The organism is Fonticella tunisiensis (assembly GCF_004364155.1).
In the GTDB taxonomy this organism is placed as follows: Bacteria; Bacillota; Clostridia; order Clostridiales; family Caloramatoraceae; genus Fonticella; species Fonticella tunisiensis.
In genome coordinates, this window is sequence record NZ_SOAZ01000025.1 from 1 (window position 1) to 46,738 (window position 46,738).

General features: G+C 37.2%; 42 protein-coding genes, 3 tRNA genes, 1 other RNA gene and 3 riboswitches. Of the genes, 41 read left to right on the forward strand and 5 right to left on the reverse strand.

Annotated elements, in window-relative coordinates; translation table 11 throughout:
• Positions 1 to 127: 127 nt before the first annotated feature.
• The 3 genes from EDD71_RS12015 to EDD71_RS12025 all read left to right on the forward strand — a co-directional run bounded on the left by EDD71_RS12015 (position 128) and on the right by EDD71_RS12025 (position 2,976).
• Positions 128 to 562, forward strand: coding sequence for a DUF58 domain-containing protein (locus EDD71_RS12015; protein WP_133628988.1), 435 nt, complete (start codon positions 128 to 130; stop codon positions 560 to 562).
• Positions 559 to 2,826 (forward strand): transglutaminase-like domain-containing protein, encoded by a 2,268-nt coding sequence (locus EDD71_RS12020; protein WP_133628989.1) that lies wholly within the window; start codon positions 559 to 561, stop codon positions 2,824 to 2,826. The genes EDD71_RS12015 and EDD71_RS12020 overlap by 4 nt, the downstream gene beginning before the upstream one ends.
• Positions 2,827 to 2,890: 64 nt before the next feature.
• Positions 2,891 to 2,976: transfer RNA gene (locus tag EDD71_RS12025), tRNA-Leu, on the forward strand.
• A gap of 189 nt (positions 2,977 to 3,165) precedes the next feature.
• Here the strand turns inward: EDD71_RS12025 and thiT are convergent.
• From thiT to EDD71_RS16015, 3 genes are all read right to left on the reverse strand, one after another.
• Positions 3,166 to 3,804, reverse strand: coding sequence for an energy-coupled thiamine transporter ThiT (gene thiT, locus EDD71_RS12030; RefSeq protein WP_133628990.1), 639 nt, complete (start codon positions 3,802 to 3,804; stop codon positions 3,166 to 3,168).
• 35 nt (positions 3,805 to 3,839) lie between these two features.
• Positions 3,840 to 3,941: riboswitch (TPP riboswitch) on the reverse strand.
• A gap of 68 nt (positions 3,942 to 4,009) precedes the next feature.
• Positions 4,010 to 4,450, reverse strand: coding sequence for a (2Fe-2S)-binding protein (locus EDD71_RS12035; RefSeq protein ID WP_133628991.1), 441 nt, complete (start codon positions 4,448 to 4,450; stop codon positions 4,010 to 4,012).
• A 178-nt stretch (positions 4,451 to 4,628) separates the two neighbouring features.
• Positions 4,629 to 4,805, forward strand: a riboswitch (cobalamin riboswitch).
• A 116-nt stretch (positions 4,806 to 4,921) separates the two neighbouring features.
• On the reverse strand, positions 4,922 to 5,305 hold the full coding sequence (locus tag EDD71_RS16015) for a hypothetical protein (protein ID WP_341472341.1): 384 nt from the start codon (positions 5,303 to 5,305) through the stop codon (positions 4,922 to 4,924).
• 37 nt (positions 5,306 to 5,342) lie between these two features.
• Between EDD71_RS16015 and EDD71_RS16020 the strand changes: the two genes are divergently transcribed.
• The 38 genes from EDD71_RS16020 (at position 5,343) to EDD71_RS12220 (ending at position 45,336) form a co-directional block, all read left to right on the forward strand.
• Positions 5,343 to 5,777 (forward strand): energy-coupling factor transporter transmembrane component T, encoded by a 435-nt coding sequence (locus EDD71_RS16020; protein ID WP_341472342.1) that lies wholly within the window; start codon positions 5,343 to 5,345, stop codon positions 5,775 to 5,777.
• Positions 5,758 to 7,374: an ABC transporter ATP-binding protein gene (locus tag EDD71_RS12045; protein ID WP_133628993.1), complete on the forward strand. Its 1,617-nt coding sequence runs from the start codon at positions 5,758 to 5,760 to the stop codon at positions 7,372 to 7,374. The genes EDD71_RS16020 and EDD71_RS12045 overlap by 20 nt, the downstream gene beginning before the upstream one ends.
• A 4-nt stretch (positions 7,375 to 7,378) precedes the next feature.
• Entirely contained in the window at positions 7,379 to 8,065 is a 687-nt protein-coding gene (locus EDD71_RS12050; protein WP_133628994.1) for an ECF transporter S component, read from the forward strand.
• Positions 8,066 to 8,079: 14 nt separating this feature from the next.
• Positions 8,080 to 10,530: a hypothetical protein gene (locus EDD71_RS12055; protein ID WP_133628995.1), complete on the forward strand. Its 2,451-nt coding sequence runs from the start codon at positions 8,080 to 8,082 to the stop codon at positions 10,528 to 10,530.
• Entirely contained in the window at positions 10,527 to 11,129 is a 603-nt protein-coding gene (locus EDD71_RS12060) for a DUF4430 domain-containing protein (protein ID WP_133628996.1), read from the forward strand. The genes EDD71_RS12055 and EDD71_RS12060 overlap by 4 nt, the downstream gene beginning before the upstream one ends.
• Positions 11,130 to 11,249: 120 nt before the next feature.
• On the forward strand, positions 11,250 to 12,086 hold the full coding sequence (locus EDD71_RS12065) for a Cof-type HAD-IIB family hydrolase (protein ID WP_133628997.1): 837 nt from the start codon (positions 11,250 to 11,252) through the stop codon (positions 12,084 to 12,086).
• Between the two features lie 56 nt (positions 12,087 to 12,142).
• Positions 12,143 to 12,217, forward strand: a tRNA-Glu gene (locus EDD71_RS12070).
• An 81-nt stretch (positions 12,218 to 12,298) separates the two neighbouring features.
• Positions 12,299 to 12,389, forward strand: a tRNA-Ser gene (locus EDD71_RS12075).
• 264 nt (positions 12,390 to 12,653) lie between these two features.
• Complete coding sequence (locus EDD71_RS12080; protein WP_133628998.1) at positions 12,654 to 13,121, forward strand: tRNA (cytidine(34)-2'-O)-methyltransferase; 468 nt, start codon at positions 12,654 to 12,656, stop codon at positions 13,119 to 13,121.
• 93 nt (positions 13,122 to 13,214) lie between these two features.
• A riboswitch (glycine riboswitch) is annotated at positions 13,215 to 13,312 on the forward strand.
• A gap of 106 nt (positions 13,313 to 13,418) precedes the next feature.
• Complete coding sequence (locus tag EDD71_RS12085; protein WP_243116459.1) at positions 13,419 to 13,796, forward strand: GrdX family protein; 378 nt, start codon at positions 13,419 to 13,421, stop codon at positions 13,794 to 13,796.
• 19 nt (positions 13,797 to 13,815) lie between these two features.
• Positions 13,816 to 14,742, forward strand: a complete 927-nt coding sequence (gene trxB, locus EDD71_RS12090) for a thioredoxin-disulfide reductase (RefSeq protein WP_133628999.1) — start codon at positions 13,816 to 13,818, stop codon at positions 14,740 to 14,742.
• An 11-nt stretch (positions 14,743 to 14,753) separates the two neighbouring features.
• Entirely contained in the window at positions 14,754 to 15,080 is a 327-nt protein-coding gene (gene trxA / locus EDD71_RS12095; RefSeq protein ID WP_133629000.1) for a thioredoxin TrxA, read from the forward strand.
• A 178-nt stretch (positions 15,081 to 15,258) separates the two neighbouring features.
• A complete protein-coding gene (locus EDD71_RS12100; RefSeq protein ID WP_133629001.1) occupies positions 15,259 to 16,545 on the forward strand; it encodes a glycine/sarcosine/betaine reductase component B subunit in 1,287 nt (428 codons plus the stop codon).
• Positions 16,546 to 16,566: 21 nt separating this feature from the next.
• Positions 16,567 to 17,040, forward strand: coding sequence for a glycine/sarcosine/betaine reductase complex selenoprotein A (gene grdA, locus EDD71_RS12105; protein WP_133629002.1), 474 nt, complete (start codon positions 16,567 to 16,569; stop codon positions 17,038 to 17,040).
• A 23-nt stretch (positions 17,041 to 17,063) separates the two neighbouring features.
• Positions 17,064 to 18,365, forward strand: coding sequence for a glycine reductase complex selenoprotein B (gene grdB / locus EDD71_RS12110; RefSeq protein ID WP_423244830.1), 1,302 nt, complete (start codon positions 17,064 to 17,066; stop codon positions 18,363 to 18,365).
• 56 nt (positions 18,366 to 18,421) lie between these two features.
• Positions 18,422 to 19,951 (forward strand): glycine/sarcosine/betaine reductase complex component C subunit beta, encoded by a 1,530-nt coding sequence (grdC, locus tag EDD71_RS12115; RefSeq protein ID WP_133629004.1) that lies wholly within the window; start codon positions 18,422 to 18,424, stop codon positions 19,949 to 19,951.
• Between the two features lie 11 nt (positions 19,952 to 19,962).
• On the forward strand, positions 19,963 to 21,123 hold the full coding sequence (gene grdD / locus EDD71_RS12120; RefSeq protein ID WP_133629005.1) for a glycine/sarcosine/betaine reductase complex component C subunit alpha: 1,161 nt from the start codon (positions 19,963 to 19,965) through the stop codon (positions 21,121 to 21,123).
• Between the two features lie 274 nt (positions 21,124 to 21,397).
• Positions 21,398 to 22,483: a BMP family lipoprotein gene (locus EDD71_RS12125; protein ID WP_133629006.1), complete on the forward strand. Its 1,086-nt coding sequence runs from the start codon at positions 21,398 to 21,400 to the stop codon at positions 22,481 to 22,483.
• A 61-nt stretch (positions 22,484 to 22,544) separates the two neighbouring features.
• The gene (locus tag EDD71_RS12130) at positions 22,545 to 24,080 is read left to right on the forward strand and encodes an ABC transporter ATP-binding protein (protein WP_133629007.1); all 1,536 of its coding nucleotides are present in this window, start codon (positions 22,545 to 22,547) and stop codon (positions 24,078 to 24,080) included.
• Entirely contained in the window at positions 24,077 to 25,177 is a 1,101-nt protein-coding gene (locus tag EDD71_RS12135; RefSeq protein ID WP_133629008.1) for an ABC transporter permease, read from the forward strand. Before EDD71_RS12130 ends, EDD71_RS12135 begins: the two co-directional genes overlap by 4 nt.
• Positions 25,170 to 26,105 (forward strand): ABC transporter permease, encoded by a 936-nt coding sequence (locus EDD71_RS12140; RefSeq protein ID WP_133629009.1) that lies wholly within the window; start codon positions 25,170 to 25,172, stop codon positions 26,103 to 26,105. Before EDD71_RS12135 ends, EDD71_RS12140 begins: the two co-directional genes overlap by 8 nt.
• A gap of 152 nt (positions 26,106 to 26,257) precedes the next feature.
• Positions 26,258 to 27,616: an RNA polymerase factor sigma-54 gene (gene rpoN, locus EDD71_RS12145; RefSeq protein ID WP_133629010.1), complete on the forward strand. Its 1,359-nt coding sequence runs from the start codon at positions 26,258 to 26,260 to the stop codon at positions 27,614 to 27,616.
• Between the two features lie 335 nt (positions 27,617 to 27,951).
• Positions 27,952 to 28,986, forward strand: coding sequence for a sugar-binding transcriptional regulator (locus EDD71_RS12150; RefSeq protein ID WP_133629011.1), 1,035 nt, complete (start codon positions 27,952 to 27,954; stop codon positions 28,984 to 28,986).
• A 66-nt stretch (positions 28,987 to 29,052) separates the two neighbouring features.
• A complete protein-coding gene (gap, locus tag EDD71_RS12155) occupies positions 29,053 to 30,063 on the forward strand; it encodes a type I glyceraldehyde-3-phosphate dehydrogenase (protein ID WP_133629012.1) in 1,011 nt (336 codons plus the stop codon).
• A gap of 76 nt (positions 30,064 to 30,139) precedes the next feature.
• Positions 30,140 to 31,327, forward strand: coding sequence for a phosphoglycerate kinase (locus EDD71_RS12160; protein WP_133629013.1), 1,188 nt, complete (start codon positions 30,140 to 30,142; stop codon positions 31,325 to 31,327).
• A 123-nt stretch (positions 31,328 to 31,450) separates the two neighbouring features.
• Positions 31,451 to 32,197: a triose-phosphate isomerase gene (gene tpiA / locus EDD71_RS12165; RefSeq protein WP_133629014.1), complete on the forward strand. Its 747-nt coding sequence runs from the start codon at positions 31,451 to 31,453 to the stop codon at positions 32,195 to 32,197.
• Positions 32,198 to 32,208: 11 nt separating this feature from the next.
• Positions 32,209 to 33,741 (forward strand): 2,3-bisphosphoglycerate-independent phosphoglycerate mutase, encoded by a 1,533-nt coding sequence (gene gpmI, locus EDD71_RS12170; protein WP_133629015.1) that lies wholly within the window; start codon positions 32,209 to 32,211, stop codon positions 33,739 to 33,741.
• 21 nt (positions 33,742 to 33,762) lie between these two features.
• Positions 33,763 to 35,061, forward strand: a complete 1,299-nt coding sequence (eno, locus tag EDD71_RS12175) for a phosphopyruvate hydratase (protein ID WP_133629016.1) — start codon at positions 33,763 to 33,765, stop codon at positions 35,059 to 35,061.
• Positions 35,062 to 35,188: 127 nt separating this feature from the next.
• Positions 35,189 to 35,428, forward strand: a complete 240-nt coding sequence (secG, locus tag EDD71_RS12180; protein WP_133629017.1) for a preprotein translocase subunit SecG — start codon at positions 35,189 to 35,191, stop codon at positions 35,426 to 35,428.
• Positions 35,429 to 35,704: 276 nt separating this feature from the next.
• Positions 35,705 to 37,729, forward strand: coding sequence for a sodium-translocating pyrophosphatase (locus EDD71_RS12185; RefSeq protein WP_133629018.1), 2,025 nt, complete (start codon positions 35,705 to 35,707; stop codon positions 37,727 to 37,729).
• A gap of 242 nt (positions 37,730 to 37,971) precedes the next feature.
• Positions 37,972 to 40,101 (forward strand): ribonuclease R, encoded by a 2,130-nt coding sequence (gene rnr / locus EDD71_RS12190; RefSeq protein WP_133629019.1) that lies wholly within the window; start codon positions 37,972 to 37,974, stop codon positions 40,099 to 40,101.
• A gap of 597 nt (positions 40,102 to 40,698) precedes the next feature.
• Positions 40,699 to 41,160: an SsrA-binding protein SmpB gene (gene smpB, locus EDD71_RS12195; RefSeq protein WP_133629020.1), complete on the forward strand. Its 462-nt coding sequence runs from the start codon at positions 40,699 to 40,701 to the stop codon at positions 41,158 to 41,160.
• Positions 41,161 to 41,163: 3 nt separating this feature from the next.
• Positions 41,164 to 41,515, forward strand: a transfer-messenger RNA (tmRNA) gene (gene ssrA / locus EDD71_RS12200).
• A 106-nt stretch (positions 41,516 to 41,621) separates the two neighbouring features.
• Positions 41,622 to 41,882 carry a recombinase family protein gene (locus EDD71_RS15960; RefSeq protein ID WP_279233031.1) on the forward strand — a complete coding sequence of 87 codons (261 nt, stop codon included), beginning with the start codon at positions 41,622 to 41,624 and terminating at the stop codon, positions 41,880 to 41,882.
• Complete coding sequence (locus EDD71_RS12205) at positions 41,879 to 43,264, forward strand: recombinase family protein (RefSeq protein ID WP_279233032.1); 1,386 nt, start codon at positions 41,879 to 41,881, stop codon at positions 43,262 to 43,264. Before EDD71_RS15960 ends, EDD71_RS12205 begins: the two co-directional genes overlap by 4 nt.
• Positions 43,265 to 43,593: 329 nt before the next feature.
• Positions 43,594 to 44,235: a hypothetical protein gene (locus EDD71_RS12210; RefSeq protein WP_133629021.1), complete on the forward strand. Its 642-nt coding sequence runs from the start codon at positions 43,594 to 43,596 to the stop codon at positions 44,233 to 44,235.
• Between the two features lie 268 nt (positions 44,236 to 44,503).
• Positions 44,504 to 44,908 carry a hypothetical protein gene (locus EDD71_RS12215; RefSeq protein ID WP_166636477.1) on the forward strand — a complete coding sequence of 135 codons (405 nt, stop codon included), beginning with the start codon at positions 44,504 to 44,506 and terminating at the stop codon, positions 44,906 to 44,908.
• An 89-nt stretch (positions 44,909 to 44,997) separates the two neighbouring features.
• Positions 44,998 to 45,336, forward strand: coding sequence for a hypothetical protein (locus EDD71_RS12220; protein ID WP_133629023.1), 339 nt, complete (start codon positions 44,998 to 45,000; stop codon positions 45,334 to 45,336).
• A gap of 406 nt (positions 45,337 to 45,742) precedes the next feature.
• On the opposite strand, the gene EDD71_RS12225 is transcribed toward EDD71_RS12220, so the two are convergent.
• Positions 45,743 to 46,096, reverse strand: a complete 354-nt coding sequence (locus tag EDD71_RS12225) for a DUF6618 family protein (protein WP_133629024.1) — start codon at positions 46,094 to 46,096, stop codon at positions 45,743 to 45,745.
• 11 nt (positions 46,097 to 46,107) lie between these two features.
• A partial coding sequence (locus EDD71_RS12230; protein ID WP_133629025.1) for an ExeA family protein occupies positions 46,108 to 46,738 on the reverse strand: 631 nt, incomplete at its 5' end.

The following is a 46,738-nucleotide window of genomic DNA, read 5'->3' on the forward strand; positions in this document are numbered from 1 at the left end:
ACATATATAATTCGATAAATGTTGGGGGATATCCTGCATATAGATGAATGCAGAGCCTTAAAAATTAAGCCTTTCAAGGTTTTGCAAGAGACTAAAAGACTGTTACAAAAGGGGGAATTCGAAGATTTTGGAAGAGAGAGCAGTTGAAGCTGCAGCATCTCTTAGTTGGTTCTTTCTGTCAAATTCTGTATCTGTAAATATGTACGTAAATGCATTAAAGCTTCATTATATAAGAGGAAGGGACATAAAAGAATTTAAGAATTTTCAGGAGATATTTTGTGAGGTTACATCGGATGGATACAATTCGCTAAAGGATGTTTTGGAAAAGAGAATAAAGCTCATTGCCAGAGGATCTTCCTTGATAATTATTACAGGTGATCTTGGAAGTGAGGATGCAAGGGCCTTTGAAGCGATTAAAGAAATGGGATACGATATAGTTCTAATATTTATCAGCGATGAAGAGCTTGAAGATGATATAAAATCTGTTCTTTCTAATTCGGAAATAAGGATGTATTTTGTTACATCGGAATCTGATATAAAGGGGGTACTAGAATCAAAATGAAATGGAAGTCAGCACCCCGTGATTTTATAATATATTTTATTTTTCTAATTGGCATAACTCTTAATATAATAGATTCTACCTTTAAGTTTGTTGACATAAAATACGACATCAGAATAGCTTTTCTAATTGCAGCTTCCATATTGATATATTTGTGGCTCAGTATAAACAACAAATATGCCGCCCTTCTTATATTAATTCCTGTTTTTATATTTAAACCCTCAAGAATAATAGAATTTACAAACTATTTGGTTAATAACTATAAAGATTTTATTCATGTTATGTTTGCAAGCCAGTACATACCTCATGAATTCATTAAATATTATATAAACTTTGTATACGCTGTTATGTCACTTTCACTTATAGCTGTTTATTTTCTGGTTGTTATAAAGAAGAACACCACGATTTTATTATTTGCAGGTTCTGGAATATATGTATCATATTATTATCTAGGAAACAACGATATGTTTAAAGGCTGCAGTATCTTTCTTATATTAACTATCATACTCTATGCATTTAATGAATATGTAAAGAAGAGGGATAGATGGAGCAGTGGGGATAGCGATGTCAAAAAGAATTATTTCTATAGATGGATAAGCCTAACGGTAATATTGGTTCTATTTACCAATTTTATTACTCAATTGTTTAAATATGACATAAAGCCCATAACCTTTGACTGGTTTGAAGAAAATATAGTAAATAGATTTGAGAGTTTAACCGGCAGGAGTGATCGGAGGCTCTCTGAAAGTGGTTTGAAGGAGAAATTCAATCTTACCTTTACAGGCTACCAGGAAAACCCCGGACAGCTTGGTGGGCCCATAAATATGGATAATTCCATAGCTTTCAGGGTGTATAGCGATAAGGATGTTTCAAATTTGCATCTTAGGGGAAGCATAAGCGACTCTTATACCGGACATGTATGGAAAAAAACAGATGAAAAGACGGAGAAGGTCGAAGGTGAAATCAATTCGGGGCTTACCGTCATCTTGAAAGAAGAGTATAAAAAAATTAAGATTACCCCTGCAAAGATTGAAACGACAACAGCATTTAACTCTCTCTATCCCGTAAGTGTAAGTAACAGCTGGAAATATGTACTTGTTGATTCGGATATGGGAATATACCATCCCAGGGTAGCAAGAAGGACAAAAAGCTATGAGGTGAATTTCAAAGAATACGATGCGGCTGAGATTCAGAAATCCCTTATGACTCTAAATTATGATTTAAACAATAAAATATATGATGATAATATAAAAAAATATTTAAAACTTCCCGATATTCCTTCAAGGGTATTTGACTTAACAATGGAAATAACTTCGAAATACAAAACTCCTTTTGAGAAGGCATCTGCAATTGAAAAATACCTGAAAGACAACTACCCGTACAGCACAGAAACTTCTATCGTTCCAGGGAACAGGGACTTTGTTGATTATTTTCTGTTTGATGAAAAGAAGGGTTACTGTACCTATTATGCTACTGCCATGGCCGTTATGGCCAGAATTATTAACCTTCCTTCAAGATATGTGGAGGGATATGCCTATCAGGGTATAATAAGAGGCAGCCAGGAGATGAATATATTAAACAGCGACGCCCATGCCTGGGTTGAGATATATTTCGATGGAATAGGGTGGGCAGCCTTTGATCCCACACCTGGAATGAGTTCTATTGCGCTTGATTTAAAATCAGACACTGATGGGGGAGCGAATGCACCACAGGATAACGATCAGGAGAGCGATGCATCAGGAGATACCCCTGCAAGGCTACAGGCACCCAGGCCACAGGATGGCACCATAGAAACCGATAACGTGGAAGTCCATACCAATGATAGTATAAATATCATGTATATAGTTTATCCTATTTCTGCAATATTAATATTGGGATTAATAGCGCTTATATGGAGTATGTCGTTGCTTAAAAGGAAAAGGTATATATACTATTCGCTTCAAAAATTAATTATTTATGGAAAGTATATAAACATAGAATACAGCACAGGCATGACAATTAGGGAATTTCTAGAGAGGCTTGGCAGAGTAGTGGATATGGAGCTTGATGAATATATACTGCTTTATGAAGGGATGTTATATGGAGAAGCATCCTTTAAAAAAAGGCACCGCAAAAAGCTTGACAGAATGTTGAGAAATATTAAGGGTGAAATAATTAGGCAGGGAAGCAGATTGAAGTTCTATATTTTTGATATCACAAGGACAGCTCTGCTCCCGTTGAAAGGCTGGGGATGTGGTAAGAGAAGCCACACTAGAGGAGAACTATAATGTGAAAAATTTGATTTTATGTATAGACAAATTAAATATTTGGTGATAAAATGTTTATGTAAACGCGGGTGTGGTGGAATTGGCAGACGCGCTGGATTCAGGTTCCAGTGTCCAAAAGACGTGCAGGTTCAAGTCCTGTCACCCGCACCACCATTGTTAGTTTTAAACGATATTTAATACATAAAAATTTAAAAACCAACAATAGTTTTTCAGCGATTGAAGTTGAAAATTTCTATTGTTGGTTTTTATTTTGTTTTTAGACGTATTTAGGAATATATGTTAATTATCCCAACTTGGCCTATCAATCACAGTACGAAAGTGAACGGAATAATTTTTATATTATAAAGCCTCAGATTTAACCCTTAAAATAGCCTGCTTAAATTGAGGTATCATGACTATTATAAGGGCAATGATTAATTCAACTGAAAGGAATGAACCGTTATATATAATCGAATACAGAACAGGGCTCATACCTTCAGGAGCATAGTCTGCAAAGAAAAATACTCCAGATAAAAAGTTAAATATAAATCTTCCTAAAACTCCAACTGTAACACCAATGGGAAAATTGTTTTTAAAGTATCCAGCAAGCCCTAATGCACCAAAGGCAAATGGATAATCTATTAAAACCTGAAACCAGTGTACTATATATGGATCTTGAATAAATTGAAGTATTCCATAGACCATTCCAGCTAATATACCTTCCATGGGGCCAAATATAAAGGCATAGAACATTATAGGCAGCATACTTCCAAGGGTGACAGAACCTCCCTGGGGCATCTTATAAAGCCTTATATATGAAAGAATAAAGGCTAGCGCGACGCATAAACTTCCATATGTAAGCTTTTTAGTATTAAATTTTTCATCCCTTTCCAGGATTCTTGAAATGAGTAGAGATGCGGCAATCAAGCCCAGCATAAATGCCCAGCTTTGAAGCTTGATTTCGGGAATTTTTTTAAACATGTTGATAAAGTAATACATAAAAAACCTCCTCCTTTTTACCGATGCAAAATAGGAGAAGAGCAATTGTGCTTCCCTTCGCCGGAATTACCCGGTTCAGGTTCAGAGGGTCGAAGGTTTAACCTTCCTCTCAGCATAACGCTCCCCTAGCATCAGGTTTAATATTAAATTCATAATAAATCATAAGCAATTTAGCGAGAAATTACAATAACCAAAATGAAAATATTTATTTTTCTTTATCCCTTAGCTCTAAAGCAAATGCTACAGCATCCTCCAATACGGGCCTGCAGCATTTGCCTGAGGGGTTTTGGGTTTTACACTGACAGCCCTTCATTGCTCCCGTCTTTGAGATAATATCCTCAACGGTTGATGAAGTTTTTTTAATAGCTATTTCATCAATAATGTCCTTCAAAGTAACGTTTTTGCAGTAGCATATTATTGGGTTGTCCTGTTCTTTAAACCACACCGGAACCTTTAAATCCCTCTGAAAATATATTTCGTCTGTGTCGTTGTTATAGTAAACAACATTGCATTTTGGATTGGTACAAAAACCATATGTATAGGATTTAAGATGCTTTCTAAAATAATCCTTAACAAGACTTTCTACTGTAATTAAAGCTACCCTGTCACCCTCTTGCTTGCAAAGAGGACATAGATCCATAGTCATTTTAATCACCTCACTAAATAATTATATTACAAAGGATGGAAAATTAAATAAGTTTATAAGTAAATGAAATATATTTTTAATTGCAGCGATGTTCTGTAAATTGAATCTTTAATTTAAAAAGGCAAATATTTTTCCAGAACATTGAAATTTCATTTTGGAAAGATTATAATTTAATTGATAAGTGAATAACGGTATAGGTGCTCCGGGAGACCGGAGTTAAAAGGGAAAGTGGTGTGAAGCCACTGCAGCCCCCGCTACTGTAAGTGAGTATGAAACCTGATATGCCACCTTTAGGGAAGGCCAGGGAGTAAGATGATCCACGAGCCAGGAAACCTGCCTGTACTTGAAATTTAAGCACCTTCGGAGGGAAGGGAGCTTTAAAATTGATTTTAAAGCCCTTTTCCGGGCTTTTTATTTTTCCCTCCAAACCTGGAGGAAAGGAGGAAAGATGAAACGCAATTATAATATATTTCATGTTCTCACATTGGCTTTTACAAGCATTATACTCATGATAATAATTTTTTCTTGTGAAAGCCCATTAATTTTAACAGGCATATTTATATATTTCTTAGTAGTTTTCATTACATGCGGACATTCAAAGGATATAAAAGACGGGTTTAAATATTTTGCGCCTTTTTTTGCAGTTACGTTAATCATAAATATGATTTTTGTAACTGATGGTACAATAATGCTTTTCAAAGCCTTTGGCAAAGATTTTACCCTTGAGTCTCTAATAGTTTCCTTTATGCTTTCCTTCAAGCTTTTGCTTATTATGTACCTGTTTATGATGATGGGCATAATGATCGATTCGGATAGGGCCGTTTCATTTTTTTCCAGCAAAATGCCCAAATCCACATTGATGATGATGGTGACCTTCAAGTTATTCCCCAGCATGAAAAACAGATTGGTAACCCTTAAGCAAATATACAGCATAAGGGGAGTGGATTTTGAAGGAAAGGGTATGAGGGAAAGAATAAAGGCCTTTATACCGATTCTGTCAATTCTTCTTGAAAGTTCCTTAGACGGAGCCTTTGACATCGGTGAAGCTGCCTATGTGAAGGGGTTTTTGAGTGGGAAACGAACTGTATATGACAGGCAGACCTTTGGAAGGAAGGATTATATTGTAACCCTTTATGCATTTCTACTCATCGTTGTTTATTTATTTTTTAGGATTAGCGGAAGCTTAAACTTTGATATATATATAGGTATTGATGTATCAAAATTTATCAATTTAGGTGCAATAACTGTTTTTATAATGCTTCTTATGCTTGCAGCATTAATTTTAATTTTGACTGAGGAGAATGAAGATGGCTTACATAGATATTAAAGGTTTAAGTTATTCTTATCCCGATGAAAGGGATAGGGCATTGAAGGATGTAAGTTTAGAGATAGAAAAGGGAGAAATTTTTCTTTTAATGGGGGATTCAGGTTCAGGAAAATCAACTCTGCTTAAGTGCATCTCTGGGGCAATACCCTATTTTTATGGAGGAACTCTATGGGGAAAAATTGAGATTCAGGGGAAAGCAGTGGAGAACATGACGCACCAGGAGAGGTCGGGAACAATAGGAATGATTTTTCAGGATCCCGAGAGGCAGCTTTTGATGAATAAAGTTCACAGAGAAATAGCCTTTGGATTAGAAAATATTGGTGTGGAGGAAAAAAACATTAAAAGGAGAGTATGGGAGGCGCTTCAGTTCTCCAACATACAGGATATTGCTCTTCAGGATATAAATACTCTATCAGGGGGGCAGAAACAGAGGGTTGCAATTACTTCGGCAGTTGCCGGTTTGCCCCAATGTATACTGCTGGATGAGCCTACTTCACAGCTTGATCCTTCCTCCGCCGAAGAGGTGGTTGAACTTATAAAAAAAATAAATGATGAGCTTGGCATAACTATCGTTGTGGTTGAGCAGAGGGTTGACAGGTGGTTTCAAATATGCGACAGGATAGGAATAATGAAGGATGGTATGCTTTTATTTGTTGGAACACGTGAGGAGCTTTACTTAAGTGATGATGAATATTTAAGAGGATTTTTACCGACCCGTTTGAAGCTTGCAAAGGCTCTTGGCATAGAGAAAATGCCCCTTACCATTAGGGAAACGCGAAGGGCATTAGGCAGATTTGAATTCCGCCTGAAGGAGGATAAGCATAAAGGAAGCTCTAAATGCATCCTGTCAATTAAAAACCTTTACTGCGGCTATGGAAATGAAGAAATACTCAGGGGAATAAATCTCTTAGTTAATGAAGGGGATTTCATCGGGATTTTTGGTCCAAACGGAGCAGGAAAGAGTACGCTGCTTAAGAGCATTATGGGCCTTTTAAAATATTCGGGAAGCATAAGGATAATGGATAAAGAAGTTAAAAATTTAGGGGTGAGGGACATTGCACTGATATCGGGATACGTATCCCAGAATCCAAATGATTATATATCTAAAGACACGGTTTATGATGAATTGAAATTTACGCTTGATAATTATGGCATTAAGGATGATGGTGTTATAGATATTACTCTTAAAGACCTCAATATTTATGAACTCAGACATAAAAATCCAAGGGACATAAGCGGAGGAGAAAGGCAGAGGGTTGCAATTGCTTCCATTCTGGTATTAAGGCCAAAGCTGCTTCTTCTTGATGAACCCACGAGGGGGCTTGATTTTGAAGCAAAAAGAAAGCTGGGCAGAGTTTTAAAATCTCTGAATAAAAATGGAACAACGATAATTTTAATAACACACGATGTTGATTTTGCAAGCGAGTTCTGCGATAGATTCGGAATTATTTTTAACGGAGAGATAGTATCGATAGGCACAAGGGAAGAAGTTTTAAGTGAAAGCATTTACTATACTACGGAAATTAATAAGCTGCTCAGAGACAAGAATAAAAGAATTTTCAGTCTGGAACAGGCCTTGAGTTCTGTCAGGAGGTAGCCGGATGAGAAAATTAAGCATATATTTAACGACATTTTTTATCAGCATACTTCTGTTTTTAACAATAACAGGCAAAATACAGGAGTACATTCCATTATTTGTCACCATTGTTGTTTTAGCAATACTGATTTTAAGTTATATGTATTTTGAGAAAAGCGCTATGGGTACTAAAGAAATTGCTGTTATAGCAACATTAAGTGCATTTGCAGGTGTAGGCAGAGCTATATTTGCCTTTGCACCTGGTGTTCAGCCAACCACCTTTATTGTAGCCATTTCAGGGTTTGTGTTTGGTCCTTATGAAGGATTTTTAGTGGGAAGTACAGCTGCTTTTATATCCAATATATTTCTTGGTCAGGGGCCATGGTCTCCATGGCAGATGTTTGGCTGGGGTATTGTTGGCGTGATTTCAGGAATTATAGGTAAAGCAAGGGCTAATATTTCAGTAGAAAAATTTTCGGTTATATGCTTTTTGTATGGATTTCTATTTGACTGGATAATGAATTTATGGCACGTACTTGGATATATAAGGCCTTTAACTTTAAAGAGCATAATATCAGCATATGCGCTGGGGCTGACATTTGATGTTTTACATGCCATATCCAATTTTTTATTTTCTATGATCTTTTTCGAAAGGCTTGTTAGAGTTTTAAGGAGGTTTAAAAGAAGGCTTGAGATAACCTATATAAGATAGTTGGAGGTAAAGTTATGAAAAAGAGAATAATAAGTATTTTTTTAATAGGGATTTTAGCATTAACTCAGGGATTGTTTATATTAAATAATAAGGTAAAGGCAGAGACTAACAGCTTTTTGGTTCCAGTTAGAATTGAGGGCTTAAATGGAACTATTGCAGAGGGCAGCGCAAAGGGAGAGAATGCACTGGAAATAGTAAAAAATGTTTTAAATGAAAACAAGATACCATTTACGATTTCAAGAGCAAGTTGGGGTAGCTTATATATAAGTTCTATAAATGGATTAAGCGAAAAGAAATTCGGCGGGTATGATGGATGGTTATACTACATTAAAACCAGGGACTCAGTGATATCGCCAATGTCAGGTTTGGACGGGTATTTTCCAAAGGAAGGTGAAAGCATAATTCTGTATTACGGGGATTTTTCAACTCCCTATGTTAACAGCATAGTGTTTATACCGGAAATTGTAAAAGAAAATGAAAGGTTCAAAATGAAGTTTGTATATAAAAACTTTGACTGGATCTCAAATTCCGAAGTAATAACTCCTATAAAGGGTGCAATTGTAAGTATAGATAACATAAACTATATAACTAACGATAGCGGAGAAATAGAAATAACCGGACTTTCAAAGGGCGAACATACATATAGAATAAGCGGATATAATATAGACAAACTGCCAACCGTTGTTATGGACAAGGGTACCTTCATAATTGATAATGAACACTCACCAAGCTTTAACTATACTGACTCCCGTTTTAATGAAGTGACAAGGGATAATACCGGTATTGTGAAGGATATAAATAAAGAAATAAGGGATACTTTAGGTTATATAAAAAACAACACTGCTGAGCCCTGGGCAGCAGTTACCCTCAACAAATTTTCTATAAAACCCGATGGTGATTATGTAAAGAAAAATGCAGAAGAAATCTTCAAATACGGTGTAAAGGATTACAGCAATACGGATTTGGAGAAACTTATAATTCATCTTACGGCCTCAGGATACAGTCCGTATAACTTTATGGGATATAACCTTGTATCAGAACTTTTTAATAGAGATATAAACAAATTTTATATAAACGATATTATTTTCGGGCTCATAAGCTATAAATATGCGAACATTCCTGAAGAGTATAAAATAACAAAAAGGCAGTTGGTTGATTTGCTTCTGGATAAGCAGCTTAAATATGAACTAAATGGAGTTGAATATAGGGGATGGGCTCTATATGGGAATAGAATAAATCCTGATATTACAGGTATAGCAATAAATGCTCTTTCTGAGTTTTATGATTTAATACCAGAGGTAAAGGATTCTGTAGATGGCGCAGTACAGAGCCTTTCAAAACTTCAGGATAAAGAGGGATATTTGCATGATGAATATGGGCGTTTCAGTGAAAGTATATCCTTTGCTATACTTGGATTAACTTCTATCGGTATAAACCCTGAGGGAATCCTCTTTACAAAGGAAAGGGGCGACCTTGTTTCTGCACTCCTTTCATTTAAGGGAACTAATGGTCAGTTTAAACATTCTCTGGATGGTGGAAATAACTACATAGCAACAGAACAGGCATTACGAGCACTAATAGCATTACAGGAATTTAAAAATACCGGAAAATATGATTTTTATAAGAGCAGCATTAATTCAGAGGAACTATCTAAGTACAATTATGTGCCAAGTGTGGATTCAAACCAGGATGGTTACAAAAGCAAAGGCTCCTTCATTTCAAAAAATAGCAAAGTAGTTAATGAAAATACTTATGAAAATGAAAGTGCAAGTACTGATGAAGGTAAAGAAAAAAATGCTGTGGACTCAATGGAAGAATACAAAGGCGAAATAATAAAGAACGAAGCTGAAACCATTTTAAAGCTTTTAGAAAGGGTCCCGGATGGTACTGTGATAAAAATAGATGCATCACAAAATACAAGGGTTAGCAAGGAGGTCTTCGATTCTATAAAGGGAACCAACAAGATTTTAAGTTTTGAAGTTGATGGATTGGTATGGATATTCAGAGGAACGGATATAACCCAGGAAACCAAGGACATTGACTTGGGACTTAATAAACTGTCTGAACATAGAGAAAAGATACTTGGAAAGGTAAAGGGAGCATATATAGTATCGTTTAAGGATAATGGCATACTTCCGGGAAAGGCAGAGGTAAGAATTAAGCTGGATTCGGGCTGGCTGAACGGGAAAAACAGGAATAACATTTATTTATATTATTATAATGCTGAAGAAGATAAGATTGAAAAAATTTCAGGACCTCTGGGTGTAGATTATGAGGGGTATATTACCATAAACATTACCCACTGTAGTGATTATTTCCTAATCGATAGAGATTTAACCGCAGTAAAGGATAAAGGAAACATCACTACAATAGGCTGGATAGGTATAGGTTTTATGATTGCTGGTGCGGCAGCAACAGCCGTAATGTTAATTAGAAATAACGTTAGAAAGGGTAAGGTGGCATGAAACGAAGAGGGATGCTCATTGCGGCAGTTATACTTTTTTCCCTGGGTGTAATGTTGTTTGCAAAGGGCTATCAGAGAAACTACATAGCCTCTAATGCAGAAAACGCAGATGTAAACATTGAAGTGACTGGCACAAATCAAAATCAGGCTAAACAAAATGATAATCAGATTAAGCAGGAGCAGAATCGGATAAAGGAACAAAATAAAGAAGTAGATAGGAACAAAAATAACGATGATGCCAGTAACCCATCTAAAAGCGAACCACAAAAGCAGGAGAAAGCAAAGGACAATATAATTTTTTTGGATACAATAAGTGGGAAAAAAATACTGTCCGCAAGCACAAATATAGAGAACAGGACTGTGGCTGAGGTAACCATTGAAATGCTAAAAAGCAAGGGAATAAGGTACAGGGCTGTTGGAGCAGGAGAAACTATATATTTCTCCATGATTGCCAATTTAAAGGAAAGAGATGCAGGCCCTGAGAGCGGATGGTGTTATTTTGTAAATGGGAAAAAGTACAGCGTGGGTGCTGGAGTATATAGACTTAAAAGGGATGATGTACTTGAGTGGAAGTTTTTGAAGGATGGAGTTAAACCCTGAATAGTTAATTGAGGGCATGGAAGTTTAAATTAACTTTAATGCCCTATTATATTTTTCTTTGTCAATGTAAATAATTTATGTTAGTATATTTTTTAGTAGAATTTAAAAGCAGGTGATGGCATGAAATACAAATTGGTAGCAATGGATATGGATGGTACTTTGTTAAATGACAACAAAGAGGTGAGTGAAAGGACAAAGGAAACTTTAAAAAAGGCAGCGGATCTTGGAGTGAAGCTTGTTGTGTGCACTGGAAGAATATTTGCATCCGCAAGGATTTATGCAGGGATAATTGGAACAAAGGCTCCTATAATAGCGTCAAATGGCGCCTATATAAGGGAGAAGGATAGCGAAAGAATCATTTATGAGAAGTATATGAATCCCCAAAAGGTGCGAAAGCTTGTCGAGATGGCAAAAAAATATGGTTTTAAACCCACTTTATTTACAGCCGATACAGTATTCGCCGAAGAAATATCCTTTATATCAGCAAACTATAAAAAGTGGAATGAGAGTCTGCCAGAAGGTGACAGGATAAAGATTGAAGTAGTAAATAATTTTGATGAGGTAATAGAAAAAAACAGAAACAGACTTTTAAAGGCTGTAATTATGGGGGATGATATAGATGGTCTACATAAGCTTCGAAGGGAGATTAGGGAAACTGTTGAAGTAGCAGATTTATCTATTGCATCTTCGTATTCAAATAATTTTGAGGTTATGGAATATGGCGTTTCAAAGGGAGAGGCAGTAAAATTTCTTGCGAACTATTTTAATATATCATCAGATGAGGTTATATGTATAGGTGACAATGAAAACGATATCAGCATGATTCAGTATGCAGGCCTTGGGATAGCGATGGGGAATGCAGAGGATTATGTTAAAAATATAGCTGACTATGTAACAGACACCAATGAGAATGATGGAGTTGCCAAGGCCATCGAAAAGTTTGTCTTAAATTGTTGAAAAATGTTGTTGATGTTGGTGCAAATTCCTGTTAATATATAATATGATTTGCTAATGGCCCCTTGGTCAAGCGGTTAAGACACCACCCTTTCACGGTGGTAACAGGGGTTCGAGTCCCCTAGGGGTCACCATTTAGAAGTTGGAAGCAGGATGTTGGAAGTTAGTTTTCATATAATTTAATTTTCAACATCTAATCTCTAACTGTCTAATACGGAGAGATGGTCGAGTTGGTTTAAGGCACCGGTCTTGAAAACCGGCGTAGGGGTAACCCTACCGTGGGTTCGAATCCCACTTTCTCCGCCAGTAAAAAAGGTCAGCATGTGCTGGCCTTTTTGTTTTTTAAGAATAAATGCCTTTATTATCCTAGTCGGATTGGTGAATGGAGAAATGGGAGGGAACATTAAAAGGTATTAAATGATTAAAAAATTGGTTTATAATAAAAATAAATATGATGCTGCTTTTAAACATCTGTGTGCAAGCGTGGTTATAAGCACAATATACATTTTATGTCAGAGTCTTTTAAAGCGGAACTGGCATAATACGTTAAATTAAGCGGGAGGAGTTTCTATGAATTTAAATATAGTGCTGTATCAACCTGAGATACCTCAAAACACTGGAAATATAGGAAGAACCTGTGTACTTACAAATTCTAGACTTCACTTAATTAAGCCACTTGGATTTGAGATAACGGATAAACATCTTAGAAGATCAGGAATGGATTACTGGTACAAACTTGATGTAGTGTACTATGAAAGCTTTGAAGAGTTTTTAGAAAAAAATAGAGGAGCAAGGATATTTCTTGCAACAACCAGAGCTAAAAAATTTTATAATGCGGTAAGCTATGAAAAAGGAGACTACATAATGTTTGGAAGAGAATCTTCGGGAGTGCCTGACAGCGTAAGGGAGATTTTTAAGGAAAGTTCAATTAAGCTTCCCATGATAGAATCAACCGATAGATCGCTAAACCTTTCAAATTCAGTGGCGATTATAGCATATGAGGCTTTAAGGCAGATGGGATTTCCAGGAATGAAATAAATTTATTGGTAATATTATAAAAATCGATAGCAAAATTTTTGATAATGCCTTATAATGAAATTGGAGAGCATAATTTAAAATATAATATTCTGGATGATGCAAATGGGAGAGACCCGATTAGGGCGCCGAAGGGGTAAGTCAAATTTGCCAGATTTGATGATACTCTCAGGCAAAAGTACTGTTTGCTGACAGGCCTCTGAACTTGGGACAGAGAGAATGTAATGGCTGCATTGCATTCTCTTTTTTAATCCTTTAACAATTAAAGGAAGAGCAGGGTATTGACAAGAGGTGTATTAATTGATAGAAAAAATAATAATAGTAACGAATAATGTACTATCTGATACGTCCTTTAGGGGGAATCATCGGGTTGATTTCATAGAGGGAAGCCTTTTAGATGTTCTTATTAAGGTCAGGGATTATATACATCTTGGTCACAGACTTATGACACATCCTCTTATGGGGAGCATAAAGCCAAATCAAACTCCCTATAAAACTGTGGCCATTACTTTAAAAGCATATGAATCAGTTGATTTAAATTCTCTTATACTAATAGAGAACAGCATCGAAATCACATTAAAATTACTAAATAATAAGCCTCCAAGAAATTGGCCCGAAGAGGTGCTTGAGGACTACAGAGCAGTAGATTTCGAACTTATAAAAAACGCCCTAAACTAAATACAAAGGAGTGATTGATGTGGCAAATATTCATGACATCATCATAATAGGGGGAGGACCTGCAGGTTTATCATCAGGGCTTTATGGCTCAAGGGCAAAACTTGATGTTCTCATCATAGAGAAAGGAAATTTTGGGGGGCAAATGTCGACAACTGCTGAAGTCGAAAACTACCCTGGTTCAATTGAAAATGCAACGGGCCCTTCACTTACAGAAAGAATGAGGCAGCAGGCGGAAGAGTTTGGAACCAAGTTTGTCAAGGATGAGGTTGTTGGCGTTGACTTTACCGGGGATATAAAGGTTGTTAAAGGTAAAAATGAAGAATATCAGGGAAGAACAGTTATAATCGCTACGGGAGCTGAACCAAGGCTTGCAGGATTTAAGAATGAAGTTGAATTAAGGGCCAGGGGAGTTTCATATTGTGCAACCTGCGATGCTGACTTCTTTGAAGGCCTCGATGTAGCAGTAATTGGCGGGGGAGATTCTGCCTTAACTGAAGCCATTTATCTTACAAAGTTCGCAGAATCAGTAACAATTATTCATAGAAGGGATGAGTTGAGGGCTGCAAAATCTCTACAGGAAAAAGCCTTTAACAATCCAAAGATTAAGTTCATCTGGAATAGTGTTCCTGTAGAAGCAAGAGGAGAAGAGATAGTTGAAGGATTGATTATTAAGAATGTCAAAACAGGAGAGACATCTGAGATTCCTGTCAACGGTATATTCGTATTTGTAGGGCTTGATCCTATAACAGAAGTATTCAGAGGACATATCGAAATGGATGAGAGGGGATATATAATAACAGATACGGAAATGAGGACAAACGTAGAGGGAGTTTTCGCGGCAGGCGATGTTAGACAGAAGACTTTAAGGCAGGTAATTACAGCTGCAGCCGACGGAGCAATAGCTGTAATTGCAGCAGAAGAATACATTAATGAAAAATTTAAGTAGGAGGTATTATTATGTTAGAACTTAACAAGGAAAACTTTGATGCTGAAGTTATTAATTATACTGAAAAACCTGTTTTTGTTGATTTCTGGGGTGAAAAGTGTCAAAAATGCCTTGAGCTTATGCCTGATGTTCACAAGCTTGAGGAAAAGTATGGGGATAAGATAAAGTTTGCAAGTCTTAATACCAGCCAGAACAGAAGGCTTGCAATTGCTCAAAAGGTTTTAGGACTTCCAACCATGATCGTGTATGTAAATGGCGAGAAGGCTGAAGTTCTAACTCCTGACAAGATTTCTTCCGCAGCTGACATAGAAGAGATGCTTAAGAGATTTTATAAGTAGTTTAAAAAAGCTATTAGCTTTTGCATAATGATAACCAGGCTTCAGATGGGCTATCCTCATCTGAAGCTTAGTTTAAGCCAATCATTAAGTTCAGCTCAATGAAATATCTTTTAATAGGGGACGGGCTTTAGGACGCGGTTAGCTAAAGGGATTGGAGAAAATATGGGAGGTGAAGGTTTTGCGTCTGGAACTGGGGAAAATCTATATTAAGGATGTACAATTCGCATCAGAAACAAGGGTGGAAAATGGCACACTTTTTATCAACAGGGAGGAGCTGCTTAAGGAAATAGGGGAAGACGAAAGACTAAAACATATCGATGTCGAAATAGCAAAACCCGGCGAGGAAGTAAGGATTATTCCTGTTAAGGATGTAATTGAGCCAAGAGTTAAAGTTGAAGGAAATGGTGGAATCTTTCCAGGATTCATCTCAAAAGTTGATACCGTAGGCTCCGGCAGGACACATGTGCTTAAGGGAACAGCAGTAGTTACTACGGGCAGGATTGTTGGCTTTCAGGAAGGGATTATAGATATGGCAGGAGAGGGAGCAAAATACACTCCATTCTCAAAAACAAACAACATAGTTATAATTTGTGAACCAGTTGATGATTTACCTCAACATGAGCATGAAGAGGCAGTAAGGATTGCTGGTTATAAAGCTGCAGCATACCTTGGAAAGGCGGGAAAGGACATTTCACCCGATGAGGTTAAGGTTTATGAAACCCTTCCACTACTTGAACAGGTTAAGCAGTATCCTGAGCTGCCCAGGGTGATTTATGTATATATGCTTCAGAGCCAGGGGCTTTTGCATGACACATATGTGTATGGAGTCGATGCAAAGAAGATTATTCCAACTTTTATATACCCAACTGAAGTATTTGATGGTGCAATAGTCAGCGGCAACTGTGTATCTGCATGCGATAAGAATCCAACCTATGTTCATATGAATAATCCAATAATAGAAGATTTGTATGAGAGGCATGGTAAGGATATAAACTTCCTTGGATGCGTTATTACCAACGAAAACGTATATCTTGCAGATAAGGAAAGATCATCAAATTATACCGCAAAGCTCGTTGAATTCCTGGGTGCAGATGCAGTTATCATCTCAGAGGAAGGCTTTGGAAACCCGGATGCTGATCTTGTTATGAACTGCAATAGGATAGAGGAAAAGGGAATAAAGACCGTCCTTTTAACCGATGAATATGCAGGACGGGATGGGGCATCACAATCCCTTGCAGATTCCACCCCAAGGGGAGATGCCGTTATTACGGCAGGTAACGCAAATCAAATTGTGATACTGCCTCCAATGAAAAAAGTTATCGGACATCCTAATGCTGCAGATATAATTGCTGGGGGATTTGCAGGATCGCTGATGGCTGATGGATCAATTGAAGCGGAAATACAGGTTATAACCGGTGCTACAAGTGAAGTTGGATTTGGATATCTAACTACTAAAACATTTTAGTTTAAATGGGGAGGTATTGTAATGATTTTAAGGGGGAAAAAGGTTATAGCTATTGGAGACAGGGATGGCGTTCCAGGACCAGCCATAGAAGCATGCGCAAAGAGCGCAGGAGCTGACGTTGTTTTTGCCTCGACAGAGTGCTTCGTTTGAACGGCTGCCGGTGCTATGGATCTGGAGATCCAACAAAGAGTCAAGGACCTGACTGAAAAGTATGGTGCTGAAAATATTGTTGTTCTACTCGGTGGTGCAGAGGCTGAGGCTGCTGGCCTTTCAGCAGAAACCGTAACAGCCGGTGACCCAACCTATGCAGGCCCATTGGCTGGGATTTCCCTTGGCCTTATGGTATATCATGTTCTTGAGGATGAAGTAAGGAATGAATTTGATCCTGAAGTTTATGATGAACAGTGCGGATTGATGGAAATGGTTCTTGATGTTGATGCAATTAAACAGGAAGTTGGCTCAATCAGGGAACAATATACACAGTTTAAAGATTAATCCACCGGGGGGGATTGCCAGTGATGCGAATTGTCCATTATATAAACCAATTCTTTGGTCAGATAGGTGGAGAAGAAAAGGCCCATATACCACCTCAAATAAGGGAGGGTATTGTAGGACCGGGAATGGCCTTTAAACAGGCCCTAAGGGGTGAGGCAGAAATTGTAGCCACAATTATTTGTGGCGATTCATATTTTGCTGAAAACGAAGCAAAGGCTAAGGCTGAAATACTTAATATGGTCAAAAAATATTATCCTGATATATTTATTGCAGGACCCGCATTTAATGCAGGAAGATACGGTATAGCATGCGGTACAATTGCCAAAGCTGTTAAGGATGAACTTGGTATTCCCGTTGTGACGGGTATGTACGTTGAAAACCCTGGAGTTGAAATGTTCAGAAGGGATATATACATTATATCCACAAAGAACAGCGCGGCAGGTATGAGGGATGCGGTTTTAAAGATGGCTGCTATGGCTCTCAAGCTTGCAAAGGGGGAAAGAATTGGCTCACCGGCAGATGAGGGATATGTTGAAAGAGGAATTAGAGTAAATTATTTTGCCGGGGAGAGAGGCTCAAAAAGAGCAGTTGACATGCTCATCAAGAAAATAAAAGGAGAAGCATTTTTAACGGAGTTCAAAATGCCTGAATTTGACAGAGTTATCCCAAATCCACCTGTTCAAGATATTACAAAGGCAAAAATTGCCCTTGTAACGTCCGGTGGAATTGTACCAAAGGGCAATCCAGACAGGATTGAGGCATCAAGTGCTTCTAAATATGGTGAATACGACATAGAAGGAGTTTTTGATTTAACCGGGGAAACATTTGAAACAGCACACGGAGGGTATGATCCGGTATATGCCAACATGGATGCAGACAGGGTGCTTCCGGTCGACGTACTAAGGGATTTAGAAATGGAAGGCAGGATAGGTAGCCTTCATAGATACTACTATGCCACTGTAGGGAATGGTACATCGGTTGCCAACGCTAAAAGATTCGGTGCAGAGATAGCAAAGAAGCTTTTATTAGATGGGGTTAATGCCGTGATTTTAACTTCCACCTGAGGTACCTGTACGCGTTGCGGTGCAACCATGGTAAAGGAGATTGAAAGGGCGGGGCTTCCTGTTGTTCATATGTGTACGATTGTTCCTATTTCAAAGACAGTTGGAGCAAATAGAATAGTACCTACAGTTGCTATTCCACATCCACTTGGAAATCCAAACCTATCGCGGGCAGAGGAAAAGGCATTAAGAAGAAAACTTGTAGAAAGAGCCCTCAAGGCACTTCAAACACCAGTTGGCGACCAAACAGTATTTGAAGAATAGTACAGAGGGGGATGATTATCCCCCTAAAATTATATAAATCCTTTGGAGGTGTAAATATGTTCCCTGTAATAAAGGGTGCAAGCTATATACTTGTTAATGCTCCCGACATGGTCATTCACAATGGGACAACTCAGACCCTTGAGAGAGAAACAAATCCTGATTCAGAATACTTAAAGAAAGCTCCTGAACACTTAAGGGCCTTTGATGATGTTGTGGCATACCCTGCAAATCAAACTTATATAGGAAATTTTGACCCTATAGAACTTGGAGAAATGGCAAGGCCATGGTATGACAAAAAAATTGAAGGCGCTTCAAGGTTTGGAAAGTTTGGGGAAATAATGCCCCAGGATGAGTTCTATGGGCTCATGAAGATATCTGATGCTTTTGACCTTGTCCTTCTGGAGAAGGGTTTTACAGCAAATGTAAAAATCAAGTTTGAAGCACATAACCTTCTTAAAGGCTTCTCTGTCAAACTGGGAAACGGTGTAGAAATAGAGGAAATAGAGAAAGCCGTTGATAACTTAGGGGCAGAGGGGCTTTATATGAATGGCAGGCTCGTTGGCTGTGTAAAAAGGGCACATGAATTTGATAAAGCACTTACAGCTCACGTAATGATAGAAAATCTGGCTGTTAAAGCCTCAGGGATACTTGCAGTTCTCCATCTTGTTGATAAGTTTGGAATAAATAAAGATGACATAGATTATATAATTGAATGTTCCGAGGAGGCATGCGGAGATATGAACCAGAGGGGAGGAGGGAATTTTGCAAAGGCAATAGGGGAAGTTGCAGGCCTTAAAAATGCTACCGGATGCGATATCAGAGGTTTTTGTGCGGCACCGACACATGCACTTTTAAATGCTGCCTCCCTCGTACAATCAGGAGTGTTCAAGAATGTTTTAGTTGTAGCAGGTGGATCTTTAGCGAAGCTTGGAATGAACGGAAGGGATCATGTTAAAAAGGGAATGCCTATTATGGAAGATATACTTGGAGGATTTGCTATACTCGTATCTGAAAACGATGGGATAAATCCAGTAATAAGAACGGATTGTGCTGGAAGGCATACAATTGGGGCCGGAGCTTCACCACAGGCTGTTATAGAGGCCATAGTTGCATCCCCCCTTGAAAGGGCGGGTTTAAAATTCAACGATATCGACGTTTATGCCCCAGAAATGCAAAATCCCGAGGTTACAGAACCGGCGGGTGCAGGGGATGTGCCGACGGCTAATTATAAGATGATTGGTGCGCTTGCTGTTAAGGAGGGCCAACTTGAAAAGTCAAAACTTTCTGAATTTGTTAAAAAGCATGGATATGTTGGATATGCACCAACGCAGGGGCATGTACCGTCAGGAGTTCCGATTATTGGACATGGAAGAGAAAAAATATTAAATGGTGAAATCACGAGGTTTATGGTTATTGGGAAGGGAAGTCTTTTCCTTGGAAGAATGACAAACCTTTTTGATGGTGTTTCCTTTATAGTTGAGAAGAACCCTGGAAAGACAGAAGAAAAAACAGTTTCAAAGGAAGAAATCAAGAATATGGTGGCGGATGCTATGAAGGAATTTGCTTCCTATCTATTTCAAAAATAGGAGGTGAAACCATGTCAGGAGAAAATATAAACAGGCTAATAGGAGAAGTGTTTAATGAAATTGCCGATGGAATTAAAAGTGGAAGCTTTGGTAGAAAAGTTAGAATAGGGCTAACTACTCTTGGAAGTGAGCATGGGGTAGATGAGCTTGTTAAAGCCGCTGAGATGGCAACCAGAAAATATGGAGATTTTGAAGTGGTACTTATTGGGCCAAAGTTTAATACGAGCCTTGAAATATATGGGATAACCAACATTGAAGAAGGACATAGCCTTATGGAAAAGCTTTTAGATTCTGGGGAAATAGATGGATGTGTAACCCAGCATTATAACTTTCCAATTGGAGTTTCAACGGTTGGAAGAGTTATAACACCTGGGAAAGGCAAAGAAGTTTTTATTGCCACAACAACTGGAATTTCTGCTTTTAACAGGGTAGAAGGTATGGCTAGGAACGTTCTGTATGGAATAATAACTGCAAAGGCCTGCGGCATTGAAGATCCTTCGGTAGGAATTTTAAACGTAGATGGGGCAAGGCAGATTGAAAGTTTTTTAAAGGAGCTGGATGCAAGGGGATATAAAATCAACTTTGCAGAATCGATAAGGGAAGATGGAGGCTGTCTTATGAGGGGAAACGATCTACTTGCTGGAACAGCGGATGTAATGGTTGCAGATACATTAACGGGAAACCTCTTAACAAAAATATTCTCTTCCTTTACAACGGGAGGGGATTATGAATGCCTTGGATATGGATATGGTCCTGGAATAGGGGAAGGTTACAATAGGCTTATTTCAATCATATCGAGGGCCTCAGGGGCATCACTTGTTTGTGAAGCATTGAGATTTTGTGCTGACTGTGCACAAAACAGGATAATGGAAATATCGAAGAAAGAATTTGAAAAGGCTAACAGGGCAGGACTCAGAGAGATAATTCAAAAATTAAATCAGCAGGAGAAAAAAGAAAAAAGTGAAGAAATTGCTGTACCACCGAAGAAGGTTGTGACTTATTCAATTGAAGGTATTGATATTCTAGAACTAGAAAATGCTGCAAAAGAACTCTGGAAAAACGGCATATATTCAGAAAGCGGTATGGGATGCACCGGTCCCATTGTGCTTGTGTCTGAGGAAGATGTAAACAGAGCCATAAGTATATTGAAAAAATCATCATATATATCATAGATTGATGTCAGCCCTGTATCATTAGTTATATAGTATAATGAACATACTTGGTTATATTAGATTTATGTTAAATTTTAAAAAAAAGATTGCCAACTGATTGCATAAAACTGCGAAAATATCGTATATTATTATTGAATAAAGTAACAACAATTTGTTGTGCCTATTTTTGTGCAAAAAAAAAATAAATTTCTAGCAGGAATTTCGATAAATTTGTAGAATAAATAATTGCTAGAAGTTTATTTAAAATTAAAAACACATTAAAGGGGGAGTATTAATGAAAAAGATTCTGGCACTTCTCGTTTCAGTGGTTCTTTTTGCAGGCCTTTTTGCTGGCTGTGCAAAGCCTAATCAACCAGGAGGTGGCGCAACTACAGATAACAGAAAGCAGACAGACAAAAAGATCGGTTTAGCCACGGATGAAGGCGGAAGAGGAGATAAATCATTTAATGACGCGGCTATTGCTGGTTTAGACAAAATTTCGAAGGAATATACAGTTACACCTCAAATTCTTGAATCAAAGGCGGCAGACCAATATGAACCAAATTTAAAGGCTCTTACTCAAAGTAATGATTTGGTGTTTGGCGTAGGATTTAAGATGCATGATGCTATGGATGCAGTAGCTAAGGCTAACCCAAATAAGAAGTATGCCATAATCGACTCAGTAGTTGAACAGCCAAACGTAATGTCAATCAACTTCAAGGAAGAAGAAGGTTCATTCTTAATGGGTGTTATAGCAGGCAAAATGACTAAGACTAATAAAATTGGCTTCATAGGCGGCGTTGATATGGAACTCATTCAGAAGTTTGAAGCAGGTTTCATAGCTGGAGTTAAGGCTGTTAACCCTGCAGCAGCAGAAGACCTTATAAACAGAAAGAATGTAAGATATGCAGGAAACTTCATCGACGTTAATAAGGGGTATGAGCTTGCAAAACAATTATATAATTCAGGCGTTGATGTTATTTATCATGCTGCTGGTGGTGTAGGTATAGGATTATTCAATGCTGCCAAAGAATTAAAGAATGGTGGTAAAACAGTTTGGGCCATAGGAGTTGACTCAGATCAGGCTCTTACAGTTCCAGACAAGGCTGATATAATACTTGCTTCAATGATGAAGAGAGTTGACGTTGCTACCTATACTGCATCAAAGGATCTTATAGAAAACAACTTCCAGGGTGGAAAGGTCGTAGTTCTTGGACTTAAGGAAGATGGCGTTGGGATTTCAAATACTATCAATCCAGCTGTAACAAAGGATGTGCTTGATTTAGCTGATAAGTATAAGAAGGCTATAGTTGATGGTACAATCAAGGTTCCTACAAAACCAGGAGATGTTAAAGCATTCCAAGCTCCGGAAATAAAGTAATCAAAGGCTAGATGCTTATGCATCTAGCTTTTTTAAACCGAATCCTAAAGGAGGATGGATAATGGAAAAAGTTGTTGAAATGCGTGGAATAACTAAAGTTTTTCCAGGTGTAAGAGCAAACGATGATGTAAATTTCGAACTGGCTAAGGGTGAAATACATGTACTTCTTGGAGAAAATGGAGCAGGCAAAACAACTCTGATGAATATCTTATACGGTTTATATCAGCCAGATTCTGGTGAAATTTATGTTAACGGTAAAAAGGTTGACATAAAGACGCCTGGCGATGCAATTAAGCTTGGAATAGGTATGGTTCATCAGCATTTTATGCTTGTTCATAATTTTACTGTTGCTGAAAACATAATACTTGGTAAAGAGCCTAAAAAAGGTATAACTGTTAACATGAAGCAGGCAATTCAAGATGTAAAAAAGCTAGCTGATTTATACGGCTTTAAAATTGATCCTGAGGCTATAATTGAAGATATAACTGTAGGACAGCAGCAAAAAGTAGAGATATTAAAGGCACTTTACAGGGGTGCTGATATTTTAATACTCGACGAACCTACGGCAGTACTAACTCCACAGGAAATTGAGGAATTAGGAGTCATACTAAAGAACCTTGTAAAGGAAGGCAAATCGATAATACTTATTACTCATAAGTTAAAAGAAGTCATGAGTATGAGCGATAGGGTAACAATTGTTAGAAGGGGAAAGGTTATCGACACAGTTAGAACGAGTGAAACCAGCATAGACAGACTTGCTGAAATGATGGTTGGAAGAAAGGTTAGCCTAAAGATTGATAAAGCCCCTGCTAAACCTGGCAAGGTCGTATTAGAAATAAAGGATTTGCGAGCACAGGACCACAGAGGACTTCCCGTATTAAAGGGTGTCAACCTTGAAGTTAGATCGGGGGAGATACTGGGAATTGCAGGAGTAGATGGAAATGGACAATCAGAACTTATTGAAGTTATAACAGGGCTAAGAAAGTCTACTGGCGGTAAATTTATATTAAATGGGAAGGATTTAACTGGAAAATCCCCCAGGGAAATAATTGAAGCGGGTATAGCTCACATTCCTGAGGATAGGCATAAAAGAGGACTTGTACTTAAGTATTCCCTTGCAGAAAATGCCGTACTTGGTAAGCATTATGCAGCTCCTTTTGCAAAGGGCATAATGATGAACTATGCTAGGATAAAGGAGTATGCCAGAACATTGATAAGGGATTTTGACGTCCGAACTCCAAACGAAGAAGTTATGGCTTCAGCCCTTTCTGGTGGAAATCAGCAAAAGATGGTTGCTGCAAGAGAGATAAATAAGGATCCTGAGCTTTTAATTGCAGCTCAGCCCACAAGAGGACTTGATGTAGGGGCCATTGAGTATATTCATAAAAGGCTTGTTATGGAAAGAGACAGGGGTAGGGCAGTTCTTCTTGTTTCATTAGAGCTTGATGAAATTCTCAATTTATCAGATAGAATTGCAGTTATTTACGATGGAGAGATAGTTGGAATACTGGATGCCAAAAATGCAACTGAAAATGAACTGGGCATTTTAATGGCTGGAGGTAGCCTCAAGAATAAAAAAGAAGGAGGGATAGTATGACAGCAAATGCTAATAATTCACATAACAGCCTTCTGAATGTTTTAAAGTCTACTTATAGGACTTTGCTTTTCCCACTTATTTCAATTATTGTTGCAATGTTTGTTGCAGTATTGTTTGTAGTGTGGGGAAGAGGTGTAGGATTTTTTGAAGGTACTTCCCTTCTTTTTAAAGCTATTTGGAATGGAAGCTTTGGAAGCAAGGATAGCCTTATTGAAACTTTTGTTTATGTTACACCGCTTCTCTTTACAGGCCTTGCAAATGCGGTTGCATTTAAAACAGGACTATTTAATATAGGAGTTGAAGGACAATTTACAATTGGTGTATTGATTACAGCAATACTTGGCTTAATTTCTGGATTGCCAGCCATAGTACATATCCCTTTAATTATAGTTGGAGGTATATTAGCCGGAGCAATTTGGGGTGGAATTCCAGGTTATCTTAAAGCAAAGGTTGGTACTAACGAAGTTGTAAATACCATAATGATGAATTTTATAGCAATGTATCTGTCAAATTACATTGTTATGGGACCCTTAAACAAACCTGGTGTTGCTTCAACCCCAGAAATTAGGCCGTCGGCGATGTTGTGGAGATTTTTGGGAGAAAACAATAGATTGAACACAGGTTTATTTATTGGCTTGCTTTTAATAGCACTCGTTTACATCTTATTCTGGAAGACTACGATTGGATATGAAATAAGAGCAGTTGGGCTTAATCCATATGCAGCAGAATATGGCGGCATTAGCATTAAAAAGAATATGATTCTTGCTATGGTAATATCAGGTGGTATTGCGGGTTTAGGCGGAGCAATCTATGTATCTGGCATTCAACACAATGCTATGGAGCTTACTGGATTTATAGGTTATGGTTTCGACGGTATTGCTGTTGCCCTGCTTGCAAAGAGCCATCCCGTTGGAGTTTTATTTGCCTCAATACTTTTTGGAGCTTTGAACAGCAGTGCCATAAGCCTTCAGCTTGTAAATATTCCTAAGCAGATTGTGTTTTTAATTCAGGCCATAATAATAATATTTGTTGCTGCAGATTATATTTATAAATGGATAGGAGAAAAGAGAAAGAAGGAGGCGATGATAAATGGATAATGCAAGTTTACCAGTTGTAGTTGCACTCATGGCAGCTACTTTACGTCAGGCTACGCCTCTTATACTTGCTTCACTTGGCGGAGTATTTTCTGAAAGATCCGGTGTTGTTAATATAGGGCTTGATGGAATTATGACTTGTGGCGCTTTTTTTGGTGTTTATGGTTCCTATAAAACAGGAAGTCCAGCAATGGGAATATTATTTGCGATAATTGCTGGAATGATTGTATCATCAATACATGCTTTCCTGAGCATACATTTGAAAGCTGATCAGGTAGTTTCAGGTGTTGCCATAAATCTGTTTTCTGGCGCACTAACAAGCTATTTGCTTCTTGTTTTGTTCAACAGACAGGGTCAGACGGATGGTGTAAATGCATTGACCTATCCAAAGGCCTTTATGAGAGGGATACCTGTTATTGGCGGCTTCTTAAGTGAGCTAAATTGGTATGTGTTTATGGCTATAATACTTGTGTTCGTAACTTACTTTATTTTGTATAAGACATCATTAGGATTGAGAATAAGAGCAGTTGGTGAGCATCCAAAGGCGGCTGATACCCTTGGTGTTAATGTCTATGCAATAAGATATTTATGTGTTATATTATCAGGTGCCCTTGGTGGTCTTGCAGGAGCTTCACTGTCCCTCGGAACAACAAATCTGTTTAGAGAGGGTATGGTAAGCGGTAGAGGCTTCATTGCCCTTGCTGCCATGATATTTGGAGGATGGAGACCCTTTGGTGCAATGTGGGCAAGCATATTGTTTGCATTCGCTGATGCTTTCCAGATTGTAGCACAGGGATTTGGATGGGCTATACCATATCAATTTTATTCTGCACTCCCATATATACTTACAATGATCGCTCTTGCAGGTTTTGTTGGAAAAACTACTGCACCTGCTGCAGATGGTGTGCCGTATACTAAAGGTGAAAGATAAAACGCTCCTTAACACTCCTTCGGGAGTGTTTTTTTATGATTTATTTTTGTTTTCATTACAATAAATTTGTTAGAATTTTTTTAATATGATATAATTAAGACAGATTCAGAAAACATATGGAGTAATATTTGTATATACGCGGGGGATGAAACATGAAACTTGATTTTAACTTGAATTTACAGCAGCAACAAAAATTAATAATGACTCAGGAGCTTCAACTGGCAGTTAAAATACTCCAGCTGACATCTTTTGAACTTAGGGAATACATTCAGGAACAGCTTATTGAAAACCCTATGCTTGAAGCGGTAGAAAAGGAAAATCCTGAGCAGGAAAACAAAAATGACGATGATAAGGTTGAATATTTGATTGACTTGTACAATGATGATAGAGAAAGCTATTATCAGCCTGATGAGGATGAAGAGTATGTTTCTCCTTTAAATTTTGTTGTCAGGGAGGAAACGCTTTGGGAATACCTAAAGGAACAGCTTAATTTGCTGGTTCTCGATAAGGAGCTTTTAAAGGTAGGAGAATATATAATCGATAATATTGATCAAAATGGTTATCTAACTATAGACGCGGAAAACATTTCTGAAAAATTTAAAATTACTTACCAGGAAGCAGAGAAAATGATCAATTTAATTCAAACCTTCGAACCTGCTGGAATAGGTGCAAGAAATATATCCGAATGTCTTCTTATACAAGTTAGAAATAAAGGGTATAGTGATAAAATATTGGAGAATATAATATTAAATATGCTTGAGGATGTTGCAGAGGGTAGAGTTGTTAAAATTGCAAGGGAAAATGGTATAACAGTGGAAAAGGCTTCGGAATATATAGATATTATAAAAAAGCTTGAGCCTAAACCAGGAGTTGCATATTCATCGGATACTGTTAAGTATATTGTACCTGATGTTATCGTAGAAAAGATTGATAATAGGTATATAGTTACAGTGAATGAAGAGTATATACCCGATTTAAGAATTAACAATTTGTATAAAAAAATTATAAAAGACAAAAATTCACCTGAATACAAGTTTATTAAGGAAAGGCTGGACTCAGCCCTTTGGCTCATCAAGAGTATTGAACAGAGAACTCAAACTATAAAAAGAGTTATGGAAGCCATTGTAGAATATCAAATGGATTTTTTTGAAAAGGATGAAGAGTTAAAACCACTTTCCCTGCACCAGATTGCTGAAGCCACAAATTTGCATGAATCAACCGTAAGCAGGGCAATAAAAGGAAAATATGTTCAAACGCCAAAGGGATTGTTTGAAATTAAAAGATTCTTCCCCAGGGGAATGCAGAGCAAATCCGGAGAAGAAATAGCTACAATAAAGATAAAAGGCAGAATAAAAGAAATAATTGAAAATGAAGATAAGAAAAAGCCCTATTCAGATCAGCAAATTGCAGATAAGCTCGGAAGTGAAGGGCTTAAAGTATCGAGAAGAACAGTTGCAAAATACAGGGAAGAGATGGGGATACAATCTTCATCTAAACGAAAATCATATTGATGAGCCCTTGGGCTTATTTTTTTATATAAAAACAAGGTAAATGGGTAAAACTAAATAAGTAAATAAATTAACTACTGAAAGTAAAATATTAAACATAATATATGGGATGTAAAATAAATTTAAATTTTATTGGTTGCCTATAATAAAATAAGTAATTAAGCTAAATTTTTGAAATTTCAACTATTGAAAAATGGTAGAACAAGTGTTATATTAAGAATGAAGCTCCAAGTGGGACATAATTAATTCATAGGGACAACATAAGTCCCACATATATTTCTCTGCATGGGACTGTACAAACCCATAGGGACGTTTCAAATCCAAGGAGAGTGGATGACTTGAAGGACATGCTTATGTTACAGCAAAAGATTATACCTGAGATGCTGGAACTTCTGGATAAGAGATACAGTATACTTAAAAACATTTACTACAACCAGCCTGTTGGAAGAAGGGCTTTGTCACAGGAATTAAAACTTGGTGAGAGAGTTGTCAGGACAGAGGTAAACTTCTTAAAAAATCAGGGACTAATTGAAATAAATTCTATAGGTATGATGGTAACAAAAGAAGGAGAAAATATATTAGAACGGCTGGAAGAGATGATACATGAGATAAATGGATTAAGCAACATAGAGGAAAACCTGCAGAGGTTTCTTCAGATTGAAAAGGTTATGGTTATTCCAGGAGATCTGGACAAAGACAGCACTGTTCTGAAGGAAATGGGGCGAGTTGCAGCTTCGTACATAAAATCTATTATGAGGAACGATTCAGTAATAGCTCTTACAGGCGGAACTTCTGTTGCTCAGGTAGTAGAAAACTTTCCCAGGATTAGTAGAGAAAACGTTCTTGTTGTCCCTGCCAGAGGAGGAATTGGTAGAGAAGTTGAAACACAAGCAAGTACACTGGCTGCAAAGCTTGCAAATAAATTAGGTGCAAACCATAAACTGCTGCACGTACCAGATAATCTAAGCCATGAAGCTTTGGAGACAATGATGCATGAACCTGGTATCATGGATACTTTAAAAAGTATTTCCATTGCAGATATACTGATATTTGGAATAGGCAGGGCAGACGAAATGTCGAGAAGAAGAGGCCTAAATGACGATGATGTAAAAAATCTGCTGTCCCAGGGAGCTGTTGCAGAAGCCTTTGGTTATTATTTCAACAGAAATGGAGAAATAATATTTATAACACCAACTATGGGACTAAAATTTGATGACGTAAAGTATATTAAAAACATAATTGCCATAGCTGGTGGTAAAAATAAGGCAGAGGCTATTATTGCAACTAAGACCCATAATCCCCACATGGTTTTGGTTACAGATGAAGGTGCTGCAAAGGAAATTATCAGAATAAAAGAGAATAGTGTTTCATAGTTGTTCTGCCAATCAATAGCCTGTAGGTAATAAAAAATTTAAATATATATGAGGAGGTATTTTTATATGTCAATTAAGGTTGCTATCAATGGTTTTGGAAGAATAGGAAGAAACGCATTCAAGATCGCTCAAACAAGATTAAACAAGGATATTGAAATTGTTGCTATCAACGATTTAACGGACACCAAAACACTTGCTCATCTTCTTCAATATGATTCATGCTTCGGAAAGTTCAATGGAACAGTTGAAGCTAAGGAAAATTCAATAGTGGTTAATGGTAAAGAAGTAAAAGTTTATGCTGAAAAGGATCCAAAGAACCTTCCATGGAAGGAACTTGGAGTAGACATAGTTATCGAATCAACTGGTCTTTTCACAAAGAGAGAAAAGGCAGCAGCACACCTTGAAGCAGGTGCTAAGAAGGTTATAATATCAGCTCCTGCGACAGATGAAGATATAACAATAGTTATGGGAGTTAACGAAAAAGACTATGATCCAGCAAATCATCATGTAATATCAAACGCTTCATGTACAACAAACTGCCTTGCACCTTTTGCAAAGGTTCTTGATGAAAAGTTTGGAATAGTTAAGGGACTTATGACAACTGTTCACTCATACACAAATGACCAGAGAATTCTTGACCTTCCACACAAGGATCTTAGAAGGGCAAGAGCTGCAGCTGAATCAATAATACCAACAACAACTGGTGCAGCAAAGGCAGTAGGTAAGGTTCTTCCAAACCTTAAGGGTAAGTTAAACGGGTTTGCTCTTAGAGTTCCAACTCCAACCGTATCAGTTACAGACTTAGTTGCAGAGCTTAAGACAACAGTAACTGTAGAAGAAGTAAATGCGGCTCTTAAGGAAGCAGCTGAAGGTCCAATGAAGGGAATTCTTGGATACGAAGAAAAACCACTTGTATCAATAGACTATAGAGGAGATGAAAGATCATCAATAATTGATGCACTATCAACTATGGTTATTGAAGGCAACATGGTAAAGGTAGTTTCCTGGTATGACAACGAGTGGGGATACTCAAACAGAATTGTCGACCTGGTAAACTATGTGGCTGAAAGAATGTAATTAATTTAAAATGTCCGGTTTTATAGTTTGGGCTATGAGGCCGGACATTAATTTCTAGGTTAATGGAGGTACATCTATGAATAAAAAAACTGTTAGAGATATAGATGTTAAAGGCAAGAGGGTTATAGTTAGATGCGACTTTAATGTACCACAGGACAAGGAAGGGAATATAACAGACGACAGAAGAATAGTTGCAGCCCTTCCAACTATAAAGTACCTTATTGAAAATGGAGCAAAGGTTATACTCATGTCTCACCTTGGAAGGCCGAAGGAAGGATATGATGCTAAGTACAGCTTAAAGCCCGTGGCACAGAGGCTTTCTGAGCTTCTTGGCAAACAAGTAAAGCTTGCTGAGGATAAGGAAGTTGTTGGAGAAAACGCTTTAAAGCTTACTTCAGAAATGAAGGAAGGGGACGTAGTAGTACTTGAAAACGTAAGGTTTATTAAGACTGAAACCAAAAACGATCTTGAATTTGCAAAGAAGCTTGCTTCCCTTGCGGATATATTCGTAAACGATGCCTTTGGAACTGCTCATAGAGCACATTCTTCAACTGCTGGTATAGCTAAGTTCCTTCCAGCTGTTGCGGGATTCCTTATCGAAAAGGAAATTTCAATCATGGGCAAGGCCCTTGAAAACCCTGAAAGGCCATTTGTAGCTATACTTGGTGGAGCAAAGGTTTCAGACAAGATTGGCGTTATAAACAACCTTCTTGAAAAAGTAGATAGGCTTATAATAGGAGGAGGTATGGCTTACACATTCCTTAAAGCCCAGGGAAAAGGAATAGGAAAGTCACTTCTCGAAGCGGACAGGATAGATTATGCAAGGGAAATGCTTGATAAGGCAGCAGCTAAGGGAGTTACTATTTATCTTCCTGTTGATCACGTTGTGGCTGCCGAATTTAAAACTGATGCAGAATCTAAGGTGGTTGAAGGAGATATTCCTGAAGAATACATGGGTCTTGACATCGGTCCAAAAACTGTTAAGCTTTTCAGCGATGCTGTAAAGGATGCAAAAACAGTTATCTGGAACGGGCCGATGGGCGTATTTGAAATGCCGGCCTTTGCAGTAGGAACAAAGGCTGTAGCTGAGGCACTTGCCAATGTGAATGGAACTACTATTATAGGTGGAGGAGATTCGGCTGCTGCGGTTGAACAACTGGGATATGCCGATAAGATGACTCACATTTCAACAGGTGGTGGAGCATCCCTCGAATTCCTTGAAGGAATAGAGCTTCCTGGTATAGCAGCACTTAATGATAAATAATTTAAAACTGATTAAGGCAAGCTATATGGATGTAATTTTCCATATAGCTTGCAGGATGTAAATGTATATAGATTTTATGGCTGATGAATTTTATTTTGAGTTCCTGTTAGGAGGATTAGAATAATGAGAAAACCAATAATTGCTGGAAACTGGAAAATGAATAAAACTTCAAAGGAAGCTGCTCAGCTTATCCTTGAACTCAGGGACAAGGTTAAAAATGCGAACTGTGAAGTTGTGGTGTGCCCTCCTTTTACATCCCTTGCGCAGGTAATAACACTCGTTGAAAATACCAACATAAAGGTTGGAGCACAGAATATGTATTATCAAGCTGAGGGTGCTTTTACAGGAGAAGTTTCACCAACAATGCTTAAAGACCTGGGAGTTGAATATGTAATACTTGGACATAGCGAAAGAAGACAGTACTTCAAGGAAGATGACGAGCTAATTAATAAAAAGGTTAAAGCAGCCTTTATATATGGGCTAACTCCAATACTCTGTGTAGGGGAAACCCTTGAGGAAAGAGAAGCCGGAAAGACATTTGAAGTAATAAGCTCTCAGGTAGAAAGGGATTTAATGAACCTTGATGCTGAAAAGGTTGCAAGAATGGTTATAGCTTATGAGCCTGTTTGGGCAATTGGAACAGGAAAGACAGCAACATCAGAGCAGGCCAACGAAGTTATAGCATTTATAAGAAATAAAGTTAGAGAACTTTATGGTGATAACGCTGCTGAAAGCATAAGAATACAATATGGAGGAAGTGTTAAACCATCAACAATTAAGGAACAGATGGCTCAAAGCGATATAGACGGAGCACTGGTTGGAGGAGCAAGCCTTAATGCAGCAGACTTTGCAGCAATTGTGAATTATTAAGGAGGATATATATGCAGAAAAGACTGAGAATGTTAGTTGTCCTGGACGGATGGGGAATAAATGAAAAAGTAGAGGGCAACGCCATAGCCCATGCTAAGAAGCCTAATTTTGATAACTACTGGAACAACTATCCCCATACCGTACTCAGTGCAAGCGGTCTTGATGTTGGTCTTCCAAAGGGACAGATGGGAAACTCTGAAGTTGGACACTTGAATATAGGCGCCGGAAGAATTATATATCAGGACTTTACAAGGATTAACAAGGAAATTGAAGAAGGAGACTTTTTTAAGAGAGAACCCTTCCTGAAAGCCATTCAAAATGCTAAGGATAATGGAAGTGACCTTCATCTTATGGGATTATTATCAGATGGAGGAGTTCACAGCCATATTGACCATTTAGAAGCTCTTCTCAAGCTCTGTAAGGATAATGGTTTATCAAATGTATATGTACACGCTTTCCTTGACGGACGTGACGTTCCGCCTCAAAGTGCCATTGAATACATTGACAGGCTTGAGAGCTATATGAAGAAAACAGGTATTGGAAGGATTGCAACCATTGCAGGAAGATATTATGCAATGGACAGAGATAAAAGATGGGAAAGAACAGAGCTTGCATATAATGCAATGGTAAAGGGAGAAGGCGAAACAGCAGCATCAGCAAGGGAAGCTGTTGAAAAATCCTATGCCCAGAATAAAACGGATGAATTTGTTGTCCCAACTGTAGTGTTTAGCCAGGGTAAACCAACGGCAACTATAAAATCAAAGGATTCTGTCATATTCTTTAATTTCAGACCTGACAGGGCAAGGCAAATTACAAGGGCACTTGTTGACAGAGAGTTTGCAGGCTTCGAAAGAGAACTATTATCCCTTTACTTCGTGTGCATGACTCAATATGATAAAACCATCGAAAACGTTGAAATTGCTTATAAACCTCAGGTTCACAAGAATACCTTTGGTGAATATATAAGCAGCCTGGGATTAAACCAACTTAGAATTGCAGAAACAGAGAAGTATGCCCATGTAACTTTCTTCTTCAATGGTGGGATTGAGGCTCCATATCCAAATGAAGAAAGGATACTCATTCCATCACCAAAGGTGCCAACCTATGATCTTCAGCCGGAGATGAGTGCATACGCTGTAACTGACAGGGTTATTGAGGAAATAGAGAGCAACAAATTTGATGTAATAATATTGAACTTTGCAAATCCTGATATGGTTGGCCACACTGGAAATTTTGATGCTGCTGTAAAAGCTATTGAAACCGTTGATAAGTGTCTTGGAAGAATTGTAAACAAGGTTCTTGAAAAGGGTGGAGCTTTATATGTTACAGCAGATCATGGAAACGCAGACCAGATGATTGACTATGAAACTGGAGAACCTTTAACATCCCATACGACAAATCTTGTGCCGTTCATAGTAATTGGTGAAGGAGATATTGAGCTTAGGGAAGGTGGAAGACTTTCCGATATCGCCCCAACGATGTTGGAGCTTATGAAAGTTAATATACCAGCAGAAATGACTGGAAAATCACTTATAAAGAAATAATTTACAGAAGGGAGAATTATTATGAAAAACTATGTAGAAATCATTGACGTATTGGCAAGAGAGGTTCTTGACTCCAGAGCAAATCCAACCGTTGAGGTTGAAGTTACCCTTGAGGATGGAACAGTAGGAAGGGCTATAGTTCCATCAGGAGCTTCAACAGGTGCATTCGAGGCAGTTGAACTCAGGGATGGTGATAAGTCAAGATATCTTGGAAAGGGAGTTTTAAAGGCCGTTGATAATGTAAATACTGTAATCGCTCCTGAACTTATAGGGCTCAACGTTTTTGACCAGACATTAATCGATAAAACATTGATTGAACTTGATGGAACAGAAAATAAGGGCAAACTGGGAGCTAATGCTATACTTGGAGTATCACTTGCAGTAGCAAGAGCAGCAGCAGCTTCACTCAATCTTCCATTATATCAGTATATCGGAGGAGTAAATGCCAAGGTACTTCCAGTTCCAATGATGAACATATTAAACGGCGGAAAGCATGCTGACAATAACGTTGATATTCAGGAATTCATGGTTATGCCGGTTGGAGCAGAAAACTTCAGGGAAGCATTAAGAATGTGTGCTGAAGTATATCATTCCCTCAAGAAGACACTTGGTGCCAAGGGGTATAACACTGGAATAGGCGATGAAGGTGGATTTGCTCCAAACCTCAAGTCAAACGAAGAGGCTATACAGGTTATAATAGAAGCCATCGAGAAGGCTGGATACAAGCCAGGTGAGCAGGTTGCAATAGCAATAGATGCAGCAGCAACAGAGCTTTACAAGGAAGATGGAAAGTATCACCTTGCAGGAGAAGGCAGAACATTAACTTCAGAAGAGATGGTATCATTCTGGGAAGATCTAGTTAACAAGTATCCAATTGTATCACTTGAAGACGGACTTTCAGAGGAAGACTGGGACGGATGGAAGGTTCTTACTGAAAGGCTTGGAAAGAAAATTCAGCTTGTAGGCGATGACCTGTTCGTTACTAACACTAAAAGACTTTCAAAGGGTATAAAGATGGGAGTTGCAAACTCAATACTTATAAAGCTTAACCAGATAGGAACTCTTACAGAAACAATAGAGGCTATAGAAATGGCTGAAAGAGCAGGTTATACAGCAGTTGTTTCACACCGTTCAGGAGAATCAGAGGATACTACAATAGCCGACCTTGTAGTTGCTATGAATGCAGGGCAAATAAAGACTGGTGCACCAGCTAGAACTGATAGAGTTGCTAAATACAACCAGCTTCTTAGAATAGAAGAAGAGCTTGGTGAAGTGGCAGAATATCTTGGATATGATGCTTTCTATAACGTTAGGAAGTAATAGATAATAATTTGTTTGGGTTTAGGAGGGTATACTACCCTCCTTTATCGTTTACAGATTATTGTATTTAATTTACCATTATGCTAAAATATGAATATCGTTAACCTGTAAGGTGGGAGGTGCTATAATGGTTAAAACAATAATTACTGTTCTTCATATAGTTATAAGCCTTGTAGTTATGATCTCGGTACTAATGCAGCCAGCTAAGGTTCAGGGGTTATCAACTGCTATTTCAGGCAGTGCAGAGACGTTCTTTGGAAAAAACAAATCTCGAACATATGAAGGAAAACTGAGGGTACTTACAATTGTATCAATGATATTATTTGTTATTACATCAATTATACTTGTTTATCTATCGAATAAATAATGAACTTTAAGCTAAACTATAAGGATCGCCCTTTATTTGTTAAGGAGCAAGTAGAGGAGCGATTTTTATTTTATTCTCTAAAATTTAAATATAATTAGGCATAACAGGAACAAATTATATGATATTTTAGTTTATAGTTATTAAAGTAAATTTTATCCATGAATTTTGCATATAATAATTACAAAAGTACTACCATATTACCATAATATGTAATATAATTTTTATATGATTAATAATTATCTATATAAAACTGGGTAAATGGAGGGGGAGAATCTTATGAACGAAACTGCATTGGTATTTGCACCTATTTCCGGTATTCTTGGGCTTTTGTTTGCCCTATATCTATCCAACAAAATCTCAAAAGAAGATACAGGAACTGACAAAATGAGAGAAATTTCAAGCTACATTCACGAAGGAGCAATGGCCTTTTTAACCAGGGAATATAGGACACTTGCAGTATTTATTCTGATTGTATTTATGATTCTCGGATTATTTATAAACTGGTCAACTGCTATATGCTTTGCTATAGGGGCTGTGTTTTCAATTTTATCAGGTTTCTTTGGAATGCAGGTTGCAACAAAGGCCAATGTAAGAACAGCTAATGCGGCAAGGAAGGGACAGAATAAGGCCCTTGAAATTGCCTTTTCAGGTGGAGCTGTAATGGGAATGTCAGTTGTAGGACTTGGACTTCTTGGAGTTGGAATATTGTACATTATTACGCGTAATGCTGAAATAGTAACGGGCTTTGGACTTGGAGCCAGCTCCATAGCACTTTTTGCACGTGTTGGAGGCGGTATTTATACTAAAGCTGCTGATGTAGGGGCTGATCTTGTGGGTAAGGTTGAAGCAGGAATTCCAGAAGATGATCCCAGGAATCCGGCAGTTATAGCCGATAACGTTGGTGATAATGTAGGTGACGTTGCAGGCATGGGTGCTGACCTGTTTGAATCCTATGTAGGTTCAATCATTTCAACTTTAACCCTTGGAGTGGTTTTATTTAAAGATGGAAGGGGAGTGCTATTCCCTCTTGTTCTTGCTTCAATTGGAGTTATTTCTTCTATAATTGGGTCACTTTTTGTTAAAGGTAAGGAAGACTCTAATCCACAGAAGTCACTTAAAAATGGCACATATGTAAGCAGTATACTTGTGCTTATAGCTGCTGGAATACTCAGTTATACATTGTTTGGTGGTTTAAAGGCATTCTGGGCAATTGCAGGTGGAACTTTAGTTGGAGTAATAATAGGGCAGTTAACAGAGGTTTATACTTCTGCTGACTACAGACATGTTAAAAAGATTTCCTATCAGTCCCAGACGGGACCAGCAACTACAATCATTTCAGGACTTGCGGTAGGAATGTATTCAACTGTTCCTTCAATATTATTTATTGCAGTTGCTGTTTTATTCTCATTCTTTGTAATGGGCGGATTTGCAAATTCAATGGCGGGGCTCTATGGAATATCCCTTGCAGCCCTTGGCATGCTGTCAACAACAGGAATGACCGTTGCAGTTGATGCATATGGCCCAATTGCCGATAACGCAGGGGGTATTGCTGAAATGTCTGGGCTTCCAAAGGAAGTAAGGCAAATAACGGATAGATTAGACTCAGTTGGAAATACCACTGCAGCTATTGGCAAGGGATTTGCAATAGGTTCAGCAGCTTTAACAGCACTTGCACTTTTTGCTTCATATTCACAGGCGGTCGGAATAAAGGCTATTGATCTTTTGAACCCCTTAACTCTAGTCGGTGTTCTTCTAGGAGGAGTACTGCCATATTTCTTTGCAGCACTTACAATGGAGGCTGTTGGTAAATCTGCAAATGAAATGATTGAAGAGGTTAGAAGGCAGTTTAGGGAGAATCCTGGTATTATGGAGGGTAAAGAAAAGCCCGATTATGCCAGATGCGTTGATATATCCACAGGAGCAGCCCTTAGGCAGATGGTTCTCCCAGGAATACTGGCTGTTGTAGTTCCTGTCGCAGTGGGATTGATATTGGGAGCAGAGGCCCTTGGGGGACTTATAGCAGGTTCAGTTGTATCCGGCGTACTTGTTGCCATACTTATGGCAAATGCCGGCGGCGCATGGGATAATGCAAAGAAATATATTGAAACCGGAGAATTTGGAGGGAAAGGAAGCGGCGCCCATAAGGCTGCGGTTGTTGGGGATACGGTAGGAGATCCCTTTAAGGATACTGCAGGCCCTGCAATGAATATACTTATAAAGCTTATGACGATAGTGTCACTTGTATTTGCGCCTGTTATAGCACAATACGGTGGTATGTTAATAAATAATTTAGTTAAGTAATTCTAAGGCCCATTTACTAACGGGCCCTTTTTATTTGTTTTGACAAATGAACATTATTAATATAAGATGTAAAATGTATGCATAATTTTCAAATGTGATTGGTGCCTGAGAATAAAAATATCTATAATGTAAAAAAATAAATAAAAGAGCAGCTATTTATCTTGAATGATGTTATTATAATACTAATCATTAACTATTTATTTACCCTATTTGATGGATAAATACTCTGGAGGAGTGATATTGTGAGCAGGATAAAAGAAAAACTTCTGGATTTTATGAGGGAAGAAGCATATAAACCAATGACGGCTGAAGAACTTGCACTTATTTTTGATATTAACAAAAAAGAGTGGGGAATGTTTTATTCCATACTTGACGAAATGGAGTTAGAGGGGAAGGTAATTAAAACCAGAAAAAATAGATATGGCATTCCTGAAAGGATGAACATGGTTGTAGGAAAGCTCCAGGGTAATCCTAAGGGCTTTGGGTTTGTAATACCTGACATTGAAGGCCAGCCCGATGTATATATACCTGCCGAAGGTATAAATGGAGCTATGCATAATGACAGAGTAATAGCCAAGATAGTAAAGGAAGGTATTCCGGGGAAAAAGATTGAAGGAGAAATAATAAGAATACTTGAGAGAGCGAACACAAAGATTGTAGGAACATTTGAGAAAAGCGATTATTTTGGCTTTGTTATTCCAGATGATAAAAGAATATATCAGGACATATTCATTCCAAAGGCCGATATCAATGGTGCTAAAAATGGATATAAAGTAGTTGTAGAGGTTGTAAAATGGCCTGAAAAAAGGCGAAACCCTGAAGGCAAGATCATTGAAATACTTGGAAGCAGGGATAATCCAGGAATAGATATATTGTCCATAATTAAAAAATACAATCTTCCTGAAGAATTTCCAGAAGAAGTTGAAAAATATGCTGCAAAGATACCTGATGAAATTGATGAAAGGGAATATGAGCGAAGAAGGGATTTGAGAAATCTTAAGATAGTTACAATAGATGGTGAGGATGCGAAGGATCTTGATGACGCCGTTTCAGTGGAAAAGCTTCCCGATGGGAAATACAGGCTTGGAGTGCATATTGCAGATGTGACCTATTATGTAAAGGAAAAATCACCTCTGGATAAGGAAGCCTTTAAAAGGGCTACCAGCGTATATCTCGTTGATAGAGTTATACCGATGCTTCCTAAAAAGCTTTCGAATGGGCTCTGCAGTTTAAATCCAAGGGTGGATAGGCTAACTTTAACCTGTATGATGACAATTGACAGCAGTGGAAGGGTCGTTGATCATGAAATATTCGAAAGCATAATAAAAACGTGTGAAAGAATGACATATACTGAAGTAACAAAGATTTTAAGGGATAGAGATCCTGAACTTATGGAAAGATACAGCTATTTGATTGAAGATTTTAAGATTATGGAAGAGCTCTGCAATATACTTTATAATAAAAGAATGCAGAGGGGAGCGCTGGATTTCGAGTTTGAAGAAAGCAAAATTGTGTTGGATGAAAAGGGTAAACCCGTTGAGATCAAGCCCTATGAAAGGGAAATAGCCAATAGAATAATAGAGGAGTTTATGCTTGTATGCAATGAAACCGTTGCTGAGCATATGTACTGGTCAGGGGTACCCTTTGTTTATAGGGTGCATGAGGATCCGGATGAAGAAAAGCTGGCGGTTTTCGGCGAGTTTATACATAATCTGGGATATTTCATGAGACCCACCAGAGAAATTCATCCAAAGGTTTTACAGGAAATCCTTGAGGAAGTAAAAGGAAAAAGGGAAGAAGCAGTTGTCAGCACACTCCTTCTAAGATCCCTGAAACAGGCGAGATATTCACCAGAGTGTACGGGGCATTTTGGTCTTTCAGCAAGGTATTATTGCCATTTTACATCCCCCATTAGAAGATATCCTGACCTTGCAATACACAGAATAATAAAGGAGTTTATAGCAGGAAAAATAGATGAAAAGCGTGAGAAGAAGCTCAGAAAATTCGTAGAGGATGCCTCTAAACAGTCAAGCGACATGGAAAGGGTTGCCCAGGAGGCAGAGCGTGAAACGGAGGATTTGAAGAAAGTCGAGTTTATGTCTGACAAAATTGGTAATGTTTATACAGGCATAATATCATCCGTAACTTCCTTTGGTATGTTTGTTGAACTTGAAAATACCATAGAGGGACTTGTTCATATAAGCAATATGGTTGACGATTTTTATATTTATGACGAAAAACATTATTCTTTAATTGGAGAGCGTATGAGAAAGGTTTACAGGCTTGGAGATACTGTAACGGTAAAGGTTATAAAGACGGATATAGAAAACAGGACAATAGATTTTGCTTTGGCAGACGAGTATGAGGAGTAATGTCTGTAAGTGATTATGGAGTAAAGTAGTAATTGTAGGGTAGAGTTTTTCTACCCTATTTAAATGTGTCAATTTAATATTATAATATAGGAGTCTGTATCATCTAACAGTTCCTGGATTATTTTTCGCTTCTTAACAATAAGATTATCTACCTTCTTGGGCTCTAAATCGTTATAGATTCCCCAGCTTTCTTTAACTTTCTCTGTATAATCATAATAACCATGGATGGCCACTGCATAAATACCCTCTCCGGGAATTAAGGCGCATAAAATGATGAATCAACATCTGTACTGGCCGAGTTCTCCTCAACTAATTTAAAACCGCAACGAATGCAAAACCTGAAACTATTATTTTCTTCATTGCCACAGTTTGAACATTTCATTTTATCACCTTCATCAATATATTTAATATGTATAAAGATTTATGATTTATTATATTCTTTAAATAGGAGCTGGTTCATGATATAATAAAGCATGGGGATAAATTAAACTAATTTCTTGTTTGCAGGGGCAGCCCCCTTGATATTAAGTGCCTGTTGACAATGTATGTATATATGATATAATAATAATCTGCTATAATATTTTATATGGTGATGATATGAAAACTCAAAACAAAACTCTGGCAGAAAACAGAAAGGCCAGGCATGATTACTTCATAGAAGAGACCTATGAAGCAGGAATTGAGCTATTTGGTACTGAAGTCAAATCAGTTAAGCTTGGCAAGGCTAATTTAAAAGACAGCTACGCTGATATTAAAAACGGCGAGATTTATGTATACAATCTTCATATAAGCCCCTATGAAAAGGGAAATATATTTAACAGAGACCCTTTGAGACCCAAAAGGCTTTTAATGCATAAGAGTGAAATAAGGAGGCTGGCGGGTTTAACCTCACAGCAGGGATATACTTTAATACCATTATCCCTTTATCAAACCAGGGGACTTGTGAAGGTTCAGTTAGCTGTTGCCAAGGGAAAAAAGCTATATGATAAGAGGGAAGACATAGCAAAGAGAGATGCTCGAAGAGAAATTGAAAGGCATATTAAAGAATCCTACAGATAACCTGGGGGCGTTCAGGCTTTCGACGGGGGTAGTAGGAATTCAAGAAGCGAGCAGAGGACCCCGGTGCCTCTATAAAAACCGGGATTAAAAATAAACGCAAACGATAATTTAGCTTTAGCTGCTTAATATAGCAGCTCGTTCTACCCGGGAATCCCACGGCCTGGGATAGGGCGTCGACCAGTGGGGTACCGAGCCCTGCAAAGCTTTGAGCAGGGAACGGAATTTATGAAGCTACTGAGGTTAGAAGCCTGTCCCTGGGCGTCTAACTGAGGGAATGTTAAAGCAGGGACTGCGCTCGGAGATGCTTGAGTTTCTATACTTTCGGACAGGGGTTCGATTCCCCTCGCCTCCACCAAATTTGAACGATGCGTTGATACGATAGTTAGAAGCCTTGAGAAATCAGGGTTTTTTTGCTTTTTTGATGGCAGCTATATCACATATAACTTTTGTAGTTGAAACTTATGGCAAGAGCCGTAACGGTAATACCAGCAACAGCAACTAACGTTTCTCTAATTACAAAAACAAAATTAAATAGAAAAAGAGTAGCTGCTTACGCAAGGGTTTCAACTGATAATGAAGAACAGCTTCAAAGCTTTGAAGCACAAATGGATTACTATACAAAATATATAAAATCAAACCCTGAATGGACTTTTGTAAAGGTTTACACAGATGAAGGCATTTCAGCAACAAGCACTAAAAGAGAGATGGGTTTAACAGAATGATTGAAGATGCCCTAAATGGCAAGATAGACCTTATAATAACAAAGTCAGTTAGCCGATTTGCAAGAAATACAGTAGATACATTAACAACAGTTAGAAAACTAAAGGAGAAAGGTGTAGAAGTTTATTTTGAAAAGGAAAATATCTATACCATGGATAGTAAAGGAGAACTTTTAATCACCATTATGTCAAGCCTTGCTCAAGAAGAGAGCCGTTCAATCAGTGAAAATGTTGCATGGGGCCAGAGAAAAAGGTTTGCTGATGGGAAGTTTAGTTTGCCATATAAAAGGTTTTTAGGGTACACAAAAGGAGAAGATGACTTTCCTAAGATAGTTGAGGAAGAAGCAAAGATTGTAAGGCTAATTTATAAAATGTTTTTAGAAGGCAAAACTGCATTAAGTATAGCAAAGTATTTAACGGAGAATAAAGTTCAAACACCAGGTGGTAAAAAAGTATGGCACCAGAGCACAGTTTTAAGTATCCTTCAAAATGAAAAGTATAAAGGAGATGCAATACTTCAAAAGACATTTACAGTAGATTTTCTTACAAAGAAGATAAAGAGAAACGAAGGGGAAGTTCCACAGTATTATGTAGAAAACAGCCATCCTGCAATTATCTCACCTGAAGTATTTGATTTAGTGCAGATGGAGATAAAAAATAGAAAAGGTGCAAGAGGATATAAGACAGGGAAAAATTACTTTTCAGGAAAGATTATCTGCGGTGACTGTGGAAGTTTCTATGGAAGAAAGGTTTGGCATTCCAATGATAAGTATAGAAAGATTATTTGGCAGTGCAATTCTAAGTATAAGAATGAGAAAAAGTGCAAGACGCCATTTATAAATGAAGAAGATTTAAAGAAGGCATTTGTTGAGGTGTTTAATGGGGTTATAAGTAATAAGGAAGAAATATTAAGAGGGTATGAGGAAGTTATAAAGGAAATTGTTAATACCAAAGATTTAGATGAAAAAATATGTGAACTTGAAAAGGAAGCAAAAGAAATTATAGAAGAAATAAATAGGTGTATTCGTGATAATGCAACTAAAGCACAGGACCAAGAGGAATATGTGAAAAAGTACAATGCCTTAGTTGAAAGGTATGAAGGGAATAGAAAGTCAATTGAAGATGTTGAAAATGAGAGGTTTGAAAGGCTTGTAAAGAAGGATAGGATAGAGGAATTTATGAAGGTTTTAAGGGATAGGGATGAATTAATAGATGAGTTTGATGGTGAGCTTTGGAATATAGTAATTGAGACAGTTAAGGTTTATGAAGATGGGAAGATGGTTTTTGTGTTTAAGGATGGGATGGAGGTGGAGTGGGAGGGTGACAGTAGAAGATACTTTTACTACGATTTTTTATTTTATGATAAAATTTTAACTTTCATTTGAATTTATATTTAGGTATTTGTAAGTTATTGATATATTAGGCAAGTTTGAAAAGAAATTTATATTAAAATTATGTGTAATTAATTGTATTACAATAAGTTGACGTAGAATTATGTCAGAATAAAAAGGAAATTTTTAATTGACACAATTGTCAATATATAGTAAAAAGTCAATATGAGGCAGCTCATACATGCTTTTACTTAAACTGGTTATAACTTTGAGGAAGGGAGGGACGAATGAAGAAAAAAATAATAATCTACGGATTAGAATCAAAAGTACCCTAAAACTTTTGACAATGTCATCATCATCTATCGTTTGAGGGAGGGATAATAATGAAAATAAAAATTAAGAGAAATACTATACTATGTTTAGTTGCGGCAGTCATTATGATATCAATTTCTAACATTGCTTATGCAATTGTTTATGGACCTACTGTAAGTTGGGACTATGGAAGTGGTAAAACAGATTTACATGGTAGTTATTGTCCATATTCAGGAACGGGTTGGATGTCATTTTGGAATGAAAATGGAAAGAACTTACTTAATGTTAGAACCTCAAATATGTTATTTAATCAATATGCTGTTAATGCTATCCAAAATTACATGAATACAAAAGGATGGTACTTCACGTGGGATATATCAAATACTAATGATTACGATGAGACAATAGATGCTACTGGATGGCTTTCTACTAATTTACCTAATCCCAAAATAGATATAGAAGATGATCCATGGCCTTTTGGTAATGGATATAATGATGAAACAGAAGTGGTTGCTTTGAGCCTAGTTAATTCCTCTACAGCGTATTATGTAATATCCCAGTTTGAAGATAAAAGAAATGGAACTTCTGGTGGAACTATTCAAACAAGAGCGTGTATGAGTTCAAAAAGTATAACAGGTGAATATAATACAGAATTAATGTCTGATGTTCCACAACAAACATTTACATATGGTAAAAATCCTGGACAACCTTAATATAATGATATAATCAGAAAGAAAAAATTAAGATTAATGAGGGAGGGATAGAAGTGAAGTTGAATAGTAAAAAAATATTTATACTTATATTAATACTAATGTTGTTGAGTTCGATTACAGTTTTTGGATATAAAAAAATAATAATATAGATAAAAAAGATTTATTAAAGACAAAGCAACAAATTTTAAGTTTATATTCTGAAATAGATAAAACATCATTAGCAAAACTTAATGAGTACAAGAATACTATTAAAAATAAAAATAACATATTGATTAATAATAAAAAAGAAAACATATTAATAACAGTGACGTTAAATAAACCTATTACAATAGATGAATTTGAAAAACTTATAGATAGATATAAAATTTATATACACAGATTTGCCTTAAGAGCAATAGATGAAAATGGTAATAGAGTTACTATATCTGGAACAATTGATAAAAATGGGAAAATTTCTAGAAATAATATAAAAATAATGGTGAGTGAAACAAAATCTGAATTAAAAGGTGTTATTGATTTTTATGGAGAGATAAGTTACAAATATTTGAAAGAACTTCAAACAGATGAAAGAATATTTTTGGTTGATACATCAGCTGATAATACATTTATTGAAAATAAGTATAAAAAACATATTCCATCTTTGTATTGGTACTTAGAGGAATATAATAAATAAGGCAATCATAATATCAAAGAAGAGTTTTTGTGAACTCTTCTTTGATATTGTGTATAATGTGGAAAAATTTAAAGAGGTGGTAAAAAATTATGATGATAATAATAGCTGTGGTAATTATATTAATTATCTATAATATGGTTGTTTATAAAAAGACAAATCGAATAAAATTATCAAAAAGTATCCTAATAGCATTATTATTTTCCATTTTAATTAATATTCAATTAGCCGTTAATTATTTAATACCAATAGAAAAATATGATGGGATAGGTATTGCTAATAAAGTATCTTACTGGTTAATTGGAGACGAAGGATGGTCTACTAAGTTGTTTGAAGATTTTTTTTATAAATCTACGATAATTAGTTTTATTTTATTATTTCTTTACTTAATATTTTTAATAATTGAAGAATTTGTGTATAGTAAAAAATAATTTAATTATTGCAAAATATGAAACTGAATGTTCAGTAGAAAATAAAATACAAGTAAAAAATGTATAAAGTTGTTGCAGATATATCTTGTTACACAGCACAATAAAATATGCTGATAAAGTCACAATATAATACCCTCAAAATAATAAAAAATGATTCTAAAAACAGCAGATTAAATAAACTGCTTCTAGTAAAATCAGCCTAAAATGCAAATTATAGAAACTTAGTACATATGGGGCTCTGCCCCAAACCCCGGGATTTATCGCTTTGGTTCTTCCAAGATAAATGAAAAAAGGCAGTGCAAACTACCCTTTCTCATTTATCTTGTATAGAATTCTACCGGGCGCTCAGGTTGTATCCCTACATTGCCCTATCCTCCCGGTAGACAAGAAACTTAAATATCATTTGCTAATCTTCCTTGTGTACTTTAGGCCCAATATAATCTGCTACAGCACGTAGTGCCTCAGCAATTGTAATTCCTGTGACTTCGTCAATGATTCTGACTAACTGCTCAATATTCCAAAAGATATCCTTAAGGTGTGAAAGGTGACATCCAGCTTCAAAATCAGGAATACATGCAAAATATCCAAAGGCAGTTTTGCCAAATAACACTAAAACTGACCCGTAATAGGAGTGTATCCGTATTTCATAATGACTTCCATAATTTTTTAGGTACAATATACGGGCTTCCCATGAATCCGCTAAACAATGCTCCTTATCGCCAATTGCGCACTTAACTGGAATATTAACATTAGTATCCATAATATCATCTCCTATGGTGTTTTAAGGGTATTTTCATCGCTGGCTTTAAGAAATATATCAGAAGTAAGCACTGATTGCTTTTCCTTAAAGCCTAACAGGAGAGCCATTGTCATAAGCTTATTAATCTTTCTCGGGATACCACCTGTAGTTGTATAAATAAACTCATATACACCTTCTTCAACAGGTGGTTCCTTCCTGCCACTTGCTTTAAATCGTGATAATATATATTCCTGTGTTTCGCTCCTGGATAAACCAGAGAAAGTATAGTTAATCGCTATACGCTGACGCAGAGCCTCATGGGGCTGCCTTTCAAGCTGCAAAACAAGCTTTGGTTGACCGCAGAACACAACTATGCAGAGATTTTTAGAATCCATGTCAAAGTTAAGGATTAATCTGAAATCATCAAGGATGCTGTTTGAAAGGAATTGTACCTCATCAATGAGTATTACAGGTGTAATGTTCTTTGATGAATAGCTGCGTATTGAATCCTGTATCTGCTTAAACATGGTCACTTTCTTGTAAGCTGGCGTTATACCAAGACCATCACAAAGAGCCATATAAAACTCCTTTACTGTGAGGGTGGTAATTGGAATATATATGACTTTGTAAAGGCTTTTGCTCAAGGAATGTGCGAAGCACCTC

What these genes read in the sequence shown, in the direction of transcription:
- EDD71_RS12020 (WP_133628989.1), top strand. Translation starts at nt 559, where the DNA reads ATGAAATGGAAGTCAGCACCCCGTGATTTTATAATATATTTTATTTTT.
- thiT (WP_133628990.1), bottom strand. Translation starts at nt 3,804, where the DNA reads ATGTATTACTTTATCAACATGTTTAAAAAAATTCCCGAAATCAAGCTT.
- EDD71_RS12035 (WP_133628991.1), bottom strand. Translation starts at nt 4,450, where the DNA reads ATGACTATGGATCTATGTCCTCTTTGCAAGCAAGAGGGTGACAGGGTA.
- EDD71_RS16020 (WP_341472342.1), top strand. Translation starts at nt 5,343, where the DNA reads ATGAAAAACAGATTGGTAACCCTTAAGCAAATATACAGCATAAGGGGA.
- EDD71_RS12045 (WP_133628993.1), top strand. Translation starts at nt 5,758, where the DNA reads ATGGCTTACATAGATATTAAAGGTTTAAGTTATTCTTATCCCGATGAA.
- EDD71_RS12050 (WP_133628994.1), top strand. Translation starts at nt 7,379, where the DNA reads ATGAGAAAATTAAGCATATATTTAACGACATTTTTTATCAGCATACTT.
- EDD71_RS12055 (WP_133628995.1), top strand. Translation starts at nt 8,080, where the DNA reads ATGAAAAAGAGAATAATAAGTATTTTTTTAATAGGGATTTTAGCATTA.
- EDD71_RS12060 (WP_133628996.1), top strand. Translation starts at nt 10,527, where the DNA reads ATGAAACGAAGAGGGATGCTCATTGCGGCAGTTATACTTTTTTCCCTG.
- EDD71_RS12065 (WP_133628997.1), top strand. Translation starts at nt 11,250, where the DNA reads ATGAAATACAAATTGGTAGCAATGGATATGGATGGTACTTTGTTAAAT.
- EDD71_RS12080 (WP_133628998.1), top strand. Translation starts at nt 12,654, where the DNA reads ATGAATTTAAATATAGTGCTGTATCAACCTGAGATACCTCAAAACACT.
- trxA (WP_133629000.1), top strand. Translation starts at nt 14,754, where the DNA reads ATGTTAGAACTTAACAAGGAAAACTTTGATGCTGAAGTTATTAATTAT.
- grdC (WP_133629004.1), top strand. Translation starts at nt 18,422, where the DNA reads ATGTTCCCTGTAATAAAGGGTGCAAGCTATATACTTGTTAATGCTCCC.
- grdD (WP_133629005.1), top strand. Translation starts at nt 19,963, where the DNA reads ATGTCAGGAGAAAATATAAACAGGCTAATAGGAGAAGTGTTTAATGAA.
- EDD71_RS12125 (WP_133629006.1), top strand. Translation starts at nt 21,398, where the DNA reads ATGAAAAAGATTCTGGCACTTCTCGTTTCAGTGGTTCTTTTTGCAGGC.
- EDD71_RS12130 (WP_133629007.1), top strand. Translation starts at nt 22,545, where the DNA reads ATGGAAAAAGTTGTTGAAATGCGTGGAATAACTAAAGTTTTTCCAGGT.
- EDD71_RS12135 (WP_133629008.1), top strand. Translation starts at nt 24,077, where the DNA reads ATGACAGCAAATGCTAATAATTCACATAACAGCCTTCTGAATGTTTTA.
- EDD71_RS12140 (WP_133629009.1), top strand. Translation starts at nt 25,170, where the DNA reads ATGGATAATGCAAGTTTACCAGTTGTAGTTGCACTCATGGCAGCTACT.
- rpoN (WP_133629010.1), top strand. Translation starts at nt 26,258, where the DNA reads ATGAAACTTGATTTTAACTTGAATTTACAGCAGCAACAAAAATTAATA.
- gap (WP_133629012.1), top strand. Translation starts at nt 29,053, where the DNA reads ATGTCAATTAAGGTTGCTATCAATGGTTTTGGAAGAATAGGAAGAAAC.
- EDD71_RS12160 (WP_133629013.1), top strand. Translation starts at nt 30,140, where the DNA reads ATGAATAAAAAAACTGTTAGAGATATAGATGTTAAAGGCAAGAGGGTT.
- tpiA (WP_133629014.1), top strand. Translation starts at nt 31,451, where the DNA reads ATGAGAAAACCAATAATTGCTGGAAACTGGAAAATGAATAAAACTTCA.
- gpmI (WP_133629015.1), top strand. Translation starts at nt 32,209, where the DNA reads ATGCAGAAAAGACTGAGAATGTTAGTTGTCCTGGACGGATGGGGAATA.
- eno (WP_133629016.1), top strand. Translation starts at nt 33,763, where the DNA reads ATGAAAAACTATGTAGAAATCATTGACGTATTGGCAAGAGAGGTTCTT.
- secG (WP_133629017.1), top strand. Translation starts at nt 35,189, where the DNA reads ATGGTTAAAACAATAATTACTGTTCTTCATATAGTTATAAGCCTTGTA.
- EDD71_RS12185 (WP_133629018.1), top strand. Translation starts at nt 35,705, where the DNA reads ATGAACGAAACTGCATTGGTATTTGCACCTATTTCCGGTATTCTTGGG.
- smpB (WP_133629020.1), top strand. Translation starts at nt 40,699, where the DNA reads ATGAAAACTCAAAACAAAACTCTGGCAGAAAACAGAAAGGCCAGGCAT.
- EDD71_RS15960 (WP_279233031.1), top strand. Translation starts at nt 41,622, where the DNA reads ATGGCAAGAGCCGTAACGGTAATACCAGCAACAGCAACTAACGTTTCT.
- EDD71_RS12205 (WP_279233032.1), top strand. Translation starts at nt 41,879, where the DNA reads ATGATTGAAGATGCCCTAAATGGCAAGATAGACCTTATAATAACAAAG.
- EDD71_RS12210 (WP_133629021.1), top strand. Translation starts at nt 43,594, where the DNA reads ATGAAAATAAAAATTAAGAGAAATACTATACTATGTTTAGTTGCGGCA.
- EDD71_RS12220 (WP_133629023.1), top strand. Translation starts at nt 44,998, where the DNA reads ATGATGATAATAATAGCTGTGGTAATTATATTAATTATCTATAATATG.
- EDD71_RS12225 (WP_133629024.1), bottom strand. Translation starts at nt 46,096, where the DNA reads ATGGATACTAATGTTAATATTCCAGTTAAGTGCGCAATTGGCGATAAG.